At 67.8% G+C, this 55,383-nt stretch carries 56 protein-coding genes (1 of these 56 cut by a window edge); 30 read left to right on the top strand and 26 right to left on the bottom strand.

Going from position 1 to position 55,383, the window contains the following annotated elements:
• Positions 1-1,351, bottom strand: partial view of a sensor histidine kinase gene (locus tag ACFYRU_RS10565; protein ID WP_387655722.1) — the 5' portion only. Its footprint begins 509 nt before the window's first position; 1,351 of the gene's 1,860 nt are visible here — the first part of the coding sequence; it begins with the start codon at positions 1,349-1,351; its stop codon lies off the left edge, out of view.
• Positions 1,341-2,045 (bottom strand): response regulator transcription factor, encoded by a 705-nt coding sequence (locus tag ACFYRU_RS10560; protein WP_387655719.1) that lies wholly within the window; start codon positions 2,043-2,045, stop codon positions 1,341-1,343. Before ACFYRU_RS10560 ends, ACFYRU_RS10565 begins: the two co-directional genes overlap by 11 nt.
• A gap of 113 nt (positions 2,046-2,158) precedes the next feature.
• Between ACFYRU_RS10560 and ACFYRU_RS10555 the strand changes: the two genes are divergently transcribed.
• From ACFYRU_RS10555 to ACFYRU_RS10540, 4 genes are read left to right on the top strand one after another with little or no spacing between them, the layout of a single operon-like run.
• Entirely contained in the window at positions 2,159-3,208 is a 1,050-nt protein-coding gene (locus ACFYRU_RS10555) for a hypothetical protein (RefSeq protein WP_387655716.1), read from the top strand.
• Positions 3,205-4,497 carry a peptidoglycan-binding protein gene (locus ACFYRU_RS10550; RefSeq protein ID WP_387655713.1) on the top strand — a complete coding sequence of 431 codons (1,293 nt, stop codon included), beginning with the start codon at positions 3,205-3,207 and terminating at the stop codon, positions 4,495-4,497. The genes ACFYRU_RS10555 and ACFYRU_RS10550 overlap by 4 nt, the downstream gene beginning before the upstream one ends.
• A complete protein-coding gene (locus tag ACFYRU_RS10545; protein ID WP_387655710.1) occupies positions 4,494-5,183 on the top strand; it encodes an ABC transporter ATP-binding protein in 690 nt (229 codons plus the stop codon). The genes ACFYRU_RS10550 and ACFYRU_RS10545 overlap by 4 nt, the downstream gene beginning before the upstream one ends.
• Positions 5,177-6,445 carry an ABC transporter permease gene (locus ACFYRU_RS10540; RefSeq protein WP_387655707.1) on the top strand — a complete coding sequence of 423 codons (1,269 nt, stop codon included), beginning with the start codon at positions 5,177-5,179 and terminating at the stop codon, positions 6,443-6,445. Before ACFYRU_RS10545 ends, ACFYRU_RS10540 begins: the two co-directional genes overlap by 7 nt.
• Here ACFYRU_RS10540 and ACFYRU_RS10535 read toward each other — a convergent pair.
• From ACFYRU_RS10535 to ACFYRU_RS10525, 3 genes are read right to left on the bottom strand one after another with little or no spacing between them, the layout of a single operon-like run.
• Entirely contained in the window at positions 6,347-7,684 is a 1,338-nt protein-coding gene (locus ACFYRU_RS10535; RefSeq protein ID WP_387655704.1) for an MFS transporter, read from the bottom strand. The two genes, ACFYRU_RS10540 and ACFYRU_RS10535, sit on opposite strands and share 99 nt — an antisense overlap.
• A gap of 17 nt (positions 7,685-7,701) precedes the next feature.
• Positions 7,702-8,175, bottom strand: a complete 474-nt coding sequence (locus tag ACFYRU_RS10530; RefSeq protein WP_387655701.1) for a DUF4188 domain-containing protein — start codon at positions 8,173-8,175, stop codon at positions 7,702-7,704.
• Complete coding sequence (locus ACFYRU_RS10525; protein WP_387655699.1) at positions 8,168-8,812, bottom strand: alpha/beta fold hydrolase; 645 nt, start codon at positions 8,810-8,812, stop codon at positions 8,168-8,170. The genes ACFYRU_RS10530 and ACFYRU_RS10525 overlap by 8 nt, the downstream gene beginning before the upstream one ends.
• Before the next feature lie 84 nt (positions 8,813-8,896).
• Between ACFYRU_RS10525 and ACFYRU_RS10520 the strand changes: the two genes are divergently transcribed.
• Both ACFYRU_RS10520 and ACFYRU_RS10515 read left to right on the top strand, forming a co-directional pair.
• Positions 8,897-9,313 (top strand): acyl-CoA thioesterase, encoded by a 417-nt coding sequence (locus ACFYRU_RS10520; protein ID WP_387655696.1) that lies wholly within the window; start codon positions 8,897-8,899, stop codon positions 9,311-9,313.
• Positions 9,310-10,482 carry a zinc-dependent alcohol dehydrogenase family protein gene (locus tag ACFYRU_RS10515; RefSeq protein WP_387655694.1) on the top strand — a complete coding sequence of 391 codons (1,173 nt, stop codon included), beginning with the start codon at positions 9,310-9,312 and terminating at the stop codon, positions 10,480-10,482. Before ACFYRU_RS10520 ends, ACFYRU_RS10515 begins: the two co-directional genes overlap by 4 nt.
• Here the strand turns inward: ACFYRU_RS10515 and ACFYRU_RS10510 are convergent.
• The gene (locus tag ACFYRU_RS10510) at positions 10,464-10,925 is read right to left on the bottom strand and encodes a YciI family protein (protein WP_387655691.1); all 462 of its coding nucleotides are present in this window, start codon (positions 10,923-10,925) and stop codon (positions 10,464-10,466) included. The two genes, ACFYRU_RS10515 and ACFYRU_RS10510, sit on opposite strands and share 19 nt — an antisense overlap.
• A 147-nt stretch (positions 10,926-11,072) precedes the next feature.
• Here ACFYRU_RS10510 and ACFYRU_RS10505 point away from each other — a divergent pair, with 147 nt between their 5' ends.
• Positions 11,073-12,518 (top strand): M12 family metallo-peptidase, encoded by a 1,446-nt coding sequence (locus ACFYRU_RS10505; RefSeq protein ID WP_387655688.1) that lies wholly within the window; start codon positions 11,073-11,075, stop codon positions 12,516-12,518.
• Positions 12,519-13,223: 705 nt separating this feature from the next.
• On the opposite strand, the gene ACFYRU_RS10500 is transcribed toward ACFYRU_RS10505, so the two are convergent.
• Complete coding sequence (locus ACFYRU_RS10500) at positions 13,224-13,646, bottom strand: nuclear transport factor 2 family protein (protein ID WP_387655685.1); 423 nt, start codon at positions 13,644-13,646, stop codon at positions 13,224-13,226.
• A 97-nt stretch (positions 13,647-13,743) separates the two neighbouring features.
• Here ACFYRU_RS10500 and ACFYRU_RS10495 point away from each other — a divergent pair, with 97 nt between their 5' ends.
• Positions 13,744-14,247 carry a MarR family winged helix-turn-helix transcriptional regulator gene (locus ACFYRU_RS10495; RefSeq protein WP_387655682.1) on the top strand — a complete coding sequence of 168 codons (504 nt, stop codon included), beginning with the start codon at positions 13,744-13,746 and terminating at the stop codon, positions 14,245-14,247.
• On the opposite strand, the gene ACFYRU_RS10490 is transcribed toward ACFYRU_RS10495, so the two are convergent.
• From ACFYRU_RS10490 to ACFYRU_RS10450, 9 genes are all read right to left on the bottom strand, one after another.
• On the bottom strand, positions 14,231-15,379 hold the full coding sequence (locus ACFYRU_RS10490) for a M20 family metallopeptidase (RefSeq protein ID WP_387658080.1): 1,149 nt from the start codon (positions 15,377-15,379) through the stop codon (positions 14,231-14,233). The genes ACFYRU_RS10495 and ACFYRU_RS10490 overlap by 17 nt on opposite strands.
• A 117-nt stretch (positions 15,380-15,496) precedes the next feature.
• Positions 15,497-16,330, bottom strand: coding sequence for a hypothetical protein (locus tag ACFYRU_RS10485; RefSeq protein ID WP_387655679.1), 834 nt, complete (start codon positions 16,328-16,330; stop codon positions 15,497-15,499).
• 204 nt (positions 16,331-16,534) lie between these two features.
• Positions 16,535-16,981 (bottom strand): hypothetical protein, encoded by a 447-nt coding sequence (locus ACFYRU_RS10480; protein ID WP_387655677.1) that lies wholly within the window; start codon positions 16,979-16,981, stop codon positions 16,535-16,537.
• A gap of 47 nt (positions 16,982-17,028) precedes the next feature.
• Entirely contained in the window at positions 17,029-18,021 is a 993-nt protein-coding gene (locus ACFYRU_RS10475) for a hypothetical protein (protein ID WP_387655674.1), read from the bottom strand.
• Positions 18,018-18,236 (bottom strand): hypothetical protein, encoded by a 219-nt coding sequence (locus ACFYRU_RS10470; RefSeq protein ID WP_387655671.1) that lies wholly within the window; start codon positions 18,234-18,236, stop codon positions 18,018-18,020. The genes ACFYRU_RS10475 and ACFYRU_RS10470 overlap by 4 nt, the downstream gene beginning before the upstream one ends.
• A gap of 86 nt (positions 18,237-18,322) precedes the next feature.
• Positions 18,323-19,153, bottom strand: coding sequence for a DUF72 domain-containing protein (locus ACFYRU_RS10465; protein ID WP_387655668.1), 831 nt, complete (start codon positions 19,151-19,153; stop codon positions 18,323-18,325).
• Positions 19,154-19,155: 2 nt separating this feature from the next.
• Positions 19,156-19,698: a GNAT family N-acetyltransferase gene (locus tag ACFYRU_RS10460; protein ID WP_387655665.1), complete on the bottom strand. Its 543-nt coding sequence runs from the start codon at positions 19,696-19,698 to the stop codon at positions 19,156-19,158.
• A gap of 70 nt (positions 19,699-19,768) precedes the next feature.
• Positions 19,769-20,848 carry an inositol-3-phosphate synthase gene (locus ACFYRU_RS10455; protein WP_387655662.1) on the bottom strand — a complete coding sequence of 360 codons (1,080 nt, stop codon included), beginning with the start codon at positions 20,846-20,848 and terminating at the stop codon, positions 19,769-19,771.
• Positions 20,845-21,429, bottom strand: coding sequence for a PadR family transcriptional regulator (locus tag ACFYRU_RS10450; RefSeq protein WP_141856527.1), 585 nt, complete (start codon positions 21,427-21,429; stop codon positions 20,845-20,847). The genes ACFYRU_RS10455 and ACFYRU_RS10450 overlap by 4 nt, the downstream gene beginning before the upstream one ends.
• Positions 21,430-21,632: 203 nt before the next feature.
• Here ACFYRU_RS10450 and ACFYRU_RS10445 point away from each other — a divergent pair, with 203 nt between their 5' ends.
• The 6 genes from ACFYRU_RS10445 to ACFYRU_RS10420 all read left to right on the top strand — a co-directional run bounded on the left by ACFYRU_RS10445 (position 21,633) and on the right by ACFYRU_RS10420 (position 28,169).
• Positions 21,633-23,114, top strand: coding sequence for a short-chain fatty acid transporter (locus ACFYRU_RS10445; protein WP_387655659.1), 1,482 nt, complete (start codon positions 21,633-21,635; stop codon positions 23,112-23,114).
• 126 nt (positions 23,115-23,240) lie between these two features.
• Complete coding sequence (locus tag ACFYRU_RS10440) at positions 23,241-25,475, top strand: transglycosylase domain-containing protein (RefSeq protein ID WP_387655657.1); 2,235 nt, start codon at positions 23,241-23,243, stop codon at positions 25,473-25,475.
• A 153-nt stretch (positions 25,476-25,628) separates the two neighbouring features.
• Positions 25,629-26,738, top strand: a complete 1,110-nt coding sequence (locus ACFYRU_RS10435; RefSeq protein ID WP_387655654.1) for a mannosyltransferase family protein — start codon at positions 25,629-25,631, stop codon at positions 26,736-26,738.
• A gap of 47 nt (positions 26,739-26,785) precedes the next feature.
• Positions 26,786-27,088, top strand: coding sequence for a hypothetical protein (locus tag ACFYRU_RS10430; RefSeq protein ID WP_387655651.1), 303 nt, complete (start codon positions 26,786-26,788; stop codon positions 27,086-27,088).
• A 188-nt stretch (positions 27,089-27,276) separates the two neighbouring features.
• Positions 27,277-27,555 (top strand): sigma factor, encoded by a 279-nt coding sequence (locus ACFYRU_RS10425; protein ID WP_387658077.1) that lies wholly within the window; start codon positions 27,277-27,279, stop codon positions 27,553-27,555.
• Entirely contained in the window at positions 27,519-28,169 is a 651-nt protein-coding gene (locus ACFYRU_RS10420; protein ID WP_387655649.1) for a hypothetical protein, read from the top strand. The genes ACFYRU_RS10425 and ACFYRU_RS10420 overlap by 37 nt, the downstream gene beginning before the upstream one ends.
• A gap of 22 nt (positions 28,170-28,191) precedes the next feature.
• On the opposite strand, the gene ACFYRU_RS10415 is transcribed toward ACFYRU_RS10420, so the two are convergent.
• Positions 28,192-32,127 (bottom strand): GH92 family glycosyl hydrolase, encoded by a 3,936-nt coding sequence (locus tag ACFYRU_RS10415; RefSeq protein ID WP_387655646.1) that lies wholly within the window; start codon positions 32,125-32,127, stop codon positions 28,192-28,194.
• 253 nt (positions 32,128-32,380) lie between these two features.
• On the opposite strand from ACFYRU_RS10415, the gene ACFYRU_RS10410 reads away from it, so the two are divergent.
• Positions 32,381-33,280: an NAD-dependent epimerase/dehydratase family protein gene (locus ACFYRU_RS10410; protein WP_387655643.1), complete on the top strand. Its 900-nt coding sequence runs from the start codon at positions 32,381-32,383 to the stop codon at positions 33,278-33,280.
• Between the two features lie 41 nt (positions 33,281-33,321).
• On the top strand, positions 33,322-35,502 hold the full coding sequence (locus ACFYRU_RS10405; RefSeq protein WP_387655640.1) for a glycosyltransferase: 2,181 nt from the start codon (positions 33,322-33,324) through the stop codon (positions 35,500-35,502).
• On the opposite strand, the gene ACFYRU_RS10400 is transcribed toward ACFYRU_RS10405, so the two are convergent.
• A complete protein-coding gene (locus ACFYRU_RS10400) occupies positions 35,408-35,875 on the bottom strand; it encodes a GtrA family protein (RefSeq protein ID WP_387655637.1) in 468 nt (155 codons plus the stop codon). The genes ACFYRU_RS10405 and ACFYRU_RS10400 overlap by 95 nt on opposite strands.
• Positions 35,876-36,031: 156 nt before the next feature.
• Between ACFYRU_RS10400 and ACFYRU_RS10395 the strand changes: the two genes are divergently transcribed.
• Positions 36,032-37,186 (top strand): NAD-dependent epimerase/dehydratase family protein, encoded by a 1,155-nt coding sequence (locus ACFYRU_RS10395; RefSeq protein WP_387655634.1) that lies wholly within the window; start codon positions 36,032-36,034, stop codon positions 37,184-37,186.
• 12 nt (positions 37,187-37,198) lie between these two features.
• Here the strand turns inward: ACFYRU_RS10395 and ACFYRU_RS10390 are convergent, their stop codons facing one another.
• The gene (locus tag ACFYRU_RS10390) at positions 37,199-37,921 is read right to left on the bottom strand and encodes a methyltransferase domain-containing protein (protein WP_387655632.1); all 723 of its coding nucleotides are present in this window, start codon (positions 37,919-37,921) and stop codon (positions 37,199-37,201) included.
• A 113-nt stretch (positions 37,922-38,034) separates the two neighbouring features.
• On the opposite strand from ACFYRU_RS10390, the gene ACFYRU_RS10385 reads away from it, so the two are divergent.
• The 4 genes from ACFYRU_RS10385 to ACFYRU_RS10370 all read left to right on the top strand — a co-directional run bounded on the left by ACFYRU_RS10385 (position 38,035) and on the right by ACFYRU_RS10370 (position 42,588).
• Positions 38,035-38,388 carry a response regulator transcription factor gene (locus tag ACFYRU_RS10385; protein WP_387655629.1) on the top strand — a complete coding sequence of 118 codons (354 nt, stop codon included), beginning with the start codon at positions 38,035-38,037 and terminating at the stop codon, positions 38,386-38,388.
• 89 nt (positions 38,389-38,477) lie between these two features.
• Positions 38,478-39,716, top strand: a complete 1,239-nt coding sequence (locus tag ACFYRU_RS10380; protein WP_387655626.1) for a hemopexin repeat-containing protein — start codon at positions 38,478-38,480, stop codon at positions 39,714-39,716.
• A 14-nt stretch (positions 39,717-39,730) separates the two neighbouring features.
• A complete protein-coding gene (locus ACFYRU_RS10375; protein ID WP_387655624.1) occupies positions 39,731-41,194 on the top strand; it encodes a hypothetical protein in 1,464 nt (487 codons plus the stop codon).
• A 26-nt stretch (positions 41,195-41,220) separates the two neighbouring features.
• Positions 41,221-42,588, top strand: coding sequence for a hypothetical protein (locus ACFYRU_RS10370; protein WP_387655621.1), 1,368 nt, complete (start codon positions 41,221-41,223; stop codon positions 42,586-42,588).
• Positions 42,589-42,592: 4 nt separating this feature from the next.
• Here the strand turns inward: ACFYRU_RS10370 and ACFYRU_RS10365 are convergent, their stop codons facing one another.
• From ACFYRU_RS10365 to ACFYRU_RS10355, 3 genes are read right to left on the bottom strand one after another with little or no spacing between them, the layout of a single operon-like run.
• Positions 42,593-43,594, bottom strand: a complete 1,002-nt coding sequence (locus ACFYRU_RS10365) for an alanine racemase (protein ID WP_387655619.1) — start codon at positions 43,592-43,594, stop codon at positions 42,593-42,595.
• A gap of 4 nt (positions 43,595-43,598) precedes the next feature.
• Positions 43,599-44,729 (bottom strand): lipid II:glycine glycyltransferase FemX, encoded by a 1,131-nt coding sequence (locus ACFYRU_RS10360; RefSeq protein ID WP_387655616.1) that lies wholly within the window; start codon positions 44,727-44,729, stop codon positions 43,599-43,601.
• 54 nt (positions 44,730-44,783) lie between these two features.
• A complete protein-coding gene (locus ACFYRU_RS10355; protein WP_387655615.1) occupies positions 44,784-45,695 on the bottom strand; it encodes an SDR family NAD(P)-dependent oxidoreductase in 912 nt (303 codons plus the stop codon).
• 112 nt (positions 45,696-45,807) lie between these two features.
• Here ACFYRU_RS10355 and ACFYRU_RS10350 point away from each other — a divergent pair, with 112 nt between their 5' ends.
• The 4 genes from ACFYRU_RS10350 to ACFYRU_RS10335 all read left to right on the top strand — a co-directional run bounded on the left by ACFYRU_RS10350 (position 45,808) and on the right by ACFYRU_RS10335 (position 49,044).
• Entirely contained in the window at positions 45,808-46,374 is a 567-nt protein-coding gene (locus tag ACFYRU_RS10350; protein WP_387655612.1) for a TetR/AcrR family transcriptional regulator, read from the top strand.
• Positions 46,371-47,084, top strand: coding sequence for an SDR family NAD(P)-dependent oxidoreductase (locus ACFYRU_RS10345; protein ID WP_387655610.1), 714 nt, complete (start codon positions 46,371-46,373; stop codon positions 47,082-47,084). Before ACFYRU_RS10350 ends, ACFYRU_RS10345 begins: the two co-directional genes overlap by 4 nt.
• A gap of 31 nt (positions 47,085-47,115) precedes the next feature.
• Positions 47,116-48,324, top strand: a complete 1,209-nt coding sequence (locus ACFYRU_RS10340; RefSeq protein ID WP_387655607.1) for an MFS transporter — start codon at positions 47,116-47,118, stop codon at positions 48,322-48,324.
• Positions 48,325-48,480: 156 nt separating this feature from the next.
• The gene (locus ACFYRU_RS10335; RefSeq protein ID WP_387655604.1) at positions 48,481-49,044 is read left to right on the top strand and encodes a hypothetical protein; all 564 of its coding nucleotides are present in this window, start codon (positions 48,481-48,483) and stop codon (positions 49,042-49,044) included.
• On the opposite strand, the gene ACFYRU_RS10330 is transcribed toward ACFYRU_RS10335, so the two are convergent.
• Positions 49,034-49,840: a deoxyribonuclease IV gene (locus ACFYRU_RS10330; RefSeq protein ID WP_387655601.1), complete on the bottom strand. Its 807-nt coding sequence runs from the start codon at positions 49,838-49,840 to the stop codon at positions 49,034-49,036. The two genes, ACFYRU_RS10335 and ACFYRU_RS10330, sit on opposite strands and share 11 nt — an antisense overlap.
• 63 nt (positions 49,841-49,903) lie before the next feature.
• Positions 49,904-50,404, bottom strand: coding sequence for an Lrp/AsnC family transcriptional regulator (locus ACFYRU_RS10325; RefSeq protein ID WP_387655599.1), 501 nt, complete (start codon positions 50,402-50,404; stop codon positions 49,904-49,906).
• 94 nt (positions 50,405-50,498) lie between these two features.
• Between ACFYRU_RS10325 and ACFYRU_RS10320 the strand changes: the two genes are divergently transcribed.
• The 5 genes from ACFYRU_RS10320 (at position 50,499) to rplI (ending at position 53,577) form a co-directional block, all read left to right on the top strand.
• Complete coding sequence (locus ACFYRU_RS10320) at positions 50,499-51,623, top strand: MFS transporter (RefSeq protein ID WP_387655596.1); 1,125 nt, start codon at positions 50,499-50,501, stop codon at positions 51,621-51,623.
• 192 nt (positions 51,624-51,815) lie between these two features.
• Complete coding sequence (gene rpsF, locus ACFYRU_RS10315; RefSeq protein ID WP_387655594.1) at positions 51,816-52,106, top strand: 30S ribosomal protein S6; 291 nt, start codon at positions 51,816-51,818, stop codon at positions 52,104-52,106.
• A gap of 92 nt (positions 52,107-52,198) precedes the next feature.
• Entirely contained in the window at positions 52,199-52,807 is a 609-nt protein-coding gene (locus ACFYRU_RS10310; RefSeq protein WP_387655591.1) for a single-stranded DNA-binding protein, read from the top strand.
• Between the two features lie 75 nt (positions 52,808-52,882).
• On the top strand, positions 52,883-53,116 hold the full coding sequence (rpsR, locus tag ACFYRU_RS10305; RefSeq protein ID WP_141856470.1) for a 30S ribosomal protein S18: 234 nt from the start codon (positions 52,883-52,885) through the stop codon (positions 53,114-53,116).
• A 14-nt stretch (positions 53,117-53,130) separates the two neighbouring features.
• Entirely contained in the window at positions 53,131-53,577 is a 447-nt protein-coding gene (gene rplI, locus ACFYRU_RS10300) for a 50S ribosomal protein L9 (RefSeq protein WP_387655589.1), read from the top strand.
• Between the two features lie 109 nt (positions 53,578-53,686).
• Here rplI and ACFYRU_RS10295 read toward each other — a convergent pair whose 3' ends face one another.
• Complete coding sequence (locus ACFYRU_RS10295; RefSeq protein WP_387655587.1) at positions 53,687-53,890, bottom strand: hypothetical protein; 204 nt, start codon at positions 53,888-53,890, stop codon at positions 53,687-53,689.
• On the bottom strand, positions 53,887-55,305 hold the full coding sequence (locus tag ACFYRU_RS10290; RefSeq protein ID WP_387655585.1) for a hypothetical protein: 1,419 nt from the start codon (positions 55,303-55,305) through the stop codon (positions 53,887-53,889). Before ACFYRU_RS10290 ends, ACFYRU_RS10295 begins: the two co-directional genes overlap by 4 nt.
• Between the last annotated feature and the right edge of the window lie 78 nt (positions 55,306-55,383).

Below are 55,383 nucleotides of genomic sequence, written 5' to 3'. Positions count from 1 at the left end.
CCTGGAGGTCGGCTACCAGGTGTTCGAGCAGATCCGTCTCCTCCAGCAGCGAGGTGACGAGCGCTCCGTCCAGCGGAACGACGCCGTCTTCAGATGCGACCAGGTAGCCCTTGATGTTGGCCAGCGGCGTCCGCAGTTCATGAGCGACGTCGCTCACCATCGCCTTGCGCTGGAAGTCGTGCCGCTGGATCGCTTCGGCCATCTCGTTGAACGCATGACCGAGCCGCGCCACCTCATCCTTCCCGCTCACCGGGACCCGCGCCGCGTGATCACCGTTCCGCATCCGCTGCGCCGCTCCGGTCAGCGCGACGATTGGCCGCACCAACCGTCGCCCCGCGAAGAACATCACCAGCGCCGCGATCAGTACCACCCCGAGCGCGGTCGCCGCCGTACGGGCCAATCCCTCGCCAGAGAACACGTTGAACGTGCTCTTCGCGCCGAGGTAGAGCTTCGCCGGCGGCGCGACGTACGGCGTCAACGCCTGGACGCGGGCCTGGGTCACACAGTTCCCGAACGTGTCGTCGATCATGTCCTTCGCGACCGGCTCGACGGAGCGCAGGCCCGAGTAGTCGTTGATCTTGTACTTGATCCCGGCCGCGTCCAGGCAGGCGGTCGAGCGGCGTACCTCGTCGTCGTTGACGATCTTCGCCTTCGCGCTCGGCGCGTACATGCTCGCCGGCAGGCATGCGTCCTTACCTGTCGGGCTGGCGTTCACCCGGACGCCGGCCACCGACTGGGTCGATTCGATCATCACCTGTGGAACCGTTCCGCCGTCACCGGCGACACTCGCCGACTTGCCCTTGGCGGCCAAGCAGGCCACCGCCTGCTTGGCCAACTGGTTCCGCTGCTTCAGTTCGTCGTCGGTCAGCCCCCAGTCCGAGTAGGCCATGAACGGTCCGATCGCAGCGGTGGCGGTGAACTCGTTCATGGTGATCGCCGACTTGGGGGCCTGGTAGACGGCCGTCGTTCCGCTCAGCCGCCCCATCCCGCCGCCGCGCGCGTCGATGGTTGCCGCAGGCACCGACGGGAGTTCGGGCGCGGCGCCGAGCATCCGGGCCGAGTCCGCGATCACCGTCCCGTCGTCGGTGGTCACCGCGATCCGCCGGCCGAGCTGGTTCGCCAGCTCGTGCACCACTTTGTCCACGCCCGACCACGTCGGATGGTCGGCGGCGTACTTCGACAGCCGCGCGTAGATCTCGCCGTCGACCTGCAGTTGGCCCGTATTCGCGTCGATCTCGCCCTGCAGCTTCTCCGACGTGCCGTACGTGGCGATCAGCGCGGTCGCGATCACCGCTCCGAGCGCGACCGCGAGCGAGAGCCCGAGGAAGCGGACCAGCACGCTACGCCGCATGCGCCGCCTCCACCAGCTTGTACCCGATGCCGTACACGGTCTTCAGGTACGTCGGTACGCCCGGCGACGGCTCGATCTTCTTCCGCAGGTTCATCACGTGCACGTCGACAGTACGGTCGAACACGTAGTGGTCGAAGCCGAACGCGTGCTCGAGCAGCTGCTGCCGGGAGAACGCCCGGCCGGGTGACGCGGCCAGGCACGCGAGGATCTTGAACTCGGCCGGCGTCAGCTCGACCAGCTTCCCGGTCAACCTGACCTCGTGCCGCGACGGGTCGATCTCCAGGTCGCCGACCCGGTACACCTCACCCTCGGACCGGACCCGGGTCCGCCGCAGTACGGTCCGGACCCGGGCGACGAGTTCGCGCGGGTTGTACGGCTTGGTCAGGTAGTCGTCCGCGCCGAGGTCGAGGCCCAGCAACAGGTCGTCCTCGGTGGAACGCGCCGTCAACATGATGATCGGTACGTCGGCACCGTTCGAGGAGTCCGCGCGCAACACCCGGCACACGTCCAGGCCGTCGACCTTCGGCATCATCACGTCGAGCACCAGCAGGTCCGGGCTGCGCCGGCGGGCCTCGTCGATCGCCTCCCGGCCGTCGTGCACGACGACGGTCAGGTGCCCTTCCCGTTCGAGGTACCGCCGGATCAGCTCCGCCTGCTTGAGGTCGTCTTCGGCGACCAGGATCCGCGCTGGCATAGTCCTCAATGTCGCCGAAAGAGATGAGAATCCGATGAAGATCGGCTGAGAGCATCGGGTGCATACCGGTCCTTCACAGGTTCTTCACGGCTCCGGCGGCACGCTCCACTGCCATGAAGAGAACAGCATTGGCCGTGATCGCGGTCCTGGCGCTGGCCGGTTGCGGAAACGACAAGGCTCCGGTCGCGTCCGATCAGAACAGCGACAAGAGCCCGCTCGCGGAGTACATGGGCGACGGGTTCGTCAATTCGTCCGGTGGCGGATTCCGGGTCGCGACCCGGGCCGGTGGCGCGCAGCAGCCGTCCGAGGAGGATCTGGCCAAGCAGCGCAAGGTCGAGGACGCGACCGCCGCGTGCATGAAGGCAGCCGGGTTCGAGTACGTGGCCGTACCGCCGGAACAGAACGCCAAGGGGAAGTTCAGCGACGCGTTCAACCTGCCGCCGGACAAGTTCGCCCAGCAGTACGGGTACGGGATCAGCACGATCGACTGGTCGAAGGCCGGCGACGACGACACGAACCCGAACACCAAGATCCGCAAGGCGCTCTCGCCGGCCGCGCAGAAGGCGTACGACAAGGCGCTGAACGGGCCGAACGCGTCCGGGAACGGCGCGATCCTGATCCAGGGCGGCAGTGACGGCGGTCCGAACTCGAGTGGCCAGCAGGATCTCGGCTGCCGCGGCAAGGCGGTCAAGCAGGTGTACGGCGACGATGCCGGCAAGAACATCGACTTCAAGAAGTTCCAGAGCCTGTTCAAGGACATCGAAGCGCTGCAGAAGCGGATCGACTCCGACCAGCGGGTCGTGGACGCGACCACCGCGTGGACCGACTGCATGGCCGACGCCGGGCACGCCGGGTTCAAGAAGGTCTCGGATCCGCGGGACCAGATCCAGCAGAAGCTCGACGCGCTGACCGGTACGCAGCCGCCGGCCAAGGGCGGTCCGGCGAAGACGCTCACCGGACCGCCGTCGTTCGACAAGGTGGACGCGGCCAAGCTGTCGGACCTGCGCAAGTCCGAGATAGAGCTCGCGGTGGCGGACCAGAAGTGCAAGGCCAAGGGGTACGACGACGCCTACAAGAAGGTGCAGTACGAGCAGGAGAAGGAGTTCGTCGACCAGCACAAGGCCGAGCTCGAGGCGTACCGCGACGAGACGGCGAACCGGTGACCGCTTCGCCCAAGTCCCGCCGCCGGGTGCTGGTGAGCGTGGCCGGGGTAGCGGTCGTGTCGCTCGGGATCGGGATCGCGGCGGGCAGCCGGATCACCTCGCCGGAGGACGCGGCGGCGAAGACCGCGCCGCCGTCGGCCTCCCAGATCACCGTGCCGGTGGCGAGGAAGCTGCTGTCGAGCAAGGTGGTGGGACGGGGTGACGCGTCGTTCGACGGCGCGGTCAACATCCGGGTCGAGACGAGCGGGCTGACAACGCCGGCGATCGTCACCGGCAAGGTACCGGCGGTCGGGTCGACGATCACCGAGGGCAAGGCGCTGCTCGAGATCACCGGGCGGCCGGTGATCGGGCTGGCCGGCGTACTGCCGATGTACCGGACCTTGTCGCCGGGGAGCAAGGGACCGGACGTGCTGCAGTTGGAGCAGACGCTCGAGCGGCTCGGGTACGACCCGGGCACGGTCGACGACGAGTACACGCTGGACACGTCGGCCGCGGTGGAGAAGCTGTACGACGCCGCCGGGTACGACGCGCCGGAACCCGACGAGCGGTTCACGCAGGCGGTCGACCAGGCGAAGAAGCAGGTCGACGCGGCGAAGAAGCAGCTTCGCCAGGCGCAGTCGCAGCTCAAGGCGGCGAAAGCCGCTCACGCGAAGGACACCACGGTCCAGCAAGGTGCGGTCGACGATGCCGAACAGAACCTGTCGGACGCCCAGGACGCGAAGGCCGAGGCCGAGTTCAAGGCCGGTACGCCGCTGCCGGTGTCGGAGATCGTGTACGTGAAGACGCTCCCGCGGCGCGTCGACGACGTGAAGGTCGAGCGTGGCGGGACTGTCAACGGCGTCGTGATGTCGGCGAGCGGTGCGTCGCTGGTCGTCACGGTGAAGGTCGACGCGGAGACGGCGCAGCGGTTGAAGGCCGGTATGGCCGCATCGCTCGACGTCGACGGTACGCCGATCGCTGCGAAGGTACGGCGGGTCTCCAAGGACGGTACGCAGTACGACGTGGTGGTCGCGCCGAACGCGTTGACCGCGAGCCAGTTGGCCGTACTGCGGGACGCGAACGTGCGCGTGACGATCCCGGTGAAGAGCACCAGCGGCAAGGTTCTCGCCGTACCAGTGGCCGCGCTGTCGTCCGGGTCGGACGGCGCGTCGCGGGTCGAGGTACTGCGCAACGGGAAGGTAGAGCTGGTTCCGGTGACGGTCGGGCTCTCAGCGGACGGGTTCGCGCAGGTCACGCCGAAGGGCGACGCGAAGCTGTCCGAGGGCGATCAGGTGGTGGTCGGGAAATGAGTACGGCAGTTGCGCTGCCGGCGCCCGTGGTCGAGATGATCGGGGTACGGCGGTTCTTTCCGGGGCCGCCTGAAGTACGGGCGATCAAGGGGATCGATCTGACCATCGGGCAGGGGGAGTACCTGTCGATCGTCGGGCCGTCCGGGTCGGGGAAGTCGACACTGCTGCATCTGCTCGGGTTGTTGGACAACCCAACGGATGGCGTCTACCGGCTGGACGGTGTGGACACGATGAGCCTGCGCGAGCGCCGGCGCGCCGTACTGCGCGGGCAGCGGATCGGGTTCGTGTTCCAGTCGTTCCATCTGCTCGACCACCGGACCGTACTGGAGAACGTCGCGCTGTCGATGGTGTACGTCGGGGTGCCGCGACGGGAGCGTCTCGCCCGGGCGCGGGTCGCGCTGGAGCGGGTCGGGCTCGCACATCGGATGGAGTTCGCACCGACCACGCTGTCGGGTGGGGAACGGCAGCGGGTCGCGATCGCGCGGGCGCTGGTCGCGGAACCGAGCCTGCTGCTGGCGGACGAACCGACCGGAAACCTGGACAGTATGAACGCGGAGGCGATCCTGCGAGTGTTCGACGAACTGCACGCCGAGGGCATGACGCTGGCCGTCATCACCCACGACGACCACGTCAGCCGCCGCGCCCAACGCCAGGTCCGCATCGTCGACGGAACCCTCCAGTGGTAACCCAAGCAGGCCTCCCGGACCCGACCGGCGGGCCGTCCACGTCGCGGCGACGCCGGCTGAGGTCTCGTCCGGCAGTAAGAGATCTGCTGGACGAGGCGCTGGCCGGTGTTGCCGCGCGGCCTACTCGGTTGATCCTCACCACGCTCGGCACCGTGCTCGGGGTTGCGGCGTTGGTGGGGACGGTCGGGCTCGGGCAGACCGCTGCTGGGCAGATCACGCAGCGGTTCGATCTGGCTGCTGCTACGCGGGTGGTGGTGGAACCGGGCGACAAAGGTGGGCAGGAAGGGGAGGCCGCGACGCAACTCCCGTGGGACGCGCCCGCACGGATCCAGCGGTTGAACGGCGTCGAAGCGGTCGGCACCGTCAGCAATCTTCAGATCGGCTCCGACCTCGTCCAGAACGTCACCGGACTGGACGACGGTTCCGGCAAGGCGCTTCCCGTCATGGCCGGTTCGGCCGGCCTGTGGGATGCGGTCCGCGCGGTGCTGAAGACCGGCAGGTTCTTCGACGACGGCCACGACCGGCGCGCCGACAAGGTGGTTGTCCTGGGCAAGCACGCCGCCGAGCGGCTCGGTATCAACCGGGTCGACGCGCAGCCGGCGGTGTTCATCGGCGACCAGCCGTACACGGTGATCGGCATCCTCGACTCGGTCAGCGGCCGGGCCGAACTGAACGACGCCGTGATCATGCCGAACGGCGCCGCCCGCCAGGCCTACAACCTGGAATCGCCCGACGCGGTCGAGATCCGGACGGCGGTAGGCGCCGCCCAGCTGATCGCCCAGCAGGCTCCGATCGCGATCCAGCCGAACGACCCGAGCACCCTGAGCGTCGACGCCCCGCCCAAACAAGGCGCCGTACGCAAAGGTGTCGAGTCCGACCTGAACGCGCTGTTCCTGCTCCTCGGCGCAGTAGCGCTCCTCGTCGGCGGCCTGGGCATCGCGAACGTGACGCTGCTGTCCGTACTCGAACGCATCTCGGAGATCGGCCTGCGCAGAGCGCTGGGAGCGGCGCGAAGACACATCGCCGCGCAGTTCCTGGTGGAGAGCGTGATCGTCGGCTTCCTCGGCGGCCTGCTCGGTACGGCGGTCGGCGTGATCCTGACCGTCAGCGTGTCCTGGATCCGCGACTGGACCCCGATCCTGGACAACCGGCTGGCGTTCGGTTCACCCCTGCTGGGTGCGTTCATCGGACTGGTCGCCGGTACGTACCCCGCCTGGAAGGCCTCCGCCATCCAGCCGATCACCGCGCTGCGAGGCACGTGAGTACAGCACCGCGGTGACCGCGAACCCGAGCACGATCAGTGCGAGGACCGGGTACGACTTGCCGCTGTCGGGCAGGACCGCCGCGCCGAGTGCGGCCGCGGACACCTGCCCGACGTTGTAGATCATGTCGTACAGCGCGAAGACCCGGCCGCGGTACTCGTCGTCGACACCCGTCTGGACGAGGGTGTCGACGCTGATCTTGATGCCCTGCGCGCAGAACCCGGTCAGGAACCCGCCGATCACCAGCGCGGGCTTGGTGTAGAACCCGATCGGTACGGCACTGACGACCGCGGCGCTGACGAACAACCAGGTGATCCACCGGCGCAGCGACAGCACGCGCGTGCCCCACGGCGTGATCAGCGCGGCGACGAACAGCCCGGCTCCCACCGCACCGGTCGCGACCGCGAGCGCGGCGAACGCCTGGTCGAGCTGGCCCGGACCGTAGAAGTAGTTCCGGTACAGCAGGATCATCGCGACCGTCATCAGCCCGAAGAAGAACCGGAGCGAGCCGATCGCGAGCAGGCCGAGCGCGGGCTGGCGGCGTTCGCGGAGGTGCCGCCCGCCGTCGACCAGCCCGGCCGCGATGGTCCGGAGCGCCTCGAGGATGCCCGGCTCGTCACCCTTCAGGTCCGGACCGAGCTGGTCGCGGCGGAGCCTCAGGGCGAGAAGCGCGGCGGCCGTGTAGATGACCACGGTCAGCCCTAGTACGGCGAGGTCTGAGTCGACGACGATCTTCACGCCGGCGCCGATCCCGCCGCCGATCAGGAAGAACGCCGTACCGGAGGTCGGGGTGACCGCGTTCGCCATCACCAGTTCGTCGCGCTCGACGACGTGGGGGAGGCCGGCGGACAGGCCGGAGAGCAGGAAGCGGTTCACGCCGAGGGTGAGCAGTACGGCGAGGTAGAACAACACGCCTGCGCTGTCGGCCGCGACGATCGCGCCGACCCCGATGACCAGTGCGGCCCGGGTCAAGTTCGCACCGAACAGGATCTGCCGGCGCGACCAGCGGTCCAGCAGTACGCCGGTGAACGGTCCGAGGACCGAGTACGGCAGCAGCGAGACCGCGAACAGCCCCGCGATCGCGGCCGCGTCCGGCGCCCGCTCCGGCGAGAACAGCACGTACGACGCCAGCGCGACCTGGAACACCCCGTCGCCGCACTGCGACGTCAGCCGAACCGCGAACAAACGCCGGAAGTCCCGCCGCTGCAGCAGCGTCCACAGATCCCGGATGAACCGCACGCCTGAACTCTAGGCTGCTAGTGCTTCAGGCGTTCCGCTGCGGTGTCGCCGCGCTTGCCCACCGGTACGACGCCGTCGACGCGGCCGAGGCCGAGCAGGGGCATGTTGCCGTAGATCGTCTCGGTGTTGCCGGCTGGTACGACGTACGTCTCGTGCCAGATGCCGACCGATCCGCCCTTGAACGAGTTGCGGAAGTACTCGACCCAGGCCGGCCGGTGCGTGCGACTGGTGTCGTTCGCGAACGCCTGGAGCTTCTCGACGGACTCCCAGTACTGCACGAGCGTCACCCCGCGCCACGTCGGCAACGTCCGGAAACCCAGCAGCCCGCTGTCCTTCTGCTTGGACAGCTCCCGCAGCATCGGCCCCATCGCCCGCGCGACCGGCAACCACTCACGCACCTTCAGCACCGAATTGACCCGCATCCCGATGAGGAACACCACCAACTCCCCGTCGTACGCCGCCGTGTGCCGCCCCGCGACCACATCACCCATGCCCAGCCCCCTCGCCGTTTAGGAGATAGTCCACCACGGCATCAGGCTGACCGAGCATCGGAAAATGTGCCCCAGGTATTTCGTGCGGAGCAAATCCGAGCCGCTCACGCGTCACCCGCCGCAGAAACTCGGCGGGAAACAACAGGTCGTCCCGCGCGATCACCGCCCGCGTCGGAACCGTCGGCCACGTCTCGAAGGCACACGGGTCGTTCATCGGCCCCGCCGACTGCGTCCGCAACTGCCGGCGCGCTTCGTCCGCGAACTCCGGCGGCAGATCGTGGAAGAACGCGTCCACTTCCTCGTCGACCCAGACGTACCCGGTGTTGCCCCACCATTCGGCGATCCGTTCACCCGGCGCCGGCACCATCCCGGCGACCAGCACGAACTCCCGGACAGGCAGCCGCTCGCAGACCAACGTCCCGGTGAAGCCCCCGAGTGAGTGCGCCACCAGCACGACGTCCTCGCCTTCCGGGACCGCGTCCACCACCGTGTCGACGTACTGCGGTAACCCCGCCGACGGGTTGTCGCACGGTAGGTCCACCGGGATCACTTCGTGCCCGCGGGAACGAAGTTCGGCAGTGACCGGGTGCCAGTGCCACGGTCTGCTGGCGGCGCCGTGGATCAGGACGAAGCGCATGCTCAATTCAAGCTTGCGGTGAGGCCATTCGGGCAGCGGTTACGATGGTTCGCAATTCGGAGCCGTCGCGCGAACGGGGTGGTCATGGAGCGTGACGCGTATCCACACCACCTGGCGATCACGCTGCGGTGGAAGGACAACGACGTCTACGGGCACGTCAACAACGTCGAGTACTACAGCTTCTTCGACACGGTCATCAACGACTTCCTGATCCGCTCCGGTGGGCTCGACATCCACGGCGGTGACGTGATCGGGCTGTGCGTGGACTCGCAGTGCACGTTCAAGCAGCCGCTCGAGTTCCCAGGGGTGGTCGACGCCGGACTGCGGTGCGGGCAGTTGGGAAACTCGAGCGTGCGGTACGAGATCGGCCTGTTCCGGGAGGACTCGGAGCAGCCGGCGGCGGTCGGGCGGTTCGTGCACGTGTTCGTCGACCGGGCGGAGCGGCGGCCGGTACCGGTGCCGGAGCGGATCCGGGCCGCGCTCGAAGGGATCACCCGATGATCGTGCGTGGCGCCGTACTCCGCGAGATGGGCCTGCCGGCACCGTACGCCGACTCCCGCCCGCTGCAGCTGGAAGAGCTGGAACTCGCGCCACCCGGACCCGGCGAACTCCTGATCCGGATCCGCGCCACCGGCCTGTGCCACTCGGACCTGTCGGTCATCGACGGCTCCCGCCCGCGGGTGATGCCGATGCTCCTCGGCCACGAAGCCACCGGCGAGGTGATCCACTCGGAAGCCGCCGGATTCGCGCCCGGCGACGTAGTCTCCTGCGCCTTCGTCCCGGCTTGCGGCACCTGCCCTCCCTGCACCGAAGGCAGAGCCGCCCTCTGCGAGCCAGGCGCCGCCGCCAACACCGCCGGCACCCTCCTCTCCGGCGCCCACCGCCTCACCACCCCCACCCACCCAACCGAGGCCCAGGCACAACCTCGCACCCGCCCGGAGGGTCAGGGACAGGCTCAGGTGCACCATCATCTGGGCATTTCGGGGTTTGCGGATCATGCGGTCATCTCGGCGCATTCGGCCGTCAAGATCGACCCGTCGCTCCCACCAGAGATCGCAGCATTGTTCGGCTGCGCCGTCATGACCGGCGTGGGCGCGGTAGTAAACACAGCCCGCCTCCAAGCAGGCCGCAGTACAGCCATCTTCGGCCTAGGCGGCGTCGGACTGTCAGCGCTGCTAGGCGCAGTGCTCGTCGGCGCAAACCCGATCGTCGCAGTAGACGTAGTACCGGCCAAACTCTCCCTGGCCCGCGACCTCGGAGCGACCGCAGTCGTGGATGCCCGCGACCCCGACGCCGTGGACCAAGTACGAGCGGCGACAGGCGGCGGAGCGGAGTACACCTTCGAGACCGTCGGCAGCGCCAAGGTCCTCGAACAGGCGTACGCAGCCACCAAACGCGGCGGCACCACCGTGACAGTCGGCCTGCCGCACCCGTCGCAGTCCTTCAGCATCCCAGCCGTCAGCCTCGTCGCGGAGGAACGCACCGTGAAGGGCTCGTACCTGGGCTCCTCGGTACCGTCCCGAGACATCCCCAGGTACGTCGCCCTCTACCAAGCCGGCCGCCTGCCGGTGGACCGCCTGCTGTCCGCGACGATCGGCCTCGAAGACCTCAACCGCGCCTTCGACCACCTGGCCGCCGGTACGTCGATCCGTCAGGTGCTGCTCTTCTGAAGGTTCTCGGCCGCCTTCGCGAACGTGACGTCGTTGCGATCGCGCGCCTCGTCGGTGTAGTTGTCGCCGAAGAACTCCGCCGTCGCCACCGGCCGGATCTCCAGCTGACCGGACGTCTCCGGGTCACCCGCACCCTTCGCGTCGGCCGCGATGCACCGCCAGCCCCACTCGATCGCCTCCTCGCGGGACGCGACCTCGATCAGGCAGAACCCGGCGATCAGCTCCTTGGTCTCCGCGAACGGCCCGTCGATCACCCGCCGCTTGCCCTCGTCCAGCTGCATCCGGAACCCGTGCGAGCTCGGCAGCAAGCCGTCGCCCGCGAGCAGTACGCCCTTCTCCGCCATCTCGGCCATCACCAGGCCCATCGCGGTCAGGCCCTCCTCCGTCGGCGGCTGCCCTGCCTCGGACTCGGCGCTGGCCTTGAACACCATCATGAACCGCATCGGACCCTCCCAAGTCGGCGTTAAATCCCGAGACGAATCTATACAGCGGAGGGGAGCTTCGGGCAGGCTACGCACAGTACGCTCGCGTACACCGCACGTGAAGATGTCAAGTGAGGCACGCCGAAGTTCCCGAGGAGTTCCCGCCCCATGCCAACCCGCCCCCGCCGGATCGGCGCCTTCGCCGTCGCCGGTGTCGTCGCTTTCGGAGCGCTCGCCGTCGTGCTCGGCAACCAGGCCGACGCCAAGCAGCCCACTCCACTGCCCATCGACCAACTGCTCGGCCAGGAGCAGCAGGGCCAGACCGCGCTCGGCCGGGTCCAGTCCCGCCTGACCGAGGTCGCCGCGAAGAACAAGCTGACCACCGAGCACCTCCGGCAGATCCTGAGCACCGACAAGACCGCCTGGCTCGACCACGGCGGCCGGCTGTTCTACCGCGAGCCCGTCGCCACGGCGCCTGAGCAGAAGGCCGCCGCTACGGCGTCCCCGCGCTGGGCGACCACGGCCGTTGCCGCTGCAACCGGCCCGGCGTTCGAGCTGCACAGCAAGGCCGGCTCGAACCGGGTCATCTACCTCGACTTCACCGGCCACACGATCACCGGTACGGCGTGGAACCAGAACGGCAAGCCCGCGACGGTGAACATCACACCGTATGACACCGACGGTGATCCTTCCAGCTGGAGTACGGCTGAGCAGGACGTCGTACACGATGTCTGGGCCCGGGTGGCCGAGGACTACGCGCCGTTCGACGTGGACGTGACGACGCAGGAGCCGACCGCCGCGGCGATCGACCGGTCCGGGACGTCGGACCAGCAGTACGGCACGCGCGTGGTGATCGATCCGACCACCTGGTACCAGTCCAGCTGCGGCTGCGGCGGGGTCGCGTACGTCGGCGTGTACGACAACACCAGCCAACACGCGTACTACCAGCCGGCGCTCGTCTTCACCAAGGGCGTCGGGACCGCCGCGAAGAACATCGCCGAGGCCGCCGCGCACGAGGCGGGTCACAACGTCGGTCTGTCGCATGACGGGACATCCTCCGTCGGGTACTACGCAGGCCATGGCGCCTGGGCGCCGATCATGGGCGTCGGGTACTCCAAGGCGATCAGCCAGTGGAGCAAAGGTGAGTACGCCGATGCCAGCAACAAGGAAGACGACTACGCGGTCATCGGCCAGAACGGGCTGACCCTGCGGGCCGACGACCACGGCAACACGACTGCGACGGCCGATGCGCTCACGCTCGGCACCGGCGTGAAGGGCGTCTACGAGAAGGACACCGACGTCGACGTGTTCCGGATCGACCTGACGGCCGGCACCTTCAAGTTCGCTGCTGATTCGGCTGCTTCCGGAGCCGATCTGGACATCAAGTTGCAGCTGCTGGACTCGTCCGGCGCGGTCCTAGCAACTGCCGACCCGGCATCCGGACAGTCCAACGCGTCCACGCCAACCGGGCTGAGCGCAAGCATCAGCCGCCAGGTAACAGCCGGCCGCTACTACCTCCGCGTCGACAACTCCGGCTACGGCACCCCCCTCAACACCGGCTACTCAACCTACGCCAGCCGCGGCACCTACACCATCAAGGTCACCACCACCTAACCCCCAAGCCCCCAGGCCCCCCTGAGTCCCGCGAGGCCTGGGAGGCCTGGGACCTCCGAGCGTCCTGGGACCTCCGAGCGTCCTGGGACCCCCGAGCCACCCGAGCCACCCGAGCCACCCGAGCCACCCGAGCCACCCGAGCCACCCGAGACCGCCGAGCTGCCCGGGCACGCCGATCCCGCCGAGACCGACCTCCCCGGATCCACCGCCCACAACGGTCCGCCAACCGACCAGCTGCGGCCGCTCCTCGCCACCGACCAGACCGCGCAAGCGGTTCTTCCGCGAACCGAGCCTGCCTCCGGCCGGGCCGGCGTCGGCACGCCCACCGGCCCGGGTGCCACCGTGCCACCGTCACCACCGCCAGGTGCCGGTGCCTGCACCGGATTGGCGCCCCTGCAAGCGGCAAGTACTACCTACACGTCGACAACGTCGGCCACGGCGGCCACCTCGCCACCGGCTACTCGACCTACGGCGCCCCTCGACACCGGCTACTCGACCTACGGCGCCACCTCGACGTCGGCTGGTTGACTGCGGCGCCACCTCGACATCGGCTGGTCGACTACGGCGCCACCTCCACACCGGCTGCTCGACCTAGGGCAGCCGGGGCGCGTACATGCTCGGCGTCTCCTGAGCCCACCCGCTGGTCGGTCCCACCGGGCCGACCAGCTCAAACTCAGCGTTCTGGCGAACGGCTGGTGCGGGCGTTTAGATAGCGCGTGCGAGTGGGGCGGTGAGTGCGAGCGGGGCGACCTCCAGTCGGTCGAAGCGCCAGCCGCTGGGGGTGCGTCGTGCCGTGTAGTGATGGACGGCAGCCGCGATCTCCTCGGTCATGTCGTGGCGGACGAGTACCGCGACGTCGTTGGCTCGGACGACCGCGGTGTCGCCGTCGACCGTGATGACCAGGTTGGACTTGTTGTGCAGCGTCCGCGCGTAGGTGTCGTGCCCCTTGCGGGCGATCTGGATGAGCGCCTCGATCCCGGTCGCCTCACCCCGCAGCGACTTGACGACGACGTCGTCGGTGAACAACTGGTCGGACTCGTCGTACCGCAGCTCGTCCAGCCACAGGCTGTGGCGTGCCACGAGCTCGGCCAACTCACTGCGGTCGGCGAGTTCACGAAGATCAGTCATGACGGACTCCTGAAAAATCGTTAGAAGGACTAATGTTGGCGCCGCCAATCAATGTAGATCGTTAGTCCGACTAACGCAAGCGGCGTACGCTGTCCCCATGCCGACCCCACCTCCAAGGCGACCGGACCCGGACGACGACCTGCGGTTCGACCACGGCGACCAGACGCCCGAGCGCCTCAAGGCGCAGCTGTCCCGGCTGGTCGGCATGACCGCAGCGCAGACCCAGCGCATCTCCGCCGACGCCCTCCGCGCGATCGGCGCGCACAAGGACCACTTCGTCGTACTGGCCGCGCTCGAGGAGTTCGGCCCCGCCAGCCAGGCCGCGGTCGCCGGCCGCGCCCGCGTCTACAAGAGCGACCTGGTCGCAGTGCTCAACACTCTGTCGGACGACGGCCTGATCAGCCGCGCTCCCGATCCCGCCGACAAGCGCCGCAACACCATCACCATCACCCCGGCAGGCCGCGCCCGCCTAGCCGAACTCGACGCAGTACTCGCCGAGGTCAACAACCACATCACCGCGCCGCTGACTCCGGCGGAGCGCGCGCAACTCTTCGCCCTCCTGAACCGGATCAACACCCACCTCGCTACCCCTGCGGAATGAGATGGTGCGCCGCCAGTTCGGCCAAGGCGGCAGCGTTGTCCGCGAGTACGGCGTCGTCGAAGCGAACGATGCTGGAGTGATTGGACGGTGCCTCCGCCGCGGAGACGTCGTCGGGGCGAGCGCCGACCATCGAGAACGTGCCCGGCACCTTCCGCAGCACCATCGAGAAGTCCTCCGCGCCCATCAACGGATTCTCCAACCGCTGCACCCGCTCCCCGCCGACCAGGCTGGTCAGCACCGCGGCGGTCTCCGCCGTACGCCCGGCATCGTTCACCGTCACCGGGTACTGCGGGTCGAGCCGCGCATCCACCGTGCACCCGTGCGCCGCCGCGATCCGTTCCGCGAGCGCGGGCAGGTCGCGCGTCAGCTGCTCGAGCTTGGCGTCGGACAGCGTACGTACGGTCGCGCCGAGCCGGGCCGTGTTCGGGATGACGTTGATCGCGACGCCGGCCTCGAGCTGCGTCACCGTGACCACCACCGGATCGAACACGTCGACCCGCCGCGTCACGTACGCCTGCAACGCGAGCACGATCTCCGCGACCACCGGCACCGGGTCGGTCGTTGTCGACGGCATCGATCCGTGGCCGCCCTTGCCGTGCACGGTGATGTGCAGCTGGTTCGAACTCGCCATCATCGTCCCCGGCCGTACCTGGAAGATCCCCTTGGCAGCCTGCGCCCAGACATGCAACGCGTACGCAGCGATCGGCTTGTCGCCGGTCGCTTCCAGCAAGCCTTCACGCAGCATGTACCCGGCACCGCCGAGCCCTTCCTCGCCGGGCTGGAACATGAAGATCACGTTCCCGTGCAGCTCCTCGCGATGCGTACTCAACAACCGAGCCGCGCCCACGAGCCCCGCGGTGTGCAGGTCGTGGCCGCAGGCATGCATGTTCCCGTTCTCGGCGGTGTACTCGAGTCCCGTCTCCTCGACGACCGGCAACGCATCCATGTCACCCCGCAACAACACGGTCGGCCCCGGCGCCGCACCCCGCAACACCGCCACCACAGACGTCACCTCACGCCCGGTGCTGACCTCCAACGGCAGCCCCGCCAGCGCATCCATCACCACCTGCTGAGTCCGCGGCAACACCAACCCAACCTCAGGCTCCCGATGCAACACCCGCCGCAACTCCACCAACCCACCCAGAATCCCCGCGCCCTCAGCAACAAACCCCACAACCAACCTCCAGTCCGATCCACCTCAACCTGCCGCCAACGTACCCACACAACGACCGCCGACCGCAGTTCCAGGTCACTCTCGGGAAGTCGCCGCAGGGCCCGATGATCGGCGGCGATCGGTGGGGGTGATGTTCCGGGATTGTGCTTGGGTCTGTTCTCCGCTGTCGGTGTGCATGCCCGTTGACGTTTTCCCGCCGTGCAGCGTTCGCCCTGGTGCCGTCGTCGCACCGAGACCGGCGTCCAGCGCGCGGCGCAGGTCCTGGTTCCCGGACCACCGCTCGGCGATCTTCTGGATCTCCTCACCGGCCCTCTCGACCGCGTTCACGCCGGCCATGCCGGACATCGCGACGTCTTCTTCATCCTTTGGGTCGTACTTCTGGATCAGGGCGAACGGCCTGTGCATCGCCTGCGCGATGCGACGGACGGCGTCTGCCTTCGCAGTCCCGGGAACGAGTTGGCTCAGGTGCTCCGTGTACAGGAGTTCTGCGGCGACCGAGAACTTCTCTGCGGTATTCACGACTGCCATCCGGTGCAGGACCTCGTCGGGGTCCATGCCGACATCCTCGCCTACAGTCGCACAGAACGAGTCGACGGCAGGCATGTAGGCCTGATAGGCGTCGTAGGCCTGCGCCTCCTTGATGCCGGGAACGATCTGTTCGATGTCGAGAGCGTCGATGAAGTTGTTGAGCTCGTTCCGCGTCGCTCGCTCGGTGACACCCTCCTCGAGAACCCTGTGAGCCTGACCTTCGTACTCATCGAGTGGAAACGCCAAGGACGTGCCTTGGCGGGCCAGCAGGTGGATGTTTTCGTGAAATACCGTGCGTAGAGCCTCGCGGTACCTGTCGAGAGCGGCGCGGTACTCCTCCGGCGTCTCGCCGTCGCGCTGCCCGTCGACGCGATCGAACATGTCCAGCAGTGGCTCGACGTCATCTACCGGGTGGTACCGGATGGCGCCTTCCCAGGTGATCCCGGCAGTTGCCTCGCCAGTGCGCGGGAGTACTTCGTACCGCTTGTTCCAGCACGACTGGTCCGCACGCATCACCGCTACAGCGAGGTCCGCCTGGACCCGCATGAGTTCGGCGAGGCTCGAAACCATCTGTGGTATTCCCTGCTACTCCGTGCGTCCTCGGTATCCGGGATGGGTGGGGTCGTTGTGGATGCGGATGGTTTCAATGTCCAGGGCGAGGGGTTCGTTGAGGTGGCGGACGCGGCTGGCTTCGGCGCCTTCCAGCGAGTCGGCGATCCGGCTGATCTCGGTCATGGCAGTCTCGAGCAGCTGGATGCGTTCGTCAGGAGTGCCCTTGCTCAGGAAGGCCTGCGACTGGACTCGGATCGCGGCGGCCATCTCGTCGGACATCGGCGGGGCCTTGTAGCTCAGTGCGCGTTCGATCGACTTCAGACTCCGCTCGGCACGCTCGCGATCTGCCGCAGGCTCCACCGTAGGGACCATGGTCCGCAACCGGTCGACCTCGATCCACGCGTTCTCCTTCGTGATCGCCCGCTCCATCACCGCCTCGCTCAGCCGCTTCTCCGCTGCCTTGTATGCCGCGTAGTCCATGGGTCTCAGTATCGCGTGCGGATCGGCCCTGACGGGGTAGTGGATTGTCAGGCGGTGCGTGTCAGGCCTCCTCGGGAGCCGGCTGGATGGTTGAGACGGGCGGGGGACTTGTGGGACGTCGGCGGCTGGGGAGATGGCGTCGGGAGCGCGAGGCCGGAGAGGGGCGCGACGCCGGAGAGGGCTGCGTGGTGGGCTTGGCGGGTGAGGTGGATCGGGTTGAAGGTGCAGGCGGATTCGGCGGTTCGGATCTCGTGATCCAGATGGGTCAGGAGGTTTTCGGCGGTCAGGCGGGACTTGGAGGCGGCCAGGTCGGGTGGGGCGAGTTCGTAGGTGTCGAGGTGGGAGAGGCCCGAGCGGAGGATGGACTCGAGGCGGGAGCGGGTGCCGGCTTCGGGTGGCTCCAGGGCGGGGAGCCGGGTGGAGTTGTAGACGAGGTCGACCAGGAGCGGGAACTGGCCGGCGGCGGTTTGGCGGTTCAGATCCTGCAGGACCTGACCACTCGATAGGTCGTTGCGGGCCTCCAGTTCGGCGGCGAGTTGCCGGACGGCGGGGACGAAGGCGGGGTAGTAGCCGCCGGAGCGGACCGTGCTGATGCCGGGGGCAACTTTGTCGATGCCGAGGCGGTCGATGTACTCGTCGAGGTGGTCCTGGGCCCAGGCTTCGGTGACGCCTTCCTCCAGTTGGCGGCTGCCGGGTTTGACGAAACCTTCGCGGGCGGCCTCCTGGGTGGCGTCGGACGGGCCGAGGAAGTGGGCGTGTTCGTGCAGCAGGGTGGCGAGGGACTCGCGGTACGCGAGCAGGGTCGGCGGCGGCTGGTCCTCGCCGGCGTGTTCGTACAGCTGGTGGATCGGGTCGAGGATCGCCTCGTTGTCCAGGTAGAGCGTGCCGTCCCAGTGCGCCAGGCCGAGGATCGCGCTCGACGTACCGACGACGCGCCCGTTCCAGGCGGACCGGTCGGCGCCGGCGAGCTCGCGGGCCGTCTCGCCGCTGACGGTCAGCAGTTCGCTGATGGATGTGGGGGCCTGCATGGTCGTGGTCACGGGCGCATCGCGGTCGCGAGCCGGACGAGGGAGTCGGCCGTACGTCGGTAGCGTGTCTGTTCGTCCGGATCTTGGGTGGTGGCGGCGAGGCGGTTGAGCTCGGCGACCAGCCAGTCGTTGCGGGCCTGCCGTTCGGCCTGCCGTTCGGCGTGCCGAGCGGTGTGGCTGTCGATGCGGGTGTCGGTGCGGGTCGTCGTACCGATCGAATGCTCCATGAGTTGTCCTCCCGAGTCGTGAAGTCGGCGGAGAACATACGGAGTTCGGTGCCGTTTCTACGGGGGACTTTTGGAACTGTGGATAACTAGAACAGCGTCGGTGGCTCGGACTCGACCGGCTCGGCGAGGGGAGCGAGGGCGGGTACGGCGGCGGCGACGGTCGCGTGGAAACGGCGGGCGAGGTTGAGCGCCTCGACGTTGTCCGGGGTGTGCAGGAAGATCGTCGGCGAGCGTCCTTCGGAGATCCAGTTGACGACCAGGTCGACGAGGTACGACCAGCCGTCGACTGTCTCGGCCACGGAGTCGCGGCCGATGTAACGCACGATCGGGTGACCGGTGAGCGCGCGGGTCCGGCGGGCGACGCGCGGCTTCTTCATCCACGCGTCCCGTTCGGCGAAGCTGGTCGGGCGGCGGGCGAACAGCGTGCCGGTGTCGAACGGGATCCACTCCGCCTGGGCTCGCGCGAGCACCCGCTCGAGGTTCGCGGCGGCGCCCGGGTCCTCGAAGAACGCGCGGTGCCGGACCTCCACGGCGTACCGATGTTCGCGAGGGGCGGTGTGCAGAAAGGCGGCCAGTGCGCCGAGATCCGTCGGAGAGAACGCAGCCGGAAGCTGGATCCAGACGGCATGGTTGCGCGGCCCGAGCGGCTCGATCGCTGTCAGGAATCCGCGGAGTTCGGCGTCGACGTTCGCGAGCCGCCGTTCATGCGTGATGACCTGCGGCAACTTCACCACGAACCGGAAGTCCGCCGGCGTCTGCGCCGCCCAGTTCTCGACCGCCGACCGGGAAGGCGTCGCATAAAAGGTCGTGTTGCTCTCAACCGCGTTGCACCACGATGCGTACGCCCGCAACTTCTCCCGCGACGGCTGCGGCCACGCGGCATGCGTCCACTGCGCGCATCCGACGTGCAACAGCATGCCTACAACTTTCGCACGTACTGCCGACAGACATGCACCCGCCCGAACCGCTCCCGCATCGCACCCTCAGCCGAGAGCGGCGCATGCATGAACGCGTTCACCACCCGGTCAACCCCTTCGGGCGCCTCGAAGCCGGTGGAGTCGTCCCGCCAGGACTTGTAGACATGGAGATACCGGAAGTTCCCGGTGAACCCGGAACGCTGGTACCACTCGTTGGCGGCCGCGTCCCCACGAGTCCATGCGTCGAGGACGTCGACCTGCAAGCGCGGGACAGCTGCTTCGAGCAGTCGGGTCGCCAGGCCGCGGCGCTGGTGGTCCGGGTGGATGGCCAGTACGTCGATCGTCGCGCGATCGGCGAAGAGTTCGACGTCCATCAGGCCGACCACGGTGTCGTTGTCGACGGCTACGAGTCGATGGGCGGGGTTCTCGAACGTCGGGCGGGTCACGACGACGTCGTCGTAGTACTCGGTGGGGAAGAAGCTGAGTAGGCGGCAGCGGAGCCAGCTGGTGGCGTCGGAGTCGCGGTAGGCGCGGATCTTGGTCATTCGGCGACATGATGGCACGCCGCCCCGGTACCCGGTGAGGGTGCGGGGCGGCGTGCTGGTCAGCGCGAGGTCAGCGGTCTACCTCGCCGCGGATGAACTTTTCGACGAGGTCGCGGCAGACGTCGTCGGCGTACTGCTCGGGCGGGGACTTCATGAAGTACGAGGACGCGGACAGGATCGGGCCGCCGATGCCGCGGTCCTTGGCGATCTTGGCGGCGCGGATGGCGTCGATGATGATGCCGGCCGAGTTGGGGGAGTCCCAGACCTCGAGCTTGTACTCCAGCGACAGCGGGACGTCGCCGAAGTTGCGGCCCTCGAGGCGGATGAAGGCCCACTTGCGGTCGTCCAGCCAGGCGACGTAGTCGGACGGGCCGATGTGCACGTTGCGGTCGTCGATCTCGTCGCGCAGCTGCGAGGTGACGGACTGGGTCTTGCTGATCTTCTTCGACTCCAGGCGCTCGCGCTCGAGCATGTTCTTGAAGTCCATGTTGCCGCCGACGTTCAGCTGGTACGTACGGTCCACGGTGACGCCGCGGTCCTCGAACAGCTTGGTCAGCACGCGGTGCGTGATGGTGGCACCGATCTGCGACTTGATGTCGTCGCCGACGATCGGCAGGCCGGCCGCGGTGAACTTGTCCGCCCACTCCTTGGTACCGGCGATGAACACCGGCAGCGCGTTCACGAACGCGACGCCCGCGTCGATCGCGCACTGCGCGTAGAACTTCGCGGCCTGCTCCGAACCCACCGGCAGGTAGCAGACGAGTACGTCGACCTGGGCCTCACGCAGCGCCGCGACGACGTCGACCGGCGACGCGTCCGACTCGGTGATGGTCTCCCGGTAGTACTTGCCGAGACCGTCCAGGGTGTGACCGCGCTGGACCGTGATGCCGGTCGGCGGTACGTCGCAGATCTTGATCGTGTTGTTCTCGCTGGCGCCGATGGCGTCGGCGAGGTCCAGGCCGACCTTCTTGCCGTCCACGTCGAACGCGGCCACGAACTCCACGTCGCGGACGTGGTAGTCACCGAACTGGACGTGCATCAGACCGGGGACGCGCTCTTCGGGCTTCGCGTCGCGGTAGTAGTGCACGCCCTGGACGAGCGAGCTTGCGCAGTTGCCGACGCCGACGATCGCTACGCGGATCGAGGTCATCTGGAATCTCCTTGGATAGGCGGATGGTGCTGGTCAGGGGGCCGTTGCTGCCGCCGCTCGCCGTCGATCAACTCGTTCAGCCAGCGGACCTCGCGCTCGGCCGACTCCAGGCCGTGCCGTTGCAGCTCGAGGGTGTAGGCGTCGACCCGCTCCGCCGTCCGGCTCATCGCCGCCCGGAAGTTGGCCAGCCGCTCCTCCATCCGGGCCTTGCGGCCCTCGAGGATGCGCAACCGGGTGGCCGGATCGGTCCGGCCGAAGAACGAGAAGCGGACGCCGAAGGTGTCGTCCTCCCACGCCGACGGACCGGCTTCGTGCATCGCGTGCGCGAAGTAGTCCTTGCCGTCGGCGGTGATCGTGTAGACGATCTTGGGCCGGCGACCCGACTCCGGCGTCCCGGGGTCGGCCGTGATCAGCCCGTTGCGGAGCATCGCCTTCAGGCACGGGTAGAGCGAACCGAACGACAGCACGCGTCCCCACCCGAACTGGGCGTTGACGCGCTTGCGGAGCTCGTAACCGTGCATCGGCGCTTCGTGCAGCAGACCGAGTACGGCGAGCTCCAGGACCCCACTGCGGTTTCCCATGAGCCACCTCCCTCGGTCCAGTTTGTCATGACCTGATGTATCGGTTCGATACATCGTGCTGCCACTGTATGCAGACCCGATGCCTGTGGACAACTCTTGACAAAGCGCACCTTTGTCACCTCAGTCTCCGAAACCTGTTACGTCAGGCGCCGAACTGCGTTAATCGAATGACACCCAGCGTCGTGGCCGGGGAGCGGAGGGTAATGTCCGACAGTCATGGGAAGCACGCCAGATCGGACGTCGAGGCCGAGGGCGTGCTCGCCCGGCTGGCCCTGAGGTTCACCGCGTTCACCGAGAAGTGGCTGCCGGACGCGTTCGGGTTCGTCCTGGTCGGTACGTTTGTGGTGCTGCTGTTCGGACTGGTCACGGGTGAGCCGCTGCTGAAGCGCCCCGACGACCCGGCCGCGACCAAGGGATTCGGACTGGTCGACGCGTGGGGCGTCGGGTTCTGGTCGCTGATCACGTTCACCCTGCAGATGGCGATGATCATCATCGGCGGGTACGCCGTCGCGACCAGCGGGCCGATCGCCCGGTTGATCACCCGGCTGGCGCGGATCCCGAAGAGCCCGCCGAGCGCCGTCGCGTTCGTCGCCGCGGTCGCGATGCTCGCGTCGTACCTGAACTGGGCGTTCAGCCTGATCTTCGCCGCGATCCTCGCGCGCGAGGTGGCGCGCAACGTACCGAGAGCGGACTACCGAGCGCTGGGGGCGATGGCGTTCCTCGGTCTCGGAACCGTGTGGGCGCAGGGCCTGTCGGGCTCGGCCGCGCTGCAGGTGGCGAGTGCGAGCAGCAGCCCGCCACCGGTGCAGGAGGTGATCAAGGCGGCCGGCCACACCAGCGGCCTGATCCCGTTGAGCGACACGATCTTCACCTGGCAGGCACTCGTCGCGACATTGATCGTGTACGTCGTGGGCGTCGGGATGGCGTGGTTCGTCGCACCGGGTGAGGGCAGCGCGCGGACCGCTGAGGACATCGGTATCGAACTCAAACCGCTGATCGGGCGCGGTTCGGCGTACAACGGTCAACGCCAGGAAGCGCGTAGGCCTGGTGACTGGCTGGAGCATTCACCGTTGTTCAGCCTGCTTGTCGTCGTGCTCGGTGCGGTCTACCTGGTGCGCTACCTCAGCGGGAAGAGCTTCTTCAACGCGCTGGACCTCAACACGGTCAACCTCGTGCTGTTCCTGCTCGCACTACTACTTCACTGGCGCCCGTGGCGGATGGCACGGGCGGTCCGCGACGGCGCACCGGCGGCGGCCGGCGTCCTGCTGCAGTTCCCCTTGTACGGCGGGATCTTCGGGATGATTGCCTATACCGGAATCTCGGCGCGCCTGGCCGGCTGGTTGGTGCACGCGAGCAACCAGTTCCTGTTCCCGCCACTGGTCGCGCTGTACTCGTGCATCCTCGGGATCTTCGTACCGAGCGGTGGCAGCAAGTGGGTGATCGAGGCGCCGTACGTACTGCAGGCCGCGAACGCTCTGCATGTCGACGCGGGCTGGATGGTCGTCGTGTACGACCTCGGTGAGGCGAGCGCCAACCTGCTGCAACCGTTCTGGATGTTGCCGACGCTCGCGATCCTCGGGCTGAAGGCGCGGGACATCATGGGCTACACGTTCACGATGTTCCTGGCCTGTTTCCCCGCCGCACTGATCGCCGTGACTTTGCTCGCACCGCACGTGACCAGGTAACCGTTTGCACCCCGGGCACCGGTGCGTCGGTGGGATTGCTAGCATCCTGAGCGGATTCGGGCCCGTTACCACACCCACCGTAGTCTGTGGGGCAATGACTTCCGCGAGATCGTCGAGGATTGCACTGTGAGTGAAGCTCGTAGAAAGGCCGCCCCGCCGCGCCGCCGCAAGAAACACTGGGCGCTCCGGGTTCTCGGCTGGCTCGCCGCGCTGTTCTTCGTCGGCGTGATCGGCGCGGTCGCTGCGTTCTTCATCATGTACCAGACCACGAAGATCCCGGACCCGAACAAGGAGTTCGCGACCAACACCACGACGGTCACGTACGCGGACCCCGCGCAGCCGCTCGGCAACTTCTTCGAGCAGAACCGGCACTCGGTGCCGTTGGCGCAGGTCCCGAAGTACGTCCAGGACTCCGTGATCGCGGCCGAGGACCGGACCTTCTGGACCAACCCCGGCATCTCGCCGCAGGGCATGGTGCGCGCGGCGTACAACATCGCGCGCGGCCAGCAGTTGCAGGGTGGCTCGACGATCACCCAGCAGTACGTGAAGGTCATGTACCTGACCCAGGAGCGGACGGTCTCGCGGAAGCTCCAGGAACTGTTCATCGCCACCAAGCTCGGCCGGCAGCAGGACAAGAGCCAGACGCTCGAGGGCTACCTCAACACCATCTACTTCGGTAAGGGTGCGTACGGCATCTCCGCCGCCGGCCAGGCGTATTTCCAGGTGCCGGACCCGCGGAAGCTGAGCGTCCCGCAGACGGCACTGCTGGCGACCGTGCTGAACAACCCGACGCTGTTCGACGTCGACGACACCGATCCGCGCACCAAGGCGCGGATCATCGAGCGGTACCGCTACGTGCTGGACGGCATGCAGCAGATGGGCACGATTACCGCCGCCAAGGAAGCGCAGTACGCCGCCAAACTGCCGGCGCTCAACCCGCCGAAGAAGACCAGCGGCCGTTACCAAGGCCCCAAGGGCTTCCTGCTGGACATGGCTCGCAAGGAGCTGTTGCAACGGGGCTTCACCGAGGACCAGATCAGCGGTGGCGGCCTGAAGGTCACGACCACGTTCAGCTACACCCAGCAGAAGAACATGATCGCCGCGGCGCAGAACGAGTTGCCGGACAAGCGGGACAACCTGCATGTCGGGATGGCGACGGTTCAGCCTGGGACCGGTGCGCTGCTGGCGATGTACGGCGGCCCGGACTATCTGAAGAGTCAGCTGAACTGGGCGACTGCGAAGGCCAGACCCGGATCCGGGTTCAAGCCGTTCGCGCTGGCCGCGGCGCTGCAGGACGGTAAGAGCCTCTACGACATCTTCCAAGGTGACAGCCCGATCAAGATCCAGGGGCAGAAGCTCGGCAACGAGTTCAACCGGGACTACGGCGACGTCACTCTGCTGAAGGCCACCGAGCAGTCGATCAACACCGCGTTCTACGACCTCGTCGACAACCAGATGCCCGACGGGCCGAACAAACTCGTGAACGCGGCCGAGGCGGCCGGCATCCCGAAGACCAAGGCTCTCGAGATCGGCCGGCACAACCCGTCGACCGTGCTCGGCCCGGACCCGTACGCGTCGGCGGTCGACATGGCTGAGGCGTACGCGACCTTCGCCGCCGACGGTATGTACGCGCCGCTGCACGTGATCAAGGAGGTCAAGGGCCCGGACGGCAAGGTGCTCTGGAGCGAGAAGAGCCTCGACAAGCAGAAGAAGCAGGCCTTCCCCCAGGACATCGCGCGGACGGTCAACTTCGCGCTGCAGGACGTCGTGACCGACGGCACCGGTACGGGTGCCCAGGACCTCGGCCGCCCGGTGGCCGGCAAGACCGGTACGGCCGGTGGTGTCGCCGTCGAGGACCGCGCCAAGGACAAGGCCTGCGGTGGCTGCATGGCGGGTTCCGCGACCCTGACCTCGTGGTGGACCGGTTACACCCCGCAACTCTCGACCGCGGTGGTGTACCGCGCCGGCAAGACCGGTGAGAGCAACCTCGACCCGTATTCCGACGACAAGGCGTTCTTCGGTGGCAACTGGCCGCTGAAGACCTGGCTCGCGTTCATGAAGCCGGCCCTCGACGGCGTCCCGGAAGCCGACTTCCCGGAAGCGAGCCAGGACCAGATCAAGGACACGACCACTCCGACGTTCACGCCGACGCCGACCGCGCCGACGAACACGCCGAGTACGCCTCCGCCGAGCACTCCGCCGCCGAGTACGCCCCCGCCCAGCACTCCGCCGCCGAACACCCCGACCGGCAAGCCGACCAAGACCAAGCCGACGGCGCCGACGACCACTCCGGTGATCCCGACGCTGCCGACCGGTGGCCCGTCGAAACCGACCGGCACGCCTCGAACACCCGGGGCCTGAGAGCAGTCACCGGTACCCGGATGGGGGACGATAAGGGTGTGACTCGGGCGGATAGTGGTGGGCGGCGTGTTTGAGCGCGCGGCTGCTGACGCGCCCAGGCCGGAGCGGCGGGCTCGGCGGGCCCGGGTCGACGGGGTCTGGTGGCATCGGTGGATGCCATCGGCCCAGGGGCGGGAGGTGCTCGGGTGGTGGCTGGTCAGCCGGGCCGCGTTGTTCCTGCTGTCGATCTCGGCCCCGTTGCTGTTCAACCGGTTCCCTGACTACCCGAACGTCTGGAAGGCGTGGCAGCAGTGGGACGTCGCGCACCTCAACGCCGTGGCTCAGTACGGGTACAACCACGGTGAGCCGTCCGGTGCGCCACTGGCTGCGTTCTTCCCGGGCTTCCCGTTGCTGGTACGTCTCGTCAGCTACACAGGCATCGGGTACGTTGCCTCGGGCATCGTGGTGTCCGCGATCGCCAGCGCGGTCGCAGGCGTGTACCTCGCCCGTCTGGCGCAGTACGAGTTCCCTGAGCTGAAGGGGATCGGCCCGAACGCGGCCATGATCTGGTACGGCGCTCCGGTCGGCGTCTTCCTCGCCGCGGGGTACACGGAGTCCTTGTTCTGCGCGTTCGCGTTCCCCGCCTGGCTGGCGGCGCGGCAAGGGCGCTGGGCGCGGGCGGCCCTGTTCGTGGCGTTGGCGTCGACCGTACGGGTGTCCGGGCTGTTCCTGATCTTCGCGCTGCTCGTCGAGTTCCTGACGTCCAAGAAACGCGACTGGCTCTCGCTGCCTTGGTTGGCGTTGCCCGTAGTACCGGTGCTGGGCTTCATGGCGTACTTGAAGCAGATCCACGGCTCCTGGTTCGCATGGCACGACGCGCAGGAGAAGGGGTGGCCACGCAAGTTCACCTGGCCGTGGACTGCACTGCAGCACACGGTGGACGCCGCGACGAAGGGCCGGTTCCCTGCGGACCGCACTGACTGGACGTGGATGTTCCGGGCGGAACTGGTCGCCCTGTTCGTCTGCCTGCTCCTCCTGGTCTGGCTGCTCTGGCGACGGTCCTGGGGCGAGTCTGCATGGGTCGCAGCCACGCTCGGCGCGTTCTGCACGTCGTACTGGGTCTTCTCGCTCACCCGGGCGACGCTGCTGCTGTGGCCGCTGTGGATCGGCCTGGCCGTGCTCACAAGGCGGAAACCGTGGCTCGGCCGGCTCTATCTCGCCCTCGCGATACCACTGGCCGCCGCCTGGGCCTGCGCGTTCTTCACCGGCCGTTGGTCCGGCTGAGTAGTTCTGCTCAGGCGCCGCGCCGGCCTCCGGCCTAGCGTGTTGCCATGGTCGCCAGAGTCAGCCTCCAAGCGGTGCTCATAGGAGTACTGGCAGGTGCTGTATATGCGCTGGCCCGGCAGCTGGGTGCACCGCTCTGCGCTCCAACCGCGGTGAGCTGCGCTGTGCAGAACGGGGGCGCACTGCTCGCCGTACAGCTCGGAGGTGTCGCGACTGCCCTGGCTCTGCCGGTGCTGGCACTGAGAGCGGGGCTGAGCTGGGCGTTCACGGTGCTCGCCACAGCCGGACTGCTGGTCCTGAACACGCTCTGGTTCGTCTCGATGTCCGACATGTGGACAGTTTTTCGCTGAGGCAACCCTCGGGCAGGTTCGAGCGTCGATAGGGGTGAAGGGGTGGCAGTCCGGGCGGGGACCGCCACCCCTCCTTAAAGTTCCGGCGGAACCTCTCAGGGGCAGGCTCCGCCGGCAAGTCCGCAACCGAGGGCGATGGCACCCAAGCCGTCGCCCTCGTGTCGTGATGCAACCTCCGCGCGGCCCGGCTGCTCGCCTCGGGGGACGCGCACTGGGCCGAGGACCTCGTCCAGGTCGCGCTGACCAAGCTGTACGTGCATTGGGCGAAGGTACGGCGGGAGGACGGCGCCGCGCGGTACGCCGACCGGATCCTGGTGAACAGCTTCCTCGACGAGCGCCGGCGGATGTGGCGCCGCCGGGAGGCGAGCACCGAGCAGATGTACGACGCGGCGCCGCCGCCGGGCCAGGACCCGGCGTCGCCGACGCCGACGTGGACGCCGACCTGGTCCGCGGGCAGCGGGCGCTGAAGCGGCGCCGGATCACCGGCATCGCGAGCGCAACCGTCGCGACCGCGCTGGTCATCGGCGTCGGCTGGTCGGTGCTCCCGTCCGGTACGACGTCCGGAGCACCGGCTGCGACCGTCACAAAGAAGCCCATCGTCGGGGATCCGGACAAGCGCAAGCCACCGGTCATCCCGGCGACCGCGGTCCCGCTGGTCGCGAACACCAAGGCGTTCCCCGGCGTGATCACCTGCGACCTGATCCCGAAGGGCTGGGTGGTCCGGATCGTCTACGCGTCCCCGATCGCCCAGCAGCAGGACCTGTCCGACCCGAACCTGAACCCGAAGAAGTTCCACAACGCGACGTACACCTTGACCGTCCGGCAGACCGAGCTGATGGACGAGGGCGAAGGCCTCACAGTCGACAAGTACTCGACGCCGTGGACCAAGCTCCCGAAGGTGCGGGCGGGCAAGTACCAGGCGGTGGCGAGCGGCGTACCGGGCAGTCCTAACGGCCGTCAGGAGGTGTACATCAAACCGGGCAAGAGCAACAAGATCGTTGGCGTCAGCAACCACGCCTACAACCTGGCCTGGGACATGGACACGCTGCTGCGGTTCGCCGGCTCCTGCCACTACAAGTAGCGGCAGGAGCCGGCGGCGGGGATCAGCCCCAGTTGCGGTCGATCGACTGCGACGGGGTCGGGCTCGGCTTCGTCGCGGCGACGCGCTGGTCGCTCGGGTGGGTGCCGGCTTCGACGCCCTTCAGTGTGCCGAGCAGTTCGATCTCGGACAGGGTGACGCCGTCAGTTGCCGGAGCGAACACCAGGCGGTACTGCGTGTACGCCTTGGGCGCGGCCACGCTGAAGGACCTGGTGTACGACGCCCACGCCCAGGACTCACCGGTACGGCGATCCACCGTCGTCCACGTCGTGCCGTCGTTCGAACCCTCCAGCGTCCACGCGGACGGCGCCGTGCCCGTGGCACCGCTCGTCAGCGTGTACATGCCGACCGGACGCCCCTGCGGCAGGGCGACCGTGACGGTCGGCTGTGCACCGGTCAGCGTGACCTGCGTCTTGGAGTCGTTGTCGATCAGCGACGAGACGTCCGTACCGCCTGCACCGATCACCGCGCCGGTGTCGGAGGTGGAGTCCCGCCACGTCATCGGGTCCTCGCCCGGGGTCGTGATCGACGGCGGGGCGTCGTTGCGGCCGGTGCCCCACGACGTCGGCTTGTCGGTCATCTCGAACTCGATCTTGCCGCCGTTCGCAATCAACGAGTGTGGCAGCGAGGTCGACGTCCAGTTCTTCCCGTTGACCTTCAGGCTCTTCACATAGATGTTCGTAGAACTGTTGCCAGGAGCACTGACCACCAGCTTCTTGCCGCCGGCCAGCCGAATCGTCGCCTTGGTGAACAGCGGCGATCCGATCGCGTACGACGGTGAACCGACCTGCAGCGGGTAGAAGCCGAGCGAGCTGAAGATGTACCACGACGACATCTCGCCGTTGTCCTCGTCACCCGGGTACCCCTGGCCGATCTCGGAGCCGGTGTACAGCCGGGACAGAACTTCCCGGACGAGCGACTGCGTCTTCCACGGCTGCCCGGCCACGTCGTACATGTAGGTGATGTGGTGCGACGGCTGGTTGCTGTGGCCGTACTGCCCCATCCGGACGTCGCGCGCCTCGAGCATCTCGTGGATCGTGCCGCCGTACCCACCGGTGTGCAACGCGTCCTCGGGGATGCTGAAGAACTCGTCGAGCTTCTTCGCCAGCCCGTCGCGCCCGCCGTAGATCGCGGCCAGCCCGGCCCCGTCCTGCGGTGTCGAGAACGCCATGTTCCACGCGTTCGTCTCGGTGTAGTCGTGGCCCCAGTCCTGCGGGTCGAACGTGCTGGTCGAGTTGCCCCAGACACCGCTCGCGTCCTTGCCCTGGAAGAACCCGACCGCCGGGTCGAACAGCGTCACGTAGTTGCGGGCCCGGTTCAGGAAGTACTTGTAGTTGTCGAGGTACTCCTGCTTACGCGGGTCGTTCTTCTTCGCGGTGTCGTACAGCTTCTTCGACATGTTCGCGATGCCGAAGTCGTTGATGTAGCCGTCCATCGACCAACTGAAGCCTTCACCGGTGGTGTTGGCCGTGTACCCGTTGAACGTGGACAGGTCCATGCCCTTGCGGCCGACGTTCTGCGACGGTGGCACGACCGACGCGTTCTTCACCGCGGCGTCGTACATCGCCTGCACGTCGATGCCCTTGACGCCCTTCAGGTACGCATCCGCGAACGCGACGTCGGACGACGTACCGACCATCAGGTTCGCGTAACCGGGCGAGGACCAGCGCGAGATCCAGCCGCCGTCCTTGTACTGCTGCACGAACCCGTTGACGAGATCACCCGCCTCGGGTGCCAGCAGCGAGTACGCCGGCCACACCGTGCGGTAGGTGTCCCAGAACCCATTGTTCACATAGGTCTGACCGGCGACGATCTTGGACCCGGTCGTGGTCGGGGTGTCGGTGCCAACCTTCGGCGAGGTCGGCGACGCGTACTTGATCACCGGGTCTTGGGTGGTCCCGGTGTTCTCGGAGCCGTTGTTCGGGTAGAGGAACAGGCGGTAGAGATTCGAGTACAGCGTGGTCAGCTGGTCGGCCGTCGCACCCTCGACCTCGATCGTGCTCAGCTTGTGGTCCCAGGCGGCTTGGGCAGCGTCCTTCACCCTGCTGAACTTCGAGCCCGCCGGTAGTTCCAGTTCGAGATTGTGACGGGCCTGCTCGGTGCCGATCAGCGAGGTCGCGATCCGCAGCTGTACCTGGGTGGTCTTGGCGTCGAACATGAAGTACCCGCCGACGTTCGCGCCGCCACCGTTCGACAGCTTGCCCGAGGCAAGTACCTTCTGGTCCACCACGCCGTACACGAAGAGCCGGCCGGCGCCGGTGGACAACCCGCTCTTGATGTCGGAGTACCCGGTCACGACGCCGGTCGCCGGGTCGAGGGTCAGGCCGCCGCTGTTGTTGACGTTGTCGAAGACCAGTGACGCCTTGCCGGCCGGGAAACTGAAGCGCAGCATCGCGGCGTGGTCGGTCGGCGCGATCTCGGCCGCGTTGCCGTTGTCGAACGTGACGCCGTAGTAGTACGGACGGGCGATCTCGTTGTCGTGGCTGAACGACCAGGCGCGGGCCTTGCGGTCCGCCGTCGGTGTGTCTGCTGTCGACGGCATCACCTGGAACGTCTGGCGATCACCCATCCACGGGCTCGGCTCATGGCTGATCGACAGCGCCTGCATGGTCGGCCGGTTCGCCTCGTTGTTGCCCTTGGCGTAGTCGTACAGCCAGGACGTGGAGCCCGCGTTCGTCACCGGGGTCCAGAAGTTGAAGCCGTGCGGTACGGCGGTCGCGGGGAAGTTGTTGCCCCGCGAGAAGCCGCCGGTGGCGTTCGTACCGCGGGTGGTGAGCGCCAGGTCCGACGGGTGCTTGGCCGCGGTCTTCTGCGCGGCCCGGTCCGGGTTGATCGCGGCGGCGATCCGGATGTCGTCGAGCCAGCCGCGGAAGTCGGCCGGTCCGGACGGCTTGTCGTAGCCGACCAGGATCCGCTTGATCGTCTTGCCGGCGGCAACCTTCCCGAGGTCGGCCTCGACGTTGTTCCACTGGTTCGTGTAGAGCGCCTTCGAGTCGCCCTGACCGCGCGGGCTGAGTTCGAACCCGTGGTGATCGGTCGCGTGCAGGTCGCTCAGGTACGTCCCGTCGTCGAACGCCAGGTCCACGGCGGCGTACGTACTCGGATAGCTGAGGTCGCCCTCGACGTGTTCGGGGAAGATCTTGTACGACAGCCGGGTGTCCTTGCCGACCTTGAGGTCGACGTCGGAGATCTTGTTCCAGGTGTAGCCGCGACCGGTCGCGTCCTGGTGGCCGGCGTACCGGAAGGACTTCACCCCGGTGAAGCCGACCCGGGCGCGGGCGTTGTACGCGCTGGTGGGGCCGGAGTCGAGCCGCGACTCGGCGACCGGGCCGGGCGGCGGCAGCGGGTCGCCGTTCGACAGGTACCAGTCGGCGAGCTGGACGATGTTCTCGCCGTGGTTCAGCGTGACGTCGAGCTTGAAGTACGTGTACGCCGTGTCGTTGGCGAAGCTGTACTCCTTGGTCTGGAAGCGGTTCTCGAAGCTCTGGCCGGTCTGCGTGTCCAGCGTGGTCCAGGTGGTCCCGTCGTTCGAACCCGAGACGGTCCAGTTCTGCGGGTCGCGGCCGTCGGCGTCGTTCGCCGAGGTCAGCGCGTACTTCTTGATCACCACCGGGGCCGAGGTCTGGTAGACCAGCCAGCCGGTCGGCTCGAACACCAGCCACTTGGTGAACTTGTCACCGTCGGCGGCGTTGGTGGCGATCTCGCCGCCACCGGTGTTCTCGCCGTTCGCGGTCACCTTGGTGACCTTGTCCATCTGGCTGCCGCCGATCCCGGTCGGCGTCGGGCCGCGGACACCCTCGGTGCGCGGCTTCCCGTCCGGGCCGGTCTCGACGGTGTCGGTGTAGCCGGGTTGCGGCTGTCCCGGTTCGAACGAGGTGAAGTACGACGTACTGCTGACAACCTCCTGTGCTGAGGCTGGAGCAGCATGTGCTGGCGTCATGGCAACAGACATTGTCACAACCAGCGTGAGAGACGTGACGAGCCCCAGTGGGCGGCGGAGATCCATCTACGCTCCTTGCACGGCCGGACCGACGCGACCCCCGTCCGCCGGTATGGGTGCGCGACCCCGATGACAAGGTTGTCAGCCCGCGCCCGGGGGTGATCCTGCCTAGTTGGTCACCCGTGGTCAATAGTTCGTAGCGCACTGTCGACGCATGCTGGTGGATCGACACCCCGGAGGTAGGTTGAGGGTCATGGACGAACGTGTGCTGGTCACCGGGGCTTCCGGATTTATCGGGCGGGCGGTGGTGGCAGCTCTGCGGGGGCGGGACGTGCCGGTGACCGCTGTGGATCGGGAGCCGCCGGATACGTCGTGGGACGGCGGAGTGCACGTGGTGACGGGGGATCTTGCCGAGCAGGAGACTTGTGTGGCGGCGTTCGAGACGCGGCCTACCAGTGTGGTGCATCTGGCGGCGTTGACTTCGGTGTTGCGGTCGGTGGATGCGCCGATGCAGACGTTCGCGCAGAACGTGACGATTACTCAGGTGCTGTTGGAGTTGGCGCGCGGCAGTGGTGTGGATCGGTTCGTGCTGGCTTCGACGAACGCGGTCGTGGGGGATGTCGGTACGTCGACCATCAACGCGAACCTTCCGCTACGGCCGTTGACGCCGTACGGCGCGACGAAGGCGGCGGGCGAGATGTTGCTGTCGGCGTACTCGGGGAGCTACGGGATGGCGACCGCGGCCCTGCGGTTCACGAACGTGTACGGGCCGGGGATGTCGCACAAGGACAGCTTCGTGCCGCGGATGATGCGGGCCGCGCTGGGTGGTACGGGCGTGCGCGTGTACGGCGACGGCAAGCAGCGGCGTGATCTGGTGTACATCGACGACGTGGTGAGCGGCGTACTGCTGGCGCTCGACAGCAAGTACGACGGACGCGCGATCATCGGGTCCGGCCGTTCGGTGTCGGTGCTGGAGCTGATCGAGACGGTACGTGAGGTGACGGGTTGCCCGGTGCCGGCCGAGCACATCGAAGCCCCGGCCGGTGAGATGCCTGCGGTGGTCGTTGATATCACCAACGATCTCGGGTACCAGCCGACAGTCTCCCTGGAAGAGGGGCTCAACAGGACGTGGCAGTACTTCAAAAACCAGTGAAAGGAAAGACAACCCTCGCTTCGCTCGGGGTGGGGGTGGGGGTGAGGAAGCACTGGCTCCTCTTCGTCTTCCTCATACTCGGGCTCGTACTGCGGGTGCTGGCGACCGTCGCCTACACGCCCGCGATCGTCTACACGGACTCCGTGCAATACCTGGTCAACATGGACAAGCTGAGCCCTGACCAGCTCAACCCGATCGGCTACGACTTCGTACTCGGTCCACTGGTCTGGCTGGGCGGCCTGAAGCTGGTCGTGATCGTCCAGCACCTAGTAGGTCTGGGCCTGGGCGTCGCGATCTACGCCCTGGCGCGCAAGCTGACCGTCTACCGCTGGCTGTCCGCGGTCGCCGCCGCACCGATCCTGCTCGACGCGTACCAGGTGCAGATCGAGCAGAACATCATGGCCGAGACCACGTTCGACGTGATCCTGGTAGCGATCCTCTGGCTCCTGCTGGCGAAGGGTGTAACGGGCTGGCGTCGCGCCGCTGTAGTCGGCCTACTGATCGGCGCCGCCTTCACAGTACGGGCGATCGGCATGGTCCTCCTGATCGCAGTGGTGCTCTACCTGATCACTACCTGGGGTCAACGTGTACGCCGTACCGCTGCCGCCATCGCCGGTTTCGCGATCGTCTTCGCGGCGTACGGCGGGTACTACCGGATCGACACCGGCCGCTGGGGCTTCACCGGCGCCGAGAACCAGATCCTGTACGGGCGGACCGCGACGGTCGCGAACTGCGACAAGCTCCCGCTCGACGAGGGCACCCGCCTGTTCTGCCCGAAGGAACCGCTCGGCCAGCGGCTTGGCGTGGACAAGTACGCCCACAACCACTACGGCGACCCGAACTGGCCCGGCCCGCTGCCACCCGGTACGACGAAGCGCCAGCTGGCGACCGAGTTCGCGCATCTCGTCATCAAGCACCAGCCGCTGGACGTGACCTGGGCCGCCCTGAAGGACTTCGCGAAGGGCTTTGCACCAACGAGGACCAGTGAGCCCAACGACGTACCGCTGGACCGCTGGCAGTTCCAGCTGACCTACCCGAACCTCAAGGACCCCAACACCGCCAAGGCCGCAGTGAAATGGGGAGGGTCCGAGCCACACGTCTCCCACGTACCCGCGGTCATCCTCCGCGCGTACCAGCTGCACGGCGGTTACACGTCCGGCACCCTCCTCGGGCTGTGCGTGCTGATCGCTCTTGCTGCTGTAGCGGGACTAGGACGCGCCAAGACATCAGGGCTGCGCTCGGCTGCGCTACTGCCTGCTGCGGCCGGGGTGATCCTCCTACTAGGTTCAGCAGCGTTCGAGTTCTCCTGGCGCTACCAACTGCCCGCGCTGATCTTCTTCCCGCTAGCGGGCGTCATAGGTCTCAGAGCGATCCTGGGCAAAGACCAGGCTCGCCCAGCACTGGCTGACTACCCGGACGCCATCGACGCAGAAGCAGCCAAAAGCCTCGACAACAACAGCTTCAGCCCTGTCGTCGTAGTCATCGCGGCGTACAACGAGGCCGCCGGCATCGGACCGGTCCTCACGAACATGCCGAAGACAGCAGCCGGTCTGCCCGTCGACGTACTGGTCGTGGTCGACGGCGCCACCGACGACACCGCGGACATCGCGAAAGACCACGGAGCGCACGTCTGCGTGGCCCCGGCCAACCGCGGCCAAGGCGCAGCGCTCCGCCTGGGATACCACCTGGCAGCACAGGGCGGAGCACGCTACGTCGTCACGACCGACGCCGACGGGCAGTACGACAACGACGAGCTCGAGGCGCTGCTCGAACCGATCCTGCTCGACCGCGCCGACTTCGTCACCGGGTCCCGCCGCCTCGGCGCGGAGGACGCGGACAGCCGGCTGCGTTGGGTCGGCGTCCGGGTGTTCGCCGTACTCGCGTCGATCCTGACCCGGAAGAAGCTGACCGACACGTCGTTCGGGTTCCGCGCCATGCGCGCCGAGCTCGCGACCGCGGTGACGTTGCGCGAACCGCAGTACCAGTCGTCCGAACTGCTCCTCGGCGCACTCGCGCTCGGCGCCCGCGTGGTCGAGCTGCCGATGACGATGCGCCGCCGCGGCGACGGGAGCAGCAAGAAGGGCCCGGGGGTCGTGTACGGCGCGAACTACGGGCGGGTGATGACGACTACGTGGCTACGGGAGTACGTGCTTCGGCGGCGGCACCGTCGGCAACAGGCTTGGCGAACACCAGCCGGTCGAACAGCACGAACTTCGCGATGAACAGCACCGCGTAGGTACCGAGGTACGAACCGGTCACCAGCAGCGTCTTCCACGCATGGGATTCGATCGGCTGCACCAGGTGAGAGGTGACCGAGGTGACCAGCGCGGCGGTGACCGCGGAGCCGACCACGATCATTGTGTACGGCAACTTCTGGCCGCTGCGGCCCCAGGTGTAGCGCCGGTTCAGCACGTAGTTCGGGATCGCGCCGGCCAGCCAGGCGACCAGCGTCGCGACCAGCGCCGGCGTACCGAACCAGTAACAGAGTGCGAACGCCACCTGGCTGACCACGGTGGCGACCACGGAGGATGCCGAGTACTTCGCCCACAGCAACAATCTGCCGCGGCGGGTCCGGAGCTTGGTGAGAGCGCGCATCGGGGCCTATTCTGCACCCCCACACCAGTTCGCGGCAGGCGCCGGAAAATTCTCAGCCTATTGCCAGCCAATATGTCTTGCTGGTCACGTTAGTGGAGCGGGTACTCGGGATATGAAGGATCCTGACGAAGATTCCTGACGGAAGGCGGCCGAACCGTGCGCGTACTCGTCCTGGGCGGTGACGGCTACCTGGGGTGGCCGACGGCGCTGCACCTCTCCGACCGCGGCCATGACACAGCCGTGCTCGACAACATGGCCCGGCGCGGTTACGACCGCGAACTGGGTGTCCAGAGTCTGGTCCCGATCGAGGATCTCGAGTCCCGGGTGCAGGCCTGGAAGGAGGTCTCCGGCAAGACGATCCCGTCGTACGTCGGCGACCTGCTCGACGCGGACTTCGTGTACCGGGTGCTGCGGGAGTTCGCGCCCGACGCGATCGTGCACTTCGCCGAGCAGCGCGCCGCACCGTACTCGATGATCGACCGCGAACACGCTGTGTACACGCAGCACAACAACGTGGTCGGCACGCTGAACCTGATGTACGCGATCGCCGAGACCAACCCGGACATCCACCTGGTGAAGCTCGGCACGATGGGTGAGTACGGGACCCCGAACATCGACATCGAGGAAGGCTGGCTGGAGGTCGAGCACAACGGCCGCAAGGACCGGATGCTCTACCCGAAGAAGCCGGGCTCGTTCTACCACCTGAGCAAGGTGCACGACTCGCACAACCTCGAGTTCGGGTGCCGGATCTGGGGGATGCGGGTCACCGACCTCAACCAGGGCGTCGTCTACGGTCAGCAAACCGACCAGACGGTGCAGGACGCGCGGCTGGCGACCCGGTTCGACTACGACGCCGTGTTCGGCACCGTACTCAACCGGTTCTGCATCCAGGCCGTCCTCGGCGAGCCGCTGACGGTCTACGGCGCCGGCGGTCAGACGCGCGGCTTCCTGGACATCCGGGACACTGTCGAGTGCATCCGGCTCGCGGTGGAGAACCCGGCGGACGCCGGTGAGTTCCGGGTCTTCAACCAGATGACCGAGAGCTACTCGGTCGCGCAGCTGGCCGAGCTGGTCGCGGAATGCTTCCCTGGCCCGGTCCAGGTCGAGCACCTGGAGAACCCGCGCGTCGAGCAGGCGGAGCACTACTACAACGTGAAGCACACGGGCCTCGTCGGCCTCGGTCTTCAGCCGCACCTGCTGTCGGAGACCTTGATCGAGTCGATGTTCGACATCGTGTCCGCGAACAAGGACCGCGTCGACCCGGCTGCCCTGCTGCCCACCGTCCGCTGGAAGGGGCACCTCAAGCAGTAGAGAGCCCATCCGTCAGCGGTGGGCTCCGACGAGCAATGTCGGTACGACGGCGAGGAACCGGTCGCGCCGTCCCCGGCGAGCCTGCTCCGCGAGCCAGCCGTCCGCATCCTCCTGCGTGATCAGTGCCTTCTCGACGGCTGCGGCGGCGGCCGACTTGAGCTGTGGCGCCATCAGCGCGTGCTCGGTGACGACCTCGTTGTGGACGGCGACCTCGACGTCGGAGAAGCCGGCGTCGAGCAGCACGTCGCGCAGGGTCCGGGTCGCGCGCGGCGAGACCGTCCGCGACTCCAGGCCGAGGCAGATCACGTCGGTCAGGTCCTGGTCGGAGCTGTCGATCAGCAGGAACCCGTAGTCCTGCCCGCCGACCACGATCCGCCCGCCGGCCCGCAGGACCCGATGGGCCTCGACGATCGTCGGGACCGGGTCCGCGAGCAGATGGAACAGCCGGAGCGCTCGGTAACCATCCATCGAACCTGCCTCAAGGGGCAGCTCTGCGGAATGTGCCACGTGAAACATTGCCCCGGGCGCGCGCTGCCGGGCCGCCTCGACCGCGTCCGGATCGGCGTCGACGCCCGTCACCTTGAGGCCTTTCCGTACCAGTTCGGCGACCGCGTGACCCGCCCCGCAGGCGACATCCACGCAGGTCGCGCCGCGTTTCAGCCCCAGCATCCGGTACGAGGCCGCCCGCAGCTCGGCCGCGCCCGGCCGCTCCTCGATCCGCTCCAGAAAGCTCATGATCCAACGCTGCAACTTCAGGTCCACCTGAAGTCAACCCTGAGAACTCCGTTGACACTGTGTGCTCGCGACAACACACTGTGAATGCTCACACCGGGGTTTCGGGGGGAACCATGCACGTGGACGACGTGGCTGTCACGCGGCTTGTCAGCAGATTGCGCGACCTGTTGGGTCGGCAGGCCGTGGTGTTCGAGGACAACGGAACACCCGGCGAGGAACCGCTCGTCGTCGTGGTCCTGCCGGCCGCGCTCGCGGCCGAACTCCGCGAGGAACCGCCGCCCGACCTGTCGCCGGCCGAGACCGCGGTCGCCGAGCTGGTCGCCCAGGGGCTGTCCAACCGGCGGATCGCCGACGACCTGTTCCTGTCCCGCTTCACCGTCGAGACGCACCTGAAGAACATCTTCGCGAAGCTCGGCCTGTCGTCGCGGGTGGAACTGGCCGCGCTGATCGCCCGGACGAATACCTGAAATCAGGGATACCGGACGGTAGCCGCTCGACGGCACAGTGTTCCGGGGGCGGATCACGCGGATCGCCCCGAACACTTGGGGGACTGGGGATGGACAAGCTCACGGGATTTGTCGCGCCTGCCGGCGACAAGGCCTACTTCTTCACCGGCAGTCAGTACGTCCGGTACGACGTCGCGGCGGACCGCGTCGACGACGGGTACCCGCTGCCGATCGCGGGCAACTGGCCCGGGCTCTTCGAGTCCGGCATCGACGCGGTCGTACCGTGGCCGAGCGGCGCGGTGTACTTCTTCGCCGGCGATCAGTATGCGAAGTACGACCTGCAAGCAGACCGGGTCGTCGACGGTCCGCGACCGATCGCGGGCAACTGGCCGGGGCTTTTCGAGTCCGGTGTCGACGCCGGTGTCGTGTGGGGCAGCGGGAACGCGTACTTCTTCTCGGGTACCGAGTACGTGAAGTACGACCCGGCCGCCGACAAGGTCGTCGACGGTCCACTGCCGATCGCCGGGAACTGGCCCGGGTTGTTCGAGTCCGGGATCGACGCGGCGCTGTGGTGGCCGAGCGGGAAGGCGTACTTCTTCTCCGGTGACCAGTACGCGCAGTACGACGCCGACGCGGACAAGGTCGCCGACGGGTACCCGCAGCCGATCGCGGGCAACTGGCCCGGGCTGCCGATCGGTGCCGCCGTACCGCCGCCGCCGGACGGTCAGGCGATCTCGGTCCGGGACTACTTCCCGACCTTCACCCAGCCGCTCGAAGGCCGGGTGCCGTACATGTACCAGGACGTGAAGGGCCTGGTGACCGTTGCTGTCGGCAACCTGATCGACACACCCGAGGACGCCGCCAAGTTGTCCTGGGTACATATCGACACCGGCCTGGCCGCGACCCGGGACGAGATCGTCGCCGAGTGGCACCGGATCAAAGAGGCGCCCGGGCTGGCCAAGGGCGGGCACCTCGCGGCGAAGAAGATCGCCACGCTGAAGATGACCGAACGCGCGATGGACGAATTGGTCAAGGCGAAGTTCGACGTCAACGAGAACCGGCTCGCCGCGTTCTACCCGGACTGGGCGAACTGGCCGGCCGACGCTCAGCTCGGTGCGCACAGCATCGCCTGGGCCGGTGCGTACTTCCCGGCCAAGTGGCCGAACTTCAACGCCGCCGCGAACGCCCAGGACTGGGCCACCGCGGCGGCCAACTGCACGCTGTCCGAAGCCGGCAACCCAGGGATCAAGCCACGCAACAAGGCGAACCTGCAGCTGTTCACGAACGCCGCCGCGGTGGTTGCCCGCGGCATCGATCGCTCGCTGATCTACTACCCGACCGCACTCTGATCTTGGGGGACAGAATGCCTTTTCCACTGAACGACCTCGGTAACGCCGTCCGTGCGCAGATCTACCAGACGGTGGTCGGCGGCGACGCCACCGTGAAGCCGTCGCCGAACACCTTCTTCACCTGGGTGACACCCGGGCTGCCGTTCACCGCGAACGAACTCGACTTCGCCGCGGACGGGATCTTCTCCGCGCCCGACGCCGAGACGCAGAACAAGCGCGTGATGCACGCGTACAACCTGTCGACGCTGCTCGACTTCATCCCGGACGTCGAAGGGCCGTACACGCTCGAACGGCAGGAGGGGATGTACAAGCCGGACGCGGAGAAGCGGCTGAGCGAGATCTACCGGCAGATCCTGCGCTTCTCCAAGGTGGTGAACTACGAGCTCACCGACGCGGAGAAGGCGAAGCTCGAGAAGTTCCGCAACCTGCTGTGGGAGAAGAAGATCGTCAAAGACCTGATCACCGACGAGGAGAAGGAGGTGGTCGAGCCCGGCAAGATGATGCAGGTCTACTCTGAGAAGATGGCGGCGTACCTGGACGCCGCGGCGGAGTACAACTCCAAGCGCGCCGCCGCGGCCGGCGCCACCGGCCCGGACGGCAAGGTCGCGTCGGCCGACTGGATCCTGAACCAGAAGAACTACGCGCTCAAGGTGAAGGCCGCGATGGACGCGTGGACCGGCGGCGGGTACCGCAACGAGGTCGACCAGATCAACGCCTACATCAACCAGACCACCCAGCGCAGCATGGTCGCCTGGAAGCAGGAACTCCTCGAGCGGTACGAGCAGTCGCTGATCGCCACGCCGGAGGTCGGCGTCTCGTTCCCGTACACGACCCTGGTTCCCGGCGACATCGCGAACTCCGACGGCTGGACCGAGATCGGTGTCACGCACAACTTCACCGAGTGGTCCAAGGACCAGACCAACACCAGCTGGAACGCGGGACTCGGGATCAGCTGGGGATTCTTCAGCATGAACGGCAACGTGCAGGTCGACAACACCGAGTACACCGAGAACCACCAGGTGAACGACTTCAGCCTGAAGTTCGAGCTGGCCCAGGCCGTGATCGTCCGAGCGGGCTTCTACCCGGAGTTCTTCGCGAACCGGGGCTGGATCCTGCGCAAGGGCGAGGGCTGGACCTTCGACCAGATGCCCTCCGACGGCGCGCGGCCGCCGCAGGGCGAGTTCATCGGGTACGCGACGCAGGCGATCTTCGCGCGCAACCTCGAGGTCAAGTCGCGGGACTTCGTCTCGGCGTACAAGGCGACCAGCTCGAAGGTCACCACGTCCGGTGGAGTCGGCTGGGGACCGTTCCGGTTGTCCGGCGGCTACAGCCGGTCGAACAGCCACGAGGACTTCAACTCGACCGAGGACGGCGAGACGCTGCGCGTGCCCGGCATGCAGATCATCGGCTTCGTCAACCACCTGATCGACAAGGCGCCGAACCCGCTCGAAGAACTCAAGGACGCCGACTTCGTGTAGGCCGGGAACCGGGGGGAGTCGGAACGATGACAGGAATCGACGCGACGGTCGTGCTCGGGATGGCGGCCAAGGTCGACCAGGTGTTCGCCGAGGAGGGAACGTACCACGGGTTCCCGATGGCGCCGATCGGGTTGACGGCCGACAGCCTGCGGGCGATGGTCAAGGACCCGTTCGGCGCCGGGGCGGCGGCCCAGGCGCAGTTCTCGTTGCTGGTGAACGAGATACCGGACGGCCCGTTGTGGCAGCCGGACGGCGACCGGTTGTGGAAGGTGTACGCGGACGTCCTGGCCGCCGAGGTGGACGACGTACCGCGGACGCCCGAACAGGAGGCGGCGTACCGGAGCGCTTCGGCGCTGCTGTACGTCGACAACGGCGGACGGCTCGTGCCGAGTCCGGCGATGGTCGCGTACCAGCAGTACCGGGACGCGTACCTGGCCGCCTCGCAGGAGTACAACAACCGGCGGGGCGAGGCCGAGCTGTCGGCGGATCCGGCGGTCAAGGCCAGGTGGACGGCGGACGAGCCGGTCCTGGCCGCGGCCGTCGCCGACGCCTCGACCGCGTGGACGGTGCAGGGCCGGCGAGCCGAGATCGAGAAGGCGTTGCAGACGATCCGCGACCTCGGCTCCACTTCGCCGATCATGATGTGGGAGAAGTACCGGCAGCTGTACGACCCGACCGGGTCGGGCGATCCGTCGCTGACCAGCGTGGACGGGCTGAACTACCTGCCGGTCGGCATCCTGCCGTCCGACGTGGTCGACGTCGACTGGGCGCGGATCACCGTCACCGCGGACGAACTCGTCCAGTTGGTCGCCAGGGCTCCGGCCGAGCTCCGCGACCGGCTGGCCGGCGGCGGTGATTCGGGGACCGAGGTGCTGACGTTCGAGTACTCGTTCGTCAGCGTGCTCCGGTCCTGGTTCGCACCCGAGGTGTTCGGCTCGCACGCGTGGCGGTTCGCCGACCGGTCGCGGGTGCTGTCGGACGGCGGCAGCCCGCCGAAGGGCGAATGTACGGCGTACGTCAGTGGGCTGATCCTGGCCCGCAACGTCACCGTGCAGCGGCGGACCGTCGGTGGTACGCCGCCGGACGCGAGCCTCGGGTTCCTGCCGGTGCACACCGGGTCCGACGCGGAGATGCTCGTGGGACCGCGTGCCCGGCTCGCCCGGCCGGTCCAGGGCGTACAACGGGTGCCTGTCGGTGGGCCGGCCGGAGTCCGGGTCGTGGAGATTCCCGGCGTCCGCCGGAGTCTGCCGGTCACCGAAGGGCCGCCGATCATCTGGAAGCCCGGTCAGCCGACGACCCCGGATCCACCGGTGGTGACGACCACCGATCCGGGCGACGTCTTCGTGCTCGCCTTCCAGTGCCGGCTGTTGCCCAAGGCACCAAGTCCGGCCTGACGGCCTAGTCCATCGACACCTTGTCGAAGGTGGTGGTGGTGTAGCGGACGTCCAGGTCGACCTCGTCGCCGACAGCGGGCGGGGCGACCGCGGACGGCAGGAACAGCATGCTGGCCTGCATGTGCGGCGGTTCCGCGAACCAGCGCTGCTTGCCCTCGATACTGAACGGCGACAGCGCCATCCCGGCCGCGTCCAGGCTGCCCTTGGCCATCGCGATCGCGCGCTGCCGTACGGTCGCGGCGCCGGTCGGGGCCTCCAGGCCGACGCCGTGCGCCGTACCGCCGGAGACGATGATGATGTGCCCGTCGCCGCTCACCCGGCGCTGGCGGTACCCGACGCGCTCACCACGGCGTACCGAATGCACGTCGAGCACGGTCGCCTTCACCGACAGCGCGCCGCGGTCGCCGAGCCACAGGCCGGTACCCATCCGGAGCTTCACGTCGTCGCCGATGTCGGCCAGCTTCTGCGCCGGTACGTGCGACACCCACAACGTCTTCTTCCGTACGTCGAGCGCCGCCTTGGCCAGCTGCTGCGCCTCGCGGAGGTTGGCCGACGTACCGCCGGCGCCCATCGGGAAGTGCAGCGACCAGCCTTCGAAGCGGATCCGGTCCAGCGCGTTCAGCAGCATCGTGTGCCGCAGTTCGCGGGCGCCGATGCCGTGCCGGCGCATCGAGGTCATCACCTCGATCAGCACCCGGCTGCCGGCCGGGATCGAGACCAGGTCGGCCAGCCGGCTGACCGTGTGGATCACGTTCTGGCTCTTCGGCATCTCCAGGAACGGCCGCCACGGCGACAGCACCACGACGTCCTCGCGTGGCTCCGCGGGGACCTCGAAGTACGTGCCGACCGCGATCGTCCGGGCGCCGAGCGCACGGGCCTCCGCGAACAGCCGGTGGTTGCCGAAGCCGTACCCGTTGCCCTTGGCAACCGGGACGATGTCGGGGTTCCAGGTGGAACGCAGGTGGTCACGCCATCGATCGGAATCGACGTGCAGGACTAAGGGCATGGTGTCAACGCCGTCTCATGTAGAGGTCGAATGCGGTGTAGAGCGCCTTGTTCAACGGCAGATCCCACTCACCGACGTACTCGACGGCCTCGCCGCCGGTACCGGTCTTGAACTGGATCAGCCCGACGTGCGGGTCGTTCGGGTCCAAGGTGTCGGTGATGCCCCGTAGGTCGTACACGGACGCGCCCGCCGCGAGTGCGTCCGTCATCATGCGCCACTGGATCGCGTTCGATCCGCGCACGTCCCGCTTGGCGGTCGAGCTGGCACCGTAGGAGTACCAGGAGTGACCGCCGACCCGGACCCAGATCGTCGACGCGACCAGGTCGCCCTCGTGGTGGGCGTTGTAGATCCGGAAGTCACAGCAATCGGCCGGCTGGTTCGCCATCGCGGCGTACATCTTCTCGAAGTACGGCAGCGGGCGCGGCGTGAAGTGGTCCCGCTCGGCGGTCTCCACGTACAGGCCGTGGAACGCCTTGATGTCCTCGGGCCCGCCCTGCGTCACCTCGACGCCGGCCTTCGCGGCCTTCTTGATGTTGCGCCGCCAGAGCTGGTTCATGCCCTTCAGCAGGTCGTCCTCGGTACGGCCGGCCAGCGGCACCTGGAACACGTACTGCGGCTGCCCGGCGGCGAAGCCCTCCGCGATCCGCGGCGGCTTCCAGCCGAGCTTGCGGAGCTGGTCGCCGACGGTCGCGCCGGACGGCTCGATCACGTCCGGGCGGACGTCGCCGAGCCGCGGCTGCTGCCCGCCGGCGATCGCGTCCTTGATCGTCTGCGCGCTCCAGCGGCGGGTCGCCACCGGCGGACCCATCCGGATCCCGAACGCGCCGCGCTCGGCCAGGTGCGCGGCCAGCGGGCGCAGGTAGCTGCCGAGGTCGATCGCGTCCCAGTCGATCACCGGACCTTCCGGCAGGTACGCGAGGTAGCGCTTCACCTTCGGCATCTGCCGGTAGAGCACCAGACCCACGCCGACCAGTTCGCCGGGCGTGCCCGGTTCGTACCAGCCGAGTGACTCCGCCTTCCACTCGCTCTTCACCGCGGCCCAGCCGGGCGTCTGCAGGAAGCTCGCCGCCGGCTGCGCCGCGATGTACGCGGCGTGCTCGTCGGTGGAGATGGTCCGAATGCTCAAGTCACTCACGGTCGGTCAGGTTACCGGCCCAGCCCACGGAACCGTAGCTGAGCCGGTTTCTGATCAAACCAATTGCTCGGACAGGTCCCACAACCGGAGGGCCGACTCCGGGTCGAGCGCGTACGCCGCGACGCCGGTGTTCTCGCCCACGACGTTGGGCAGCGCCTCGTTGTTGTCCTCGAAGTACTTGCCCGTCACGCCCTGCACGAGCGGTGAGGCCGCCAGCAGTACGGACGTGGCCGCGCCCTGCTCCGTGGTCTTCCAGCGGTACTCGTCCCACTGCCGCTGCACATCCGCCGAGACGTGCCGCTGCAGGGCGGTCCGGATTCCGCCCGGCATCAACGCATTCACCACGATCCCGTCCGCGGCCCACCGCTTGGCGCCCTCGACGGCGAACAGGATGTTCGCGGTCTTCGACTGCCCGTACGCCGCCCACGGCTCGTACGGCCGGTTCTCGAAGTGCAGGTCGTCGAGGTGTACGTCGGAGCGCAGGTGTGCGCTCGAGCTCACCGAGACGACCCTGGCGTCGCCGGCGGCCGCGAGCGCGTCGTGCAGGCCGAGTGCGAGGCCGAAGTGCCCGAGGTGGTTGGTGGCGAACTGGTGCTCCCAGCCCTCCGGGGTCCGGTTGAGCGGCTCGGCCATCACGCCGGCGTTGTTGACCAGGATGTGCAGCGGGCCGCTCCAGCTCTGCGCGAAGGCGCGGACCGACGCCTGGTCGGCGAGCTCGATCGGCGCGACGAAGACGTGGTTGTTGCCGGTGTCCTCGATGATCTGCCCGGCGACCCGCTCGCCGGCGGCGGTGTTCCGGACCGCGAGGGTCACCTCGGCGCCGGCCGCGGCGAGCGCCCGGACCGTCTCGACCCCGATCCCGGACGCACCGCCGGTGACGACCGTGCGCCGACCGGTCAGGTCGACTCCGGCGATCACCTCGGCCGCGGTCGACTCGTAGCCGAAGGGTGTGGTGATTCTGCTCATCAGCATCCGTCCCTAGACTGTAACCGGAGGAGCCTCCGGTACTTTCGAGTTAACCGGAGGTGCCTCCGGATATCAAGGTCGGCTAGGTTGTGCAGTCCGGAGGGGGAGGGACATGGGGAGTACGAGCGAGCGCCCACTGCGGGCCGACGCCCAGCGCAACCGGGGTCAGATCCTGACCGCGGCGTCGCAGGCGTTCACGAAGTGCGGTCTGGAGGCGACCCTCGAGGGCATCGCGAAGGACGCCGGCGTCGGCATCGGAACCCTCTACCGGCACTTCCCGACCCGGGAGGCCCTGATCGAGGCGGCGTACCGCAGCGAGCTCGCGGCCGTCTGTGACGCCGCCCCCGAGCTGCTCGCGAAGCTGCCGCCGGCGGCAGCGCTGCGTGCCTGGATGGACCGCTTCATCGACTACATGGCGCGCAAGCTCGGCATGGCCGACGCGCTGCGCGCCGTGATCGCATCCGGCGCCGACCCGTACGCGCAGAGCCGCGACCTGCTGGTCGGTGCGATCACGCCACTGCTCGACGCGGGGGTGGCCGCCGGCGAGCTCCGGTCCGACGTGACGGCCGACGACGTACTGCTGAGCCTGAGCGGTGTCGGACTGGCCGCGGGCGGTCGCCGCGAACAGGCCGACCGGCTGCTCAACCTGCTCCTCGACGGTCTCCGGTACGGCGCGTGAGGGTCGCGCTCGTCACCGGGTCGACCTCCGGGATCGGCGAAGCGACCGTACGGCGGCTCGCCGCGGACGGGATGACCGTCGCGGTGCATTCGCGCTCGACCCGCGATGCCGGTTCTGCGCTGGCCGCCCAGCTGGGTGGGTCGTACCACCAGGCTGACCTCTCCGACGATGCCGCGGCTGGTGCGCTCGTACCGGAGGTACTTGCCGTGCACGGGCGGCTCGACGTACTGGTGAACAACGCCGGCATCAGCTGGCCGGTGCCGCACGCGGACCTGGACGCGCTGACCGCGGCCGACTGGCGGCAGCTGCTCGACGTGAACCTGATCGCGCCGTGGCTTCTGTGTACTGCGGCGCTGCCCGCGCTGCGCGAGGCGGGCGGGTGCATCGTCAACGTGACGAGCCACGCGGGCGTCCGCCCGAAGGGCAGCTCGATCGCGTACGCCGCGTCGAAGGCGGCGCTGAACCACGTGACCAAACTCCTCGCCGCGGCGCTCGGCCCAGAGGTCCGGGTCAACGCGGTCGCCCCCGGCCTCGTCGACACGCCGCTCACGGAGTCGTGGACCGAAGCCCAGAACCTGTGGAAAACCTCGAGCCCGATGCGCCGCGCGGCTCAACCTGTGGATGTCGCCGACTTGATCTCTGCGGTTATCCACAACTCCTACCTCACCGGCGAAGTAATCCTCCTCGACGGCGGCCTGAACCTGCGCTGATTCTGTCGGTGGCCGCTTCTACGATCGCGGGATGTCTTTGGGTCGAGACTTCCGTCGGTTGTGGTTCGCGTTCACGGTCAGTTCGTTCGGATCGGCGGTGGGACTCGGCGCGTTGCCGTTGGTTGCCGTACTCGCTCTGGACTCGTCGACGCTCCAGGTCTCGCTGCTCGCCGCGTTCTCCGCGCTGGCAGGCGGGGTGCTCGCGTTGCCGCTGGGGGACTTCATCGAGCAGCGGCACAAGCGGCCGGTGATGATCGCGTCGGACCTGATCCGGTTCGGGGCGCTGGCGTCGGTACCGATCGCCGCCGCGTTCGGAGGGCTGACGTACGCGCAGTTGTGCGTCGCGGGCGTGCTGCAGGCGGCGGGGACGATCGCGTTCCAAGCCGCCAGCGGTGCGCATCTGAAGGCGCTCGTCCCGGCGGCTGGGCGGGCCGAGGCCAACAGCCGGTTCGAGCAGACGAACTGGGTGTCGCTGAGCATCGGCCCGGCGCTGGGTGGTGCTCTGGTCAGCCTGGTCGGTGCGACCGTGACGCTCGCGATCGATGCCGTCTCGTTCCTCGGGTCCGCGCTCGGCATCCGGCGGATCCAGCAGCCCGAACCGGAGCCGGTGAAGGGCGGGGGTAAGCGCGACATCACCGCCGGCTGGCGGTACATCCTGGCGCACCGCGGTCTGCGCGCCCTGTTCTGGAACGCGATGCTCTTCGGCGGGTCGGTGATGATGACGTCGCCGCTGCTGACCGTGTTCATGCTGCGCGACCTCGGGCTCGCGCCCTGGAGCTACGGCGTGATGCTCGGCGTCTCCTGCATCGGCGGCGTCGTCGGTGCGCGGATGGCGCCGCGGCTCACGAAGCGGTACGGCATGCACTGGATGCTGCTCGTCTTCGGCGTACTGCGGGCGCCTTGGCAGCTGCTGTTCCCGCTGGCACCGCACGGCTGGGGCGGATTCGTCGTACTGACCGCTGCCGAGACGGCGCTGCTCGTCGGCGCGGGCGCGTTCAACCCGTCGTTCGCGACGTACCGGATGGATGTCACCGAAGACGGGTTCATGGCCCGGGTGGTCGGATCGTGGTCGATCAGCTCCCGTTTCATCCAGCCGGTGTTCATCGCACTCGGCGGCGTACTTGCCACCCTGATCGGGATGCGCGGCGCGCTCTGGGTGGCAGGCATCAGCTGCGCGTTGAGCGCCGTACTGCTGCCGTGGAAGGCAGCTAAACCAGCCCCATTGCCCGAGCCAGCCTGACGACCGGCCCCATCACCCCACCGGCCTGCTGATCGAGGTACCTGGCCGCCGGGCAGGAAACGCCACCCGAGATCGTTGGCACAGACAACGATTCCGCCAGCAGTCCGGCAGACCTCCCAGGGCTGCATAGCCTCATTCTGCGCTACCGTCACTGCCATGGCGCAGTCAGACCCCGAGCCCGCCCCGGCCGCCGAGGACCCGACGGACTCCAAGGTCACCGCGGCCTCCGAGGACACCGGGGCCTCGACGGACTCCGCGGCCTCGAAGGATTCCGAGGATTCGAAGGGTGCGGAGGGTGCAGCGGAGAAGGAGCCGGAGGAGGACCCGGCCGCGCGGGCGCGGCGGTCGACCCGGGCCTTCGAGTGGACCTGCGGCTGGCTGACGCTGCTGGCCGGCGCCTTCGTGGTCTCCGGCATGGTCCAGAACGACGCGAAGTTCGGCGGCCTCGCCTGGCTCGGCGCGACCGTCGTCATCATCTGCGTACTCGCCCTGATCGCGCTGTACGTCGGCTGTGCGCGGGACAAGGTCACATTGCGCACCCGCCTGTTCGGCCGGGTCGACCTCTTCCAGGTCAGCACCGTGCTCGTCGTACTGGCCGTCATCTGCGGTCTCACCGTACCGAGCGACAACCACTCGGCGCTCTCGCTGCTGCTCCCGTGGGCGCTGACCTACTGGATCTACGGCATGAAGCCGCCGGCGGACTCGACCCCTACGCCTTGAGGTGCGCGCGTAGGTAGTCGAGGTCGGCCTTCTGCCCGTTGTCCGCGTTCGGCGTCTCGACGACGACCGGCGCGCCGGCGGCCTCGATCACCGCGACGATCTCGGCCGGGTCGATGTGGCCCTCCTCGAAGTTGCTGTGCCGGTCCGCGCCGGAGCCGAACTCGTCGCGGGACCCGTTCGCGTGCACCAGGTCGATCCGGCCGGTGATCGCCAGCACCCGCTCGACGATCGTCGGCAGCTCCTCACCGGCCGCATGGAAGTGGCACGTGTCCAGGCAGAAGCCGACGTTCTCCAGCCGGTCGTTGCCGGACGCCTGCACCGCCTCCCAGAGCCGCGCGATCCGGTCCAGCTGGCGGGCCATCGCGTTCTCCCCGCCGGCGGTGTTCTCGATCAGCAGCGGCACCGGGAGCTCGGCCCGCTCGATGCATTTCCGCCAGTTGTCGAACCCGGCCTCCGGGTCGTCCTCGTCGCCGACGTGCCCGCCGTGCACGATCACGCCCTTGACGTCGATCTCGGCCGCCTTGTCGAGCGTCTGCTGCAGCAGCTTGCGGCTCGGGATCCGGATCCGGTTGTTCGTGTTCGCCACGTTCAACCGGTACGGCGCGTGCACGTACAGGTCGACGCCTGCCGCGGCCGCCCGTTCCTTCAGCGCGTCCTCGCCGTCGGCGTACGCAAGCTTGGGCGCCTTGTAGTCCTGCGGGTTCCCCAGGAAGAACTGCACCAGGTCAGCACCCCGGTCAGCGGCCTCCGCCAACGGGTCTTCCTGGTCCACATGCGCACCAAGCTTCACAGTCATGACCCCACCCTAGAACCGCCCACGGACAGTGCCGAATACCTACCCCACCCCACCGCCCCGGTCTCAGGATCCCCACCCGGCGGACCGCGTCACCTTCCGCTCGTCGGTGCTCGGCTCCTGCACCGGTCGTCCCTCGAACTCGGTGGACAACACGATGTGGGTGTTCATCTCACCGTGCTCACCGAGCCGCTCGAACAGTCCCTCCAGGTGCCGCATCGACGTCACCCGGACCCGCAGCATCGAACACGAGTTGCCGCTCAGCTTGTGGATCTCGAGCACCTCGGGGAAGTCCTCGGCCCGCGTGGTCTTCAGCAGGCAGCGTCCCGTCGTACAGCGCATCTGGACGAACGCAGACAGCGGTTGCCCGGCCTTCGCGGAGTCCACCTCGGCGCGGTAGCCGGTGATGACGCCGGTCTCTTCGAGTCGGCGTACCCGGTCGGCGACGGCGGGTGGTGAGAGGTTGACGCGCTTGCCGAGCTGGTTGAACGAGAGGCGCCCGTCGGACTGCAGCGCGGCCAGGATCTGCCAGTCGGTGGGATCGAGTTCACGCTCCTGAAAGGCCATACTCCCAGAACACCTTTCAGATCGCTGCTCCGCAAGCCCTCAGACCTTCAGTTCTGCCTTCTTCGGGCCACGACGGCTTTCTAGCGTTGTTGGCATGCTGATCCCCGTCGTTCTCGCCGCCGCTCTGATGAACGCCGCCATGGTCGCCGCCAGCGCAGTCAGCGCGATCCTGATCGCCGACGACCTCGGTCCGGCACTGGCCGGACTCCCCAACACAGCAGGCGTACTGGGCACCGCCGCAGGCGCCGTGCTCGTCGGCCGCTGGACATCCCGCCTCAGCCGAGCCCAGGCCCTCAAGACCGGGTACGGCGTAGGCGTAGCCGGCGGAGCGCTCACCGTCCTGGCCGCTGTCGGCGCACCGATCGCCCTTCTCTTCCCAGGCATGTTCCTACTAGGCATAGGCAACGCAGCCAGCCTGTTGTCGCGCTACGCAGCTGCGGACGCAGCACCGCCTGCACGACGTTCCAGGGCAATGAGCACAGTCATCTGGGCAAGCACATTCGGAGCCGCCGGCGGCCCGTTCCTCCTGGCTCCGTCTCAGTCCACCGCATCCAACCTCGGCCTACCTGCCATCGCAGGCCCGTTCCTACTCGCACTGGCCGCCGTCTTCAGCGCACTGATCGCCTCGACGTACATCCGTCGTACGAGAACCGCCGACACACCGCAGGCGCAGACGGCCACAACCGAACGTCCGGTACTCCTGGCGGCGGGCGTGATGATCGTCGGCCAGTTGGTCATGGTCTCCGTGATGACGGCAGTCCCCGTCCACACCCACCTGCACCACAACAGCCTCGGCGTCCTCGGCGTGATGCTGTCCGTCCACACCCTGGGGATGTTCGCCCTCTCGCCCCTGACCGGCTGGCTGATCGACCGGTTCGGCGCACGGCTCGTGACGCTCGCCGGGCTGACCGGCCTGCTGGCGGCGGCCGTACTGGTTACCCGCACCGGACTGGTCTTCACGCCCGCGCTCTTCCTCCTGGGCTACGCGTGGAACCTCTGCTACCTCGGCGGCAGCTCCCAATTCGGCTCAACCGAGGTCGAGAGCCGCGTCGAATCCTCGATCTGGGCCGTATCCGCCCTGGCCACGGCGACATCCCCCTGGCTATTCACCCTGGGCGGCTTCCCGGTACTGGCCGTCGTCTCGCTCGCCCTCGCCGTAACCGTTGCTCCTGTTCGTACTCCGCAGTCGCCCACGTGTCGTCGTCGCGCGATGACGTAGAGTCACCGGAACAGGCCTGTGGATATGGTCAGGCGGGCGTCCGAACGCTGGTACTCTTTTGGTTGTGGCCCGGTCCATCGACCGGGCTCATTGCTTGGCGTCGGCGGCAAGAGCCGGCGTGCAGCACACCGCATCGCCCTCCTGCCACGGAGAGACCGTGGCCGCCAAGTCCGAAGGAGGTGGAGTTCGCGCATGCGTCGTTACGAAGTCATGGTGATCCTCGACCCGGAGCTCGATGAGCGCACCGTGGAGCCGTCCATCGACCAGTACCTGAACATCGTCCGCAAGGAAGGTGGCACGGTCGAGAAGCTCGACATCTGGGGTCGTCGGAAGCTTGCCTATGACGTCAACAAGAAGTCCGAAGGCATCTATGCCGTCGTCGACCTGACCGCCGAGCCGGCGGTCGTGAAGGAGCTCGACCGTCAGCTCACGCTGAACGAGTCGATCCTGCGCACCAAGGTCATCCGGCCGGACCAGCACTGACCCTGGGGTCGTCAGCAGCCATCGGTACTGTCGGCTCCAGCCGATACCAATGGCTGTAGACACAGCCACACCCGATAGCAGGAGGAACGGCAATGGCAGGCGAACCACCCATCACCCTGATCGGAAACCTCACGGGTGATCCGGAACTGCGCTTCACGCCCTCGGGCGCCGCGGTGGCGAATTTCACCATCGCGTCCACCCCGCGGACGCTGGACCGGCAGAGCAACGAGTGGAAGGACGGGGAAACCCTCTTCATCTCGTGTTCGGTGTGGCGGCAGGTCGCCGAGAACGTTGCCGAGTCACTCACCCGCGGTTCCCGGGTCGTCGTGCACGGGCGCCTGAAGGCGCGCAGCTACGACGACCGCGACGGGAACAAGCGCACCGTCTTCGAGTGTGACGTCGAGGAGATCGGCGCCAGCATGCGTTACGCGACGCTGAAGATCTCCAAGACCTCGCGCTCCGACGGCGGTGGCGGCGGTGGCTTCGGTGGTGGCGGCAACCAGGGTGGCGGTGGCTACCAAGGTGGCGGTGGCGGATACCAAGGCGGCGGCGGCAACCAAGGAGGCGGTGGCGGCGGTCAAGGTGGCGGCAACCAGCAGAACGACCCTTGGGCCACCCCGCAGGGCGGCGGTCAGTCCGCCCAGCAGAACGACCCCTGGGCCAGCCAGGGCGGCGGCTCGATGGAGGAGCCTCCGTTCTGATCGGCCCGCAATTCATCAGTCAGTGACCATTCCGGCAGCTCTGCCGGGCTCTGGAAATAGGAAGAGAGCACCACAATGGCCAAGATCGTTCGGAAGCCGAAGAAGAAGATCTGCGGCTTCTGCAAGGACAAGGCGACGTACGTCGATTACAAGGACACCGCGCTGCTGCGCAAGTTCATCTCGGACCGCGGCAAGATCCGCGCCCGCCGGGTGACCGGGAACTGCGTGCAGCACCAGCGCGACGTGGCCACCGCTATCAAGAACGCTCGTGAGGTGGCGCTGCTGCCGTACACGAGCACGGCTCGCTGAGGGAGGCGCGGACCATGAAGCTCATCCTGTCTCAGGAGGTCGAGGGCCTCGGGGCTCCCGGCGACATCGTCGAGGTCAAGGACGGCTACGGCCGGAACTACCTCGTCCCGCGCGGCCTGGCCATCGGCTGGACCCGTGGCGCGGAGAAGCAGATCGTCACGATCAAGCGGGCGCGTGACGCCCGGGCGATCCAGGGCAAGGAGCACGCGAGCGAGGTCAAGAACCAGCTCGAGCAGCTCGCCGTCAAGCTGGACGTCAAGGCCGGCGACACCGGCCGCCTGTTCGGTTCGGTGACCCCGGCCGACATCGCCGGTGCCATCAAGGCCGCCGGCGGCCCGTTGGTCGAGAAGCGCGCGATCGCGATCGCGTCGCCGATCAAGACCACCGGCAAGCACCAGGTCTCGGTGCAGCTGCACCCGGAGGTGGCCGCCACGGTCCGCCTCGAGGTCGCGGCCGGCTGATTCCGCAGTACGCCACGAAGGCCCGCGTTTCCGCAAGGGGACGCGGGCCTTCGTGCGTGCCAGGCCAAGCGCCTCGCTGCCCTGGCCGCGGGTGGCCAGACGCCGCGGCTCAGCCTGGGTACGGCGAGGGCGCCGGCCACTGGACCGGCTGTGGCTCCGACGGCTGCCCCGACTGGTTGGGCGGGTCGACCGTCGGCCAGGCGGTCGGCTGCGGTTCGTTGTCGTCCGCCAGCGCGTGCGTCGACGGAGCGAACAGCACACCGACCGCGGCCAGCGCCGCCAGGATCCGCGCCGTCCGGCGCCGGGCGCTCACTTGCGGTCCAAGGCGTAGAGGACCGAGTCGTACACCACGATCGCGTGCGAACCCGCGAGACCCCACGGCCGCGTGACCGCCGCCAACGGGTACTGGTTCCAGTTCGACGAGACGGCGACAGTCTTGCCTTCCAGCGTGCCGTAGATGAACCCGCCCGTCAGCGAGAGCGGCTGGAAGCCGGGGACCATGTGAATCTTGCGGCTGGACAGGTTGATCAGGCACTCACCCCAAGCCGCAGCCGTGCGTTTCGGGTCCGGGACCCAGGCCCAGTCATCGGTGGCGTGTTCCTGCTGGGTCTGGCAGACCGCGACCAGCTTGCCGCTGGCCGTGGATTGCACCACCGGGATGACCTGGTTCGGGTCCTTCGCGAGGGTCCAGAGCACCAGGGCGTAGTCCGGGCTGGCAGCCACCACCTGCTTGATCTGGCCGGCGCCGCCCGGCTTCTCCAGTGTCAACGTCGCCAACGGCTTGTCCGGCTGCAACCAGTAGAGCGGACCGTCGTACCGCGAGACCAGCACCCGGTCGCCCTCGGCGAGCAGGATGGTCGACAGCAGCGGCGCCTCGGGAATCGCCTTGAGCGCGCCGCCCGAGACGACCATGGCGCCCGCCTGTTGCCCCTGCAGCATGATCAGCGGCGACTTGCCGAAGAACTGCACGGTGGCGCCGTCGGGGAGCTGGATCTCCTTGGGCAGTGCGCCGTCGCCCTCCCAGTAGTACATCGTGTCCCGGGTGGTGATCGCGAGCACGACCTTGGAGTCGATCGTGGTGTAGACCGGGCTGCTCGCGTCCTTCGGGACCTTGTCCTGCCACAGCACCTTGCCGCTGCTGTCGAACACGACGACCTTCTTGTTCGACGAGTCCGGGTCCTCCACCAAGATGGCGACCTCGGTGCCGTCCGGCCGGATCGCCGGCGTGGTGTCCTTTGCGATGGCGACGACCCAGTCGGCATGTGCGGTGTAGCCCGGCGGCTGGGTCTTCGGAGCGAAGTCGTCGACGCGCATGCTCGGGCCCGGCAGCGACGGCAGCTTCGGTGACGTGGTCGCCACCGGCTTGTGCTCGCCGAGCTTGCTGAACACCGTCAGGTACAGCACGGTCCCGCCGAGCAGTACGGTGGCCACGACCATGGCGAGGACGATCGGCCAGATCGGCTTCTGCTTCCCCGTGTTGGTGTCGACCGCGTCGACCTGTCCGTCCGGGTGCACGATCAGTGGCCAGGAGGCGCCGTCGGCCTCGACCGCGGTCACCTTCATCGGGCGGCCGAGCTGCGCCGCCTGTTCGGCGACCAACTGGAGCGCGGCGGCCCGTGGATCCATGTTGTTGAGCGGGTGGCTGCGGCCTGCGATCTTCACTTCGGCGTTGTGGTCGTCGTAGAGCCGAATTGTGACCTTTGGCCAGGAAGGGATCTTCTCAGCCACAGTGACCTCTCATTCCCGCCACAGACATCCCTCGCTCATTCGGTTCCGGCGTCCTCGTTCTAGCATGTCCCCCGCACG

This window comes from Kribbella sp. NPDC004536 (assembly GCF_042873835.1).
Taxonomy (GTDB): Bacteria; Actinomycetota; Actinomycetes; order Propionibacteriales; family Kribbellaceae; genus Kribbella.
The sequence above is the reverse complement of the archived record's forward strand: the minus strand, read 5'-3'. Positions and strand labels throughout refer to the sequence as shown.

Coding starts and splice junctions, on each gene's coding strand:
- ACFYRU_RS10560 (WP_387655719.1), bottom strand. CDS start 2,045: ATGCCAGCGCGGATCCTGGTCGCCGAAGACGACCTCAAGCAGGCGGAG.
- ACFYRU_RS10555 (WP_387655716.1), top strand. CDS start 2,159: ATGAAGAGAACAGCATTGGCCGTGATCGCGGTCCTGGCGCTGGCCGGT.
- ACFYRU_RS10545 (WP_387655710.1), top strand. CDS start 4,494: ATGAGTACGGCAGTTGCGCTGCCGGCGCCCGTGGTCGAGATGATCGGG.
- ACFYRU_RS10530 (WP_387655701.1), bottom strand. CDS start 8,175: ATGGGTGATGTGGTCGCGGGGCGGCACACGGCGGCGTACGACGGGGAG.
- ACFYRU_RS10525 (WP_387655699.1), bottom strand. CDS start 8,812: ATGCGCTTCGTCCTGATCCACGGCGCCGCCAGCAGACCGTGGCACTGG.
- ACFYRU_RS10520 (WP_387655696.1), top strand. CDS start 8,897: ATGGAGCGTGACGCGTATCCACACCACCTGGCGATCACGCTGCGGTGG.
- ACFYRU_RS10515 (WP_387655694.1), top strand. CDS start 9,310: ATGATCGTGCGTGGCGCCGTACTCCGCGAGATGGGCCTGCCGGCACCG.
- ACFYRU_RS10510 (WP_387655691.1), bottom strand. CDS start 10,925: ATGCGGTTCATGATGGTGTTCAAGGCCAGCGCCGAGTCCGAGGCAGGG.
- ACFYRU_RS10505 (WP_387655688.1), top strand. CDS start 11,073: ATGCCAACCCGCCCCCGCCGGATCGGCGCCTTCGCCGTCGCCGGTGTC.
- ACFYRU_RS10500 (WP_387655685.1), bottom strand. CDS start 13,646: ATGACTGATCTTCGTGAACTCGCCGACCGCAGTGAGTTGGCCGAGCTC.
- ACFYRU_RS10495 (WP_387655682.1), top strand. CDS start 13,744: ATGCCGACCCCACCTCCAAGGCGACCGGACCCGGACGACGACCTGCGG.
- ACFYRU_RS10485 (WP_387655679.1), bottom strand. CDS start 16,330: ATGTTCGATCGCGTCGACGGGCAGCGCGACGGCGAGACGCCGGAGGAG.
- ACFYRU_RS10480 (WP_387655677.1), bottom strand. CDS start 16,981: ATGGACTACGCGGCATACAAGGCAGCGGAGAAGCGGCTGAGCGAGGCG.
- ACFYRU_RS10470 (WP_387655671.1), bottom strand. CDS start 18,236: ATGGAGCATTCGATCGGTACGACGACCCGCACCGACACCCGCATCGAC.
- ACFYRU_RS10465 (WP_387655668.1), bottom strand. CDS start 19,153: ATGCTGTTGCACGTCGGATGCGCGCAGTGGACGCATGCCGCGTGGCCG.
- ACFYRU_RS10460 (WP_387655665.1), bottom strand. CDS start 19,698: ATGACCAAGATCCGCGCCTACCGCGACTCCGACGCCACCAGCTGGCTC.
- ACFYRU_RS10455 (WP_387655662.1), bottom strand. CDS start 20,848: ATGACCTCGATCCGCGTAGCGATCGTCGGCGTCGGCAACTGCGCAAGC.
- ACFYRU_RS10450 (WP_141856527.1), bottom strand. CDS start 21,429: ATGGGAAACCGCAGTGGGGTCCTGGAGCTCGCCGTACTCGGTCTGCTG.
- ACFYRU_RS10445 (WP_387655659.1), top strand. CDS start 21,633: ATGTCCGACAGTCATGGGAAGCACGCCAGATCGGACGTCGAGGCCGAG.
- ACFYRU_RS10435 (WP_387655654.1), top strand. CDS start 25,629: ATGCCATCGGCCCAGGGGCGGGAGGTGCTCGGGTGGTGGCTGGTCAGC.
- ACFYRU_RS10430 (WP_387655651.1), top strand. CDS start 26,786: ATGGTCGCCAGAGTCAGCCTCCAAGCGGTGCTCATAGGAGTACTGGCA.
- ACFYRU_RS10415 (WP_387655646.1), bottom strand. CDS start 32,127: ATGACGCCAGCACATGCTGCTCCAGCCTCAGCACAGGAGGTTGTCAGC.
- ACFYRU_RS10410 (WP_387655643.1), top strand. CDS start 32,381: ATGGACGAACGTGTGCTGGTCACCGGGGCTTCCGGATTTATCGGGCGG.
- ACFYRU_RS10400 (WP_387655637.1), bottom strand. CDS start 35,875: ATGCGCGCTCTCACCAAGCTCCGGACCCGCCGCGGCAGATTGTTGCTG.
- ACFYRU_RS10390 (WP_387655632.1), bottom strand. CDS start 37,921: ATGAGCTTTCTGGAGCGGATCGAGGAGCGGCCGGGCGCGGCCGAGCTG.
- ACFYRU_RS10385 (WP_387655629.1), top strand. CDS start 38,035: ATGCACGTGGACGACGTGGCTGTCACGCGGCTTGTCAGCAGATTGCGC.
- ACFYRU_RS10380 (WP_387655626.1), top strand. CDS start 38,478: ATGGACAAGCTCACGGGATTTGTCGCGCCTGCCGGCGACAAGGCCTAC.
- ACFYRU_RS10375 (WP_387655624.1), top strand. CDS start 39,731: ATGCCTTTTCCACTGAACGACCTCGGTAACGCCGTCCGTGCGCAGATC.
- ACFYRU_RS10370 (WP_387655621.1), top strand. CDS start 41,221: ATGACAGGAATCGACGCGACGGTCGTGCTCGGGATGGCGGCCAAGGTC.
- ACFYRU_RS10365 (WP_387655619.1), bottom strand. CDS start 43,594: ATGCCCTTAGTCCTGCACGTCGATTCCGATCGATGGCGTGACCACCTG.
- ACFYRU_RS10355 (WP_387655615.1), bottom strand. CDS start 45,695: ATGAGCAGAATCACCACACCCTTCGGCTACGAGTCGACCGCGGCCGAG.
- ACFYRU_RS10350 (WP_387655612.1), top strand. CDS start 45,808: ATGGGGAGTACGAGCGAGCGCCCACTGCGGGCCGACGCCCAGCGCAAC.
- ACFYRU_RS10340 (WP_387655607.1), top strand. CDS start 47,116: ATGTCTTTGGGTCGAGACTTCCGTCGGTTGTGGTTCGCGTTCACGGTC.
- ACFYRU_RS10335 (WP_387655604.1), top strand. CDS start 48,481: ATGGCGCAGTCAGACCCCGAGCCCGCCCCGGCCGCCGAGGACCCGACG.
- ACFYRU_RS10330 (WP_387655601.1), bottom strand. CDS start 49,840: ATGACTGTGAAGCTTGGTGCGCATGTGGACCAGGAAGACCCGTTGGCG.
- ACFYRU_RS10325 (WP_387655599.1), bottom strand. CDS start 50,404: ATGGCCTTTCAGGAGCGTGAACTCGATCCCACCGACTGGCAGATCCTG.
- ACFYRU_RS10320 (WP_387655596.1), top strand. CDS start 50,499: ATGCTGATCCCCGTCGTTCTCGCCGCCGCTCTGATGAACGCCGCCATG.
- rpsF (WP_387655594.1), top strand. CDS start 51,816: ATGCGTCGTTACGAAGTCATGGTGATCCTCGACCCGGAGCTCGATGAG.
- ACFYRU_RS10310 (WP_387655591.1), top strand. CDS start 52,199: ATGGCAGGCGAACCACCCATCACCCTGATCGGAAACCTCACGGGTGAT.
- rpsR (WP_141856470.1), top strand. CDS start 52,883: ATGGCCAAGATCGTTCGGAAGCCGAAGAAGAAGATCTGCGGCTTCTGC.
- rplI (WP_387655589.1), top strand. CDS start 53,131: ATGAAGCTCATCCTGTCTCAGGAGGTCGAGGGCCTCGGGGCTCCCGGC.